This is a genomic window from Bacteroidota bacterium, assembly GCA_008933805.1.
In the GTDB taxonomy this organism is placed as follows: domain Bacteria; phylum Bacteroidota; class Bacteroidia; order UBA8524; family UBA8524; genus SB11.
In genome coordinates this window covers 1-57,671 of record WBUH01000016.1, presented here as the reverse complement: position 1 = coordinate 57,671, position 57,671 = coordinate 1, and the positions used below count along the sequence as shown (strand labels likewise).

At 43.0% G+C, this 57,671-nt stretch carries 54 protein-coding genes (1 of these 54 running past the window's edge); 22 read left to right on the top strand and 32 right to left on the bottom strand.

Annotated features, from left to right (window positions below; genetic code table 11):
* Positions 1-609: the 3' portion of a zinc-dependent peptidase gene (locus tag F9K23_14730; protein KAB2914219.1), read on the top strand. It extends 180 nt beyond the left edge of the window; only the last 609 of its 789 coding nucleotides appear in the window; the start codon falls outside the window, past its left edge; it ends in the stop codon at positions 607-609.
* A gap of 9 nt (positions 610-618) precedes the next feature.
* Here the strand turns inward: F9K23_14730 and F9K23_14725 are convergent, their stop codons facing one another.
* The 6 genes from F9K23_14725 to F9K23_14700 all read right to left on the bottom strand — a co-directional run bounded on the left by F9K23_14725 (position 619) and on the right by F9K23_14700 (position 12,547).
* Positions 619-1,530, bottom strand: coding sequence for an EamA family transporter (locus tag F9K23_14725; protein KAB2914218.1), 912 nt, complete (start codon positions 1,528-1,530; stop codon positions 619-621).
* Positions 1,531-1,586: 56 nt separating this feature from the next.
* A complete protein-coding gene (locus tag F9K23_14720; protein ID KAB2914217.1) occupies positions 1,587-2,384 on the bottom strand; it encodes a hypothetical protein in 798 nt (265 codons plus the stop codon).
* Between the two features lie 64 nt (positions 2,385-2,448).
* Positions 2,449-3,381, bottom strand: coding sequence for a UDP-3-O-(3-hydroxymyristoyl)glucosamine N-acyltransferase (locus F9K23_14715; GenBank protein KAB2914216.1), 933 nt, complete (start codon positions 3,379-3,381; stop codon positions 2,449-2,451).
* A 158-nt stretch (positions 3,382-3,539) separates the two neighbouring features.
* Positions 3,540-9,863, bottom strand: coding sequence for a DUF5011 domain-containing protein (locus F9K23_14710; GenBank protein ID KAB2914215.1), 6,324 nt, complete (start codon positions 9,861-9,863; stop codon positions 3,540-3,542).
* A 123-nt stretch (positions 9,864-9,986) separates the two neighbouring features.
* Positions 9,987-10,721: a response regulator transcription factor gene (locus F9K23_14705; GenBank protein ID KAB2914214.1), complete on the bottom strand. Its 735-nt coding sequence runs from the start codon at positions 10,719-10,721 to the stop codon at positions 9,987-9,989.
* Positions 10,718-12,547 (bottom strand): tetratricopeptide repeat protein, encoded by a 1,830-nt coding sequence (locus F9K23_14700; GenBank protein ID KAB2914213.1) that lies wholly within the window; start codon positions 12,545-12,547, stop codon positions 10,718-10,720. Before F9K23_14700 ends, F9K23_14705 begins: the two co-directional genes overlap by 4 nt.
* Positions 12,548-12,674: 127 nt before the next feature.
* Between F9K23_14700 and F9K23_14695 the strand changes: the two genes are divergently transcribed.
* The gene (locus F9K23_14695) at positions 12,675-13,526 is read left to right on the top strand and encodes a pirin family protein (GenBank protein ID KAB2914212.1); all 852 of its coding nucleotides are present in this window, start codon (positions 12,675-12,677) and stop codon (positions 13,524-13,526) included.
* Positions 13,527-13,609: 83 nt separating this feature from the next.
* Positions 13,610-13,942, top strand: coding sequence for a hypothetical protein (locus tag F9K23_14690; GenBank protein KAB2914211.1), 333 nt, complete (start codon positions 13,610-13,612; stop codon positions 13,940-13,942).
* A 62-nt stretch (positions 13,943-14,004) separates the two neighbouring features.
* Here F9K23_14690 and F9K23_14685 read toward each other — a convergent pair whose 3' ends face one another.
* A complete protein-coding gene (locus tag F9K23_14685) occupies positions 14,005-14,394 on the bottom strand; it encodes a cupin domain-containing protein (GenBank protein ID KAB2914267.1) in 390 nt (129 codons plus the stop codon).
* A gap of 126 nt (positions 14,395-14,520) precedes the next feature.
* Between F9K23_14685 and F9K23_14680 the strand changes: the two genes are divergently transcribed.
* On the top strand, positions 14,521-14,949 hold the full coding sequence (locus F9K23_14680; protein KAB2914210.1) for a hypothetical protein: 429 nt from the start codon (positions 14,521-14,523) through the stop codon (positions 14,947-14,949).
* Positions 14,950-15,338: 389 nt separating this feature from the next.
* On the opposite strand, the gene F9K23_14675 is transcribed toward F9K23_14680, so the two are convergent.
* The 3 genes from F9K23_14675 to F9K23_14665 form a co-directional block, all read right to left on the bottom strand.
* Entirely contained in the window at positions 15,339-17,270 is a 1,932-nt protein-coding gene (locus F9K23_14675; protein KAB2914209.1) for a T9SS type A sorting domain-containing protein, read from the bottom strand.
* Between the two features lie 99 nt (positions 17,271-17,369).
* On the bottom strand, positions 17,370-18,065 hold the full coding sequence (locus F9K23_14670) for a response regulator transcription factor (protein ID KAB2914208.1): 696 nt from the start codon (positions 18,063-18,065) through the stop codon (positions 17,370-17,372).
* A 12-nt stretch (positions 18,066-18,077) separates the two neighbouring features.
* Positions 18,078-19,223 carry a HAMP domain-containing histidine kinase gene (locus F9K23_14665; GenBank protein ID KAB2914207.1) on the bottom strand — a complete coding sequence of 382 codons (1,146 nt, stop codon included), beginning with the start codon at positions 19,221-19,223 and terminating at the stop codon, positions 18,078-18,080.
* A 125-nt stretch (positions 19,224-19,348) separates the two neighbouring features.
* Between F9K23_14665 and F9K23_14660 the strand changes: the two genes are divergently transcribed.
* The 4 genes from F9K23_14660 (at position 19,349) to F9K23_14645 (ending at position 22,721) form a co-directional block, all read left to right on the top strand.
* A complete protein-coding gene (locus tag F9K23_14660; GenBank protein KAB2914206.1) occupies positions 19,349-19,597 on the top strand; it encodes a cytochrome b5 in 249 nt (82 codons plus the stop codon).
* Positions 19,598-19,693: 96 nt separating this feature from the next.
* Positions 19,694-20,218, top strand: coding sequence for a 3-hydroxyanthranilate 3,4-dioxygenase (locus F9K23_14655; GenBank protein ID KAB2914205.1), 525 nt, complete (start codon positions 19,694-19,696; stop codon positions 20,216-20,218).
* A 2-nt stretch (positions 20,219-20,220) separates the two neighbouring features.
* Positions 20,221-21,414, top strand: a complete 1,194-nt coding sequence (locus F9K23_14650) for a WG repeat-containing protein (protein ID KAB2914204.1) — start codon at positions 20,221-20,223, stop codon at positions 21,412-21,414.
* Between the two features lie 29 nt (positions 21,415-21,443).
* Positions 21,444-22,721, top strand: a complete 1,278-nt coding sequence (locus F9K23_14645; protein ID KAB2914203.1) for a tyrosine--tRNA ligase — start codon at positions 21,444-21,446, stop codon at positions 22,719-22,721.
* A 52-nt stretch (positions 22,722-22,773) separates the two neighbouring features.
* On the opposite strand, the gene F9K23_14640 is transcribed toward F9K23_14645, so the two are convergent.
* Both F9K23_14640 and F9K23_14635 read right to left on the bottom strand, forming a co-directional pair.
* The gene (locus F9K23_14640) at positions 22,774-23,520 is read right to left on the bottom strand and encodes a hypothetical protein (protein ID KAB2914202.1); all 747 of its coding nucleotides are present in this window, start codon (positions 23,518-23,520) and stop codon (positions 22,774-22,776) included.
* Between the two features lie 310 nt (positions 23,521-23,830).
* The gene (locus F9K23_14635; protein ID KAB2914201.1) at positions 23,831-24,649 is read right to left on the bottom strand and encodes a hypothetical protein; all 819 of its coding nucleotides are present in this window, start codon (positions 24,647-24,649) and stop codon (positions 23,831-23,833) included.
* A gap of 60 nt (positions 24,650-24,709) precedes the next feature.
* Between F9K23_14635 and F9K23_14630 the strand changes: the two genes are divergently transcribed.
* Positions 24,710-24,940 (top strand): pterin-4-alpha-carbinolamine dehydratase, encoded by a 231-nt coding sequence (locus tag F9K23_14630; protein KAB2914200.1) that lies wholly within the window; start codon positions 24,710-24,712, stop codon positions 24,938-24,940.
* Positions 24,941-24,998: 58 nt separating this feature from the next.
* Here the strand turns inward: F9K23_14630 and ftsZ are convergent, their stop codons facing one another.
* The 14 genes from ftsZ to mraZ form a co-directional block, all read right to left on the bottom strand.
* A complete protein-coding gene (ftsZ, locus tag F9K23_14625) occupies positions 24,999-26,501 on the bottom strand; it encodes a cell division protein FtsZ (protein ID KAB2914199.1) in 1,503 nt (500 codons plus the stop codon).
* 164 nt (positions 26,502-26,665) lie between these two features.
* Complete coding sequence (ftsA, locus tag F9K23_14620; GenBank protein KAB2914198.1) at positions 26,666-27,967, bottom strand: cell division protein FtsA; 1,302 nt, start codon at positions 27,965-27,967, stop codon at positions 26,666-26,668.
* Positions 27,968-28,003: 36 nt separating this feature from the next.
* The gene (locus tag F9K23_14615) at positions 28,004-28,783 is read right to left on the bottom strand and encodes a hypothetical protein (protein KAB2914197.1); all 780 of its coding nucleotides are present in this window, start codon (positions 28,781-28,783) and stop codon (positions 28,004-28,006) included.
* Complete coding sequence (locus F9K23_14610) at positions 28,780-30,162, bottom strand: UDP-N-acetylmuramate--L-alanine ligase (GenBank protein KAB2914196.1); 1,383 nt, start codon at positions 30,160-30,162, stop codon at positions 28,780-28,782. The genes F9K23_14615 and F9K23_14610 overlap by 4 nt, the downstream gene beginning before the upstream one ends.
* A gap of 122 nt (positions 30,163-30,284) precedes the next feature.
* Positions 30,285-31,376: an undecaprenyldiphospho-muramoylpentapeptide beta-N-acetylglucosaminyltransferase gene (gene murG, locus F9K23_14605; protein ID KAB2914195.1), complete on the bottom strand. Its 1,092-nt coding sequence runs from the start codon at positions 31,374-31,376 to the stop codon at positions 30,285-30,287.
* Positions 31,363-32,574 carry a cell division protein FtsW gene (locus tag F9K23_14600; GenBank protein ID KAB2914194.1) on the bottom strand — a complete coding sequence of 404 codons (1,212 nt, stop codon included), beginning with the start codon at positions 32,572-32,574 and terminating at the stop codon, positions 31,363-31,365. Before F9K23_14600 ends, murG begins: the two co-directional genes overlap by 14 nt.
* A 216-nt stretch (positions 32,575-32,790) precedes the next feature.
* Positions 32,791-34,137: a UDP-N-acetylmuramoyl-L-alanine--D-glutamate ligase gene (gene murD / locus F9K23_14595; GenBank protein ID KAB2914193.1), complete on the bottom strand. Its 1,347-nt coding sequence runs from the start codon at positions 34,135-34,137 to the stop codon at positions 32,791-32,793.
* A 4-nt stretch (positions 34,138-34,141) separates the two neighbouring features.
* Positions 34,142-35,398, bottom strand: a complete 1,257-nt coding sequence (locus F9K23_14590) for a phospho-N-acetylmuramoyl-pentapeptide-transferase (protein KAB2914192.1) — start codon at positions 35,396-35,398, stop codon at positions 34,142-34,144.
* Between the two features lie 81 nt (positions 35,399-35,479).
* Positions 35,480-35,842 carry a four helix bundle protein gene (locus F9K23_14585; GenBank protein ID KAB2914266.1) on the bottom strand — a complete coding sequence of 121 codons (363 nt, stop codon included), beginning with the start codon at positions 35,840-35,842 and terminating at the stop codon, positions 35,480-35,482.
* Between the two features lie 43 nt (positions 35,843-35,885).
* Positions 35,886-37,334, bottom strand: coding sequence for a UDP-N-acetylmuramoyl-L-alanyl-D-glutamate--2,6-diaminopimelate ligase (locus F9K23_14580; GenBank protein ID KAB2914191.1), 1,449 nt, complete (start codon positions 37,332-37,334; stop codon positions 35,886-35,888).
* Complete coding sequence (locus F9K23_14575; protein ID KAB2914190.1) at positions 37,331-39,436, bottom strand: transpeptidase family protein; 2,106 nt, start codon at positions 39,434-39,436, stop codon at positions 37,331-37,333. The genes F9K23_14580 and F9K23_14575 overlap by 4 nt, the downstream gene beginning before the upstream one ends.
* Positions 39,426-39,839 carry a hypothetical protein gene (locus tag F9K23_14570; GenBank protein ID KAB2914189.1) on the bottom strand — a complete coding sequence of 138 codons (414 nt, stop codon included), beginning with the start codon at positions 39,837-39,839 and terminating at the stop codon, positions 39,426-39,428. The genes F9K23_14575 and F9K23_14570 overlap by 11 nt, the downstream gene beginning before the upstream one ends.
* A gap of 128 nt (positions 39,840-39,967) precedes the next feature.
* Entirely contained in the window at positions 39,968-40,870 is a 903-nt protein-coding gene (gene rsmH / locus F9K23_14565) for a 16S rRNA (cytosine(1402)-N(4))-methyltransferase RsmH (protein ID KAB2914188.1), read from the bottom strand.
* Entirely contained in the window at positions 40,863-41,333 is a 471-nt protein-coding gene (gene mraZ / locus F9K23_14560) for a division/cell wall cluster transcriptional repressor MraZ (GenBank protein KAB2914187.1), read from the bottom strand. The genes rsmH and mraZ overlap by 8 nt, the downstream gene beginning before the upstream one ends.
* Before the next feature lie 205 nt (positions 41,334-41,538).
* Between mraZ and F9K23_14555 the strand changes: the two genes are divergently transcribed.
* On the top strand, positions 41,539-42,021 hold the full coding sequence (locus F9K23_14555; GenBank protein KAB2914186.1) for a hypothetical protein: 483 nt from the start codon (positions 41,539-41,541) through the stop codon (positions 42,019-42,021).
* A 185-nt stretch (positions 42,022-42,206) separates the two neighbouring features.
* Positions 42,207-43,442, top strand: a complete 1,236-nt coding sequence (locus tag F9K23_14550) for a pyruvate dehydrogenase complex dihydrolipoamide acetyltransferase (protein KAB2914185.1) — start codon at positions 42,207-42,209, stop codon at positions 43,440-43,442.
* A gap of 113 nt (positions 43,443-43,555) precedes the next feature.
* Here the strand turns inward: F9K23_14550 and F9K23_14545 are convergent, their stop codons facing one another.
* Positions 43,556-43,963: a response regulator gene (locus tag F9K23_14545; GenBank protein KAB2914184.1), complete on the bottom strand. Its 408-nt coding sequence runs from the start codon at positions 43,961-43,963 to the stop codon at positions 43,556-43,558.
* 254 nt (positions 43,964-44,217) lie between these two features.
* Here F9K23_14545 and F9K23_14540 point away from each other — a divergent pair, with 254 nt between their 5' ends.
* Complete coding sequence (locus tag F9K23_14540) at positions 44,218-45,660, top strand: aldehyde dehydrogenase (GenBank protein ID KAB2914183.1); 1,443 nt, start codon at positions 44,218-44,220, stop codon at positions 45,658-45,660.
* Positions 45,661-45,992: 332 nt separating this feature from the next.
* On the opposite strand, the gene radA is transcribed toward F9K23_14540, so the two are convergent.
* Positions 45,993-47,360 carry a DNA repair protein RadA gene (gene radA / locus F9K23_14535; GenBank protein KAB2914182.1) on the bottom strand — a complete coding sequence of 456 codons (1,368 nt, stop codon included), beginning with the start codon at positions 47,358-47,360 and terminating at the stop codon, positions 45,993-45,995.
* A 141-nt stretch (positions 47,361-47,501) separates the two neighbouring features.
* On the opposite strand from radA, the gene F9K23_14530 reads away from it, so the two are divergent.
* From F9K23_14530 to rimK, 7 genes are all read left to right on the top strand, one after another.
* Complete coding sequence (locus F9K23_14530; GenBank protein KAB2914181.1) at positions 47,502-48,320, top strand: MotA/TolQ/ExbB proton channel family protein; 819 nt, start codon at positions 47,502-47,504, stop codon at positions 48,318-48,320.
* A 25-nt stretch (positions 48,321-48,345) separates the two neighbouring features.
* A complete protein-coding gene (locus F9K23_14525; GenBank protein ID KAB2914180.1) occupies positions 48,346-48,819 on the top strand; it encodes a hypothetical protein in 474 nt (157 codons plus the stop codon).
* A gap of 1 nt (position 48,820) precedes the next feature.
* Positions 48,821-49,366, top strand: a complete 546-nt coding sequence (locus tag F9K23_14520; protein ID KAB2914179.1) for a biopolymer transporter ExbD — start codon at positions 48,821-48,823, stop codon at positions 49,364-49,366.
* On the top strand, positions 49,366-49,836 hold the full coding sequence (locus tag F9K23_14515; GenBank protein KAB2914178.1) for a biopolymer transporter ExbD: 471 nt from the start codon (positions 49,366-49,368) through the stop codon (positions 49,834-49,836). The genes F9K23_14520 and F9K23_14515 overlap by 1 nt, the downstream gene beginning before the upstream one ends.
* Positions 49,837-49,903: 67 nt before the next feature.
* Positions 49,904-50,356 carry a D-tyrosyl-tRNA(Tyr) deacylase gene (locus F9K23_14510; protein KAB2914177.1) on the top strand — a complete coding sequence of 151 codons (453 nt, stop codon included), beginning with the start codon at positions 49,904-49,906 and terminating at the stop codon, positions 50,354-50,356.
* Between the two features lie 18 nt (positions 50,357-50,374).
* Positions 50,375-50,860, top strand: a complete 486-nt coding sequence (locus F9K23_14505; protein ID KAB2914176.1) for a hypothetical protein — start codon at positions 50,375-50,377, stop codon at positions 50,858-50,860.
* Between the two features lie 17 nt (positions 50,861-50,877).
* Complete coding sequence (gene rimK / locus F9K23_14500) at positions 50,878-51,789, top strand: 30S ribosomal protein S6--L-glutamate ligase (GenBank protein ID KAB2914175.1); 912 nt, start codon at positions 50,878-50,880, stop codon at positions 51,787-51,789.
* A 6-nt stretch (positions 51,790-51,795) separates the two neighbouring features.
* Here the strand turns inward: rimK and F9K23_14495 are convergent, their stop codons facing one another.
* Positions 51,796-52,074: a DUF493 family protein gene (locus tag F9K23_14495; protein ID KAB2914174.1), complete on the bottom strand. Its 279-nt coding sequence runs from the start codon at positions 52,072-52,074 to the stop codon at positions 51,796-51,798.
* A 111-nt stretch (positions 52,075-52,185) separates the two neighbouring features.
* Here F9K23_14495 and F9K23_14490 point away from each other — a divergent pair, with 111 nt between their 5' ends.
* Both F9K23_14490 and F9K23_14485 read left to right on the top strand, forming a co-directional pair.
* Complete coding sequence (locus F9K23_14490) at positions 52,186-52,407, top strand: hypothetical protein (GenBank protein KAB2914173.1); 222 nt, start codon at positions 52,186-52,188, stop codon at positions 52,405-52,407.
* A complete protein-coding gene (locus F9K23_14485) occupies positions 52,397-52,684 on the top strand; it encodes a hypothetical protein (GenBank protein KAB2914172.1) in 288 nt (95 codons plus the stop codon). Before F9K23_14490 ends, F9K23_14485 begins: the two co-directional genes overlap by 11 nt.
* Here F9K23_14485 and F9K23_14480 read toward each other — a convergent pair.
* From F9K23_14480 to F9K23_14470, 3 genes are read right to left on the bottom strand one after another with little or no spacing between them, the layout of a single operon-like run.
* The gene (locus tag F9K23_14480; GenBank protein ID KAB2914171.1) at positions 52,653-54,119 is read right to left on the bottom strand and encodes an O-antigen ligase family protein; all 1,467 of its coding nucleotides are present in this window, start codon (positions 54,117-54,119) and stop codon (positions 52,653-52,655) included. The two genes, F9K23_14485 and F9K23_14480, sit on opposite strands and share 32 nt — an antisense overlap.
* A 12-nt stretch (positions 54,120-54,131) precedes the next feature.
* Positions 54,132-55,145, bottom strand: coding sequence for a hypothetical protein (locus tag F9K23_14475; GenBank protein ID KAB2914170.1), 1,014 nt, complete (start codon positions 55,143-55,145; stop codon positions 54,132-54,134).
* A gap of 58 nt (positions 55,146-55,203) precedes the next feature.
* Complete coding sequence (locus F9K23_14470; protein KAB2914169.1) at positions 55,204-56,676, bottom strand: oligosaccharide flippase family protein; 1,473 nt, start codon at positions 56,674-56,676, stop codon at positions 55,204-55,206.
* A gap of 86 nt (positions 56,677-56,762) precedes the next feature.
* On the opposite strand from F9K23_14470, the gene F9K23_14465 reads away from it, so the two are divergent.
* On the top strand, positions 56,763-57,671 hold a 909-nt coding region (locus F9K23_14465; GenBank protein ID KAB2914168.1), incomplete at its 3' end, for a hypothetical protein.

Below are 57,671 nucleotides of genomic sequence, written 5' to 3'. Positions count from 1 at the left end.
TATACATCGCAGCAACGGTTTATGCAGCGGCTGGCTTTATTCGTCCAATCAAAAAACTTTATCGGAAGGGAAATTGAGGTGGAGTATTATATGAAGATGATGATTGGTGCTGCGGCTATCAAATTTAGTTTTGGGGTAGAGGATTATCAGTTAAGCGGTTTTAAACAAATATTGGTGTACCCTGAGGAGTATTATTCTAAAATTACCCGCCAGTATCACAAAGGCGAAGCTAACGCTATCGGTGTTTTGGCTTTTAGCTGGAAACACTTTAAAGAAGGGATTGACAGCCCGAAGGATAACTTAAATCTTGGTGTGCATGAGTTTGCCCATGCCTACTTTTTGCAGCAAACACAAATGGACGGTGAAGCCCCGTTTGACAGTAATAAATTTAAAAAACTGCGGACCCACATACAAGACCATGCAGTGCTGGATACTATGAAACAGAAGGCGTTGTTTCGTGATTATGCGTTTAGGAACGAAATGGAGTTTTTTGCAATTATGGGGGAACATTTTTTTGAAACTCCCACGGATTTTAAATCGGAAACCCCGCGCTTGTACGATATGTTCGGTAACGTATTAAAGCAAGACCCTACAAAGTTGGGGATGTAGTCCTATGCCTTATTTTTTAAGCACAGCACGCAGTTTATTCTTTACCGTAGGATTTTCTAACACAGGGTGTAAAAACACGCTGAAAATGATGATAATCGCTCCTAAATAAAAATTGGGCGAAAGCTCCTTATTCTCCCCAAAAATGGCCCAAGCCAGCAGTATACCATATACAGGCTCAAGGTTAAGAGCAAGGTTTGCTGTAAATGCAGAGAGGTGTTTCATGGCCTTTAATGCCAATACCATAGTAAATGCGGTACACAGCCACGCCAATACAACCAGGTTAAACCAATCGGAAGCAGTAGGTATCAGTTGAGCATTAGGAAACAGCCATAGGTACAATGGTGAGCAAAGCGAAAGGAAAATAAAACCACCCGCCAGCTCAGTAAAGGTTATCGATTTTGGGTCGGCGTGGTCGATATACTTTTTGTTGAGGGTAGAGAATAAAGCCGCAAGAAAGGCTGCAATCAATCCCATAATAAAGCCGATAAGAAACCCTGCGTCAAGTCCGTTAAAGATGATGTAAATACCTGCTATTACCAATAAACCCAGTATTACCTCAGTGGGGCGTATCCGTTTTTTAAATATCAACGGCTCAATAAACGAAGTAAACAGCGAGGTAGTGGCTAATCCGCTGAGTGCTACTGATACGTTACTTGCCTTTATAGAGCCGTAAAAGGCCACCCAGTGCAGTGCTGTGAGGCATCCGATGCCTAAAAAGATGAAAACATTTTTGCGTTGAAGGGTCTTTAGCCCCGTAATAACCCCCGGTACAAACAGTAATCCTACACAGGTAATCAGTACACGGTACCACACCAATGGGACTTCTTGCAGGCTTATCCAGCGCCCCAAAATAGCCGTAAATCCCCACAAAAATATTGCGAGGTGCAGTTGCAGGTAAGCTGCGCGTTTTTCAGGGTTCAAAAGCGTTTATTTTAGGCAAATATAAGAGTGCTCACTCCCTAAAGGGAACACACGCTCTATTTATCTTTGGTGTTGATGGTGTAATTGCGGTGCAAAGCTATATCAACATTAGTATTGGTAGTAATTTTGGCAACAATTGAAACGGGTATTTCATAGTAGTAACCGGCTTTTACGGGTACATCAATTGTGGCTTCGGTGCCGGTATTATACAGCGAATTCTCAAGAAGAGCGTCGTCATAGCATTTGCCATCTTTCAGTTTGCCTATGTAAAACAGCGCATTTTTAACAGGGTGATTTAGAGAAACCTTGTAGCGGTAACTTACAGCCTCACGGTTATACCCCGTGTACTCAATGTTTATTTTCAAGTCGTCGGTTTCTTTACCCTTGTAATCATACTCTTTGTATCCTGTGCAGGGATTATCGTTGTTAAATTGAGCTATAAACTTTACCGCACCGCCGTGGTGATACTCTGTATAAGAGCCTTGCATCTTATCGTTCACATAAGTAATCACCCGATACGGCTTACCGTTTTGGAAATACCATGTAAGTTTACCGTTTTTCTTCCCGTCTTTAAACTCGGTTTCAACGCATTTATTCCCGTCCTTATAAAAATTGACTGATGCACCGTTGCGCTTTCCGTCTTTGTAACGGATAATGGTTTTTATTTTCTTGTCCTCGTAATAGTATTTCTTTTCGCCGGTGTATTTTTTCTTTTCCAAGCGTTGTTCAACCTCGGGGTTAGGCTTTGATGCATCCAACAGTTCTTTAATGTCATCGGCAGCATCAGTACCAAAAAAACAGGCGTTAAAAAACAGGGGGAACGCCAAAAGAAATAAGGGGCGGAAAAATTTCATACTGCAATATACATTCCGGCAGATTAACGGGGTATTGCTTTAATGCCTGCCGATAAAACGAGGTTTATAATTTGTGAAGTTTATCCAACAACTCGGGTAATTGACCCATGGCGGCCATTTCGCGCAGCATACGGCGATTTTCTTTAGCAGGGGAGCCATAGTACACTTTGCCTCCTTCAAGGCTTTTACTAACGCCTGAAGAGGCTAAAACCACCGCTCCTTTACCAATCACTACTTCTTTGTTCACACCTACTTTGCCCCATAGCACCACATTGTCTTCAACCTTGCTAACGCCGGCAATGGCTACTTGTGCAGCAAATATGCAGCGTGAGCCTACATGAGTGTCGTGGCCAATGTGAACCTGACTGTCAATTTTGGTTTCGCTGCCTATAATGGTATCTCCGCTTACACCTCGGTCAATAGTTGTACCTGAGCCTATTTCAACACCGTCGTGCAAAATGGTGCGGCCGCAGCTGTGCATTTTCTTAAAGCTGCTGTAATAAAAAGCATCACCGCCAATAGTGGCATTGCCGTGTATAATTACATTATTGCCAATAATGGTATCGTGGTAAATCACCACATTGGGGTATATGATACAATTATCGCCAATGGTAACATTATCGCTAATGGCTACTCCGGGGTGTATAATGGTGTTTTTACCAATAGTTACATTATTACCCGTGTGATAGGCTTTTGTTTGAGGAACAGGAGTAGGGCTAAAGTGCTTACACAAAAACGTATAATCACGGAAGGGGTCGTCGCTGATTAATAGAGCTTTGCCTTCGGGACATTCAACGTCTTTGTTTATCAGTACAATAGTAGCCGCACTGGTAAGTGCCTTTTTGTAATATTTTTCTACGTTTACAAATGTAATGTCGCCTGCCTCTACCATGTGTATCTCATTAATTCCGGTAACGGCAAAATCATCAGGGCCTACAAAACGGGCATTTATCATTTGGGCAACCTCTTGTAAGGTGTGCTTGCGGGGCAGTTTCATTTATAAGCAGAAAATTATGGGGCAAACTTAGTGCAAAAGGCTTTAAAGTAGAAAAAAACCCTCCTAATAATGTTTATCAGATACCCATAAAACAGAGCGGCCCCTTTCGGGGCCACTAGGTTCTCATTATGCACTGGAAATGAAAAGGATATCTTTTTTTAACGCACTACTATTTTGGTAGTTTCAACACGGTTACCGTTGCTGATGTTTACAAAATAGATTCCTGCATTTATTCCTTCAAGGTTGATAAGTGCTTTTGTTGCACCGCTTTCGGGTTGTGTTTGGTAAACAGTAGCACCTAATAGGTTGGTAACAGTTATTGTTACACCTTGTCCAAAGGCTTGGGTAGCTTCTACTGTAAAGTTACCATTGCTTGGGTTAGGATACACACTTACTTGTCCGCCTTCAATCACAGGCACACTGTTGGTTCCGTTCACATAAATCACACGCTTAGCACTAAGTGATACATTACCGCTTAAATCCGTAGCACGGTATTGGATGTAGTACAAGCCTTCAACACTGCTGTTTACCCAGTTGCCAAGTGTTTCAACGGTTACTTGTGCGCTGTCGTAGAAGTTATCACTCAATGTATAACCTGAATCTGTGTACGACTGCCAGCGGGCAAGATGAACAATATCACTACCCACCAACGTAATTTGTGGAGCAATTCTGTCAACCACATTAATGGTGCGTACTACTGAGTCAGCAACATTACCTGCGGCGTCAACGGCTTTATACACCAAGGTATATGTGCCTAAAGCGTTAACGTTTACGCTACCTGTTACGGTATAAGGTACAAATGGGTCGTAGTTATCAGCTACAGAAGCACCTGCATCCACATAAGGAGTTTTACCGCTATGGTCTATAGTTGCATTGCCGTTAAGTGTAATTACAGGTTTTGTAGTATCACTAACAATGATGATACGTTTCAATTGTACAGTGTTACCGCTTGCATCAGCAACGGTGTAGGTTAGCTCATAAGTGCCAACCTTAGCAGTATCTACAGCGCCGGTTGTTACTACAACAGGTGTTAAATCTGTTCCGAAAGGATTGTCAATAGCATTGTAGCCGGGCTCAACGTATTGAGAGAATACAGAAAGTTTTACAGTATCATCTCCGTTTTTAGTAAACACAGGTTTAGTAACATCGGGAGTGATTTTCACTTTACGTTCTACCGTAGTAGTATTACCTCTTGAGTCAGTTGCAGTGTAGCTGATGGTGTACTCGCCAACTGTTAAGGTATCAGCACTACCTACAATCATAATGGTTGAGGTAATGTTACCGTCAACATTATCAAAAGCAGTAGCACCTGAATCGGTGTAACCGTAGCCAACCTCTACAGTTGCAGGGTTAGGACCTACAATGGTTACCACAGGAGCTTTATCGTCAGGTAGAATATTTACTTTAAAATCTTCGTACTCACCAACTACAACAGGACCGCAAGGTAGTGTAGTAAGGTTTGCCCTTGATACTGCTACACGCATACGAGTTGGGCCTAATAAGCCGCTTGCAGGAATGGTAATAGGTGCGGTTAGTATTTGCGCAGTTGAAGCACTGTCAAACAATACTTCTTCGTCTTGATCTTCAAAATCACCGTCTTGGTTCAAATCAATCCAAGCAGCAAAGTTTACACGCTCGTTGTTTGTGTTACGTTCAATATTAATGTTGTACACTCCGCCTTCAGCAACTTGTGCTACTTGGCCGTTTGAGCTGAAATCGCTGTATTTGTTCACCCCATAATCAGATGATTGGTCGATTTGCTCAAATCTCACACGGCGAATGGTTACGTCGGTATTCGTAGTAAGCACGTTAGGACGGCAGTATTCAACAACTTCGATGTAGTCTATTTTCTCAATAGAATCAGCACCAACGCTGTTAGAAGCTACAAGTTTAACAGTGTATTTACCGCCAAAGCTAAACGCTACGCGGGGGTTGCGGCTGGTTGCGGCATCAATAAACTGCACACCGTTTGATGGGGTTATTTCCCATTTCCAGTTGCTTGGGCCATGTCCGCTAAGGTCAGTTAGGCGGGTTACTTCGGCAGTATTTACTTTAGTAAGGCTGGCTGTAAAGTCAACCGGTGTAGGAGCTGTTGTTGGAGAAACAACCACAATTTGTTTGAAGAACGAATCAACACCTAAACAGTTTGTTGATGACAACAAAACATTGTATGTGCCGGGCAATACAAAGGTTTTGGTTGGATTTGGTTTGCTGTAGTTGTTGTTGTTATCCGATTCGTAGTTAGGGTAATCAAAATCCCAGAAGAAGGTTAATCCGTTTCCGGTTGAAGTGTTTACAAAATCGTACGGAGAATCTTCAAACAACGTATCAGGAATATTGAAACCTGCTACAGTTGGGCTAGTGCTCACAGGTACGCTTTCCCACTCAGCCTCAAAACCTGCGTACTGCGTAGCTGCATCGGTTTTCCAAAGCAACCACATATGTCCTGATTTTGCAGTGAAACCTGTTGTTCCGCCGGGGTTAGTCATACCTCCGGTTATCGTAGCAATAATGTTAGCAGCATCGCTGGTATCACCGTCGTAAATAATCAGCTTGTCATCAGCATCAGTATTGGTCCATTGGTTAAAACGCAGGGTTACAGATGAAGCACATGGGTTGATGAAGAATGCACAGTTTTGGTTGGCAGCATAGTTAGCCGCTGAACCACCGTCGTCATAAATTTTACCACGCTCAAAAGTTGAGGTTTTCTCTGCACACATATTTACAATCGGATACACCTCAATGTAAGCGGTACGGCAGCGTTGCGCACTGCTACCTATAGCGTTATCAGAAATCAAGCATATTTCATATTTACCGGCTTCGGTAAACAAAATAGATGGGTCTTGCTCCGTTGAGTCTGAGAAAATAACATTCGTGCCGTTATTAGGTGTTACGCTCCAATGCCAAGCAGTAGGTCCGTTTAGCGAAAGGTCAGTAAGTTTTATGCTCTCATTAACGTATATCTGATTCCTGTCAGATGAGAAGTTAGCAGTAGGAGCAAGTGTAGGGTCGGCAATGGTATAGCTCACCTGTGCACTGTCAAAACCGCTACAGTTTTCAGCAACCATCATAATATCATAATTGCCTGCTGTTGGGAAACTGTAAATAAAGTTAATACCTTGGTTTACGTACACACCGTTTACATACCATTTGTAGATGGCTATTTGGTTTGCATTACCATTAAACAAGAAGTACGACCTGTCACCTGTAACAGCGCTGTTAGGGCCGATAAAGGTAGCTGTAGGAGCGCTTAGTGATGGAGTGTATTCATCAGCACCAATGGTAGGTAATGATGCACAACGCACATCGCCATCATAATCATTAGTAATGTTCAATCCGTTTTTGCCATACGCAAAGCGTGAAAGGAATAACAAGTGAGGGTTTTTGCTGCTAACAAAGTTGGGAGCAAAGTTGTAGCTATGTGCATCCTTTCCTGTAGCTGTTTGGAACGAAGCAAAATCAGGGTAATAAGTTGAGGTTAAATAACCAAGGTTTTCGCCTGTGGTATAATACAAGTTATAGTCAAGTTCTGTAATAGCGGCTAAGCCGTTGGGAGTATACCAAGCGGCCACACCGTCTAACTTGTTGTAGAATATGTTATTTAATATTCTAACCTTGTTGTAAGCGTTAAGCGTTACAACAGGCATGTAAAAACCACGACCACCTGTGGTAGTTGAAGTAGAGGTGTAGTCAACATCTAACAAACAAGTGTTGTGAGCAAACAATTGGTAAGAACCTGAAGTTTCATTACTGATACCATATACGCTTGAGGTTCCTGCATACGACATAGTTATCATGTTGTTGATTACCTGTCCTTCTTTTCCTGCATTACCATTACAGTCGCGCAAGCGGATACCATATCCCCTGTTAGATTCAACAAAGTTTTGCGATACAAAGTATGCGCTGTCAACAATGTTCATGCTTATACCGTAGTATTCAACGTTAATGGTTTGGTCAGCACGCACTATTCTGTTTTTGTAAATCTCAGGATAGTTCTGGCCTGCTACAAAAACACCTGTATAGTTTGCATCAATTGTGTTGCTGTATATTTTAGTTCCGGTTGATCGGGTTGTAGTGTTTACATTTAGCCAAACTCCGTTTGAGTTGCCCACCATCTCGTTGTTATAAATTAACACATTAGAGGTGATAGCGGTTGAGCCTGCATAAACGTGTGAACGTGTACCGTTTGCATCAGTAGTTATATTAGTTGGTCCAACAAACTTGTTGTCGCGTATTACAATGTTTTCAACGGTTCCATCAATATTGATAACAGACGAATATGTGCCTGTTCCGCTACGTTCAAGCGTTAAATCCCTAAATGTAATATGGTCAGTGCCAACTAATGAAATCGTGTAGTTATCAGTAGTTACAGTGCTTGCAGCAGAGCTAATGGTTACTGCTGTTTTATTGTTGCTTTCACTTTTAAAAGTGATTGTGTTTGTTGCAGAGGCTCCTGAAATTTCATTGAACACCAGCTTTTCAGTGTAGGTGCCGTTGCGGATATCAAAAACAACTGGACCACAAATACCATAGGTATTTAGCTCATTTACTGCATCGTTTATTGTTGCAAAGTTAGGTGTAGTGCCACCAATGGTATAAGTGCCTGCTTGCAAAGCCATTGAGAAAATACGGCTTGAAGAGTCATTAATTTTTAGGGCGTCATTAACATTGTTGGGGCTGCTGGTCCAAGCCTTTATGGTGTATTTTACTCCGGCAGTAGATGAGAAATTACCCAAGGTTACTTGTTGCGTTACACTCCCTGAGCCTAAAACAGTATCTAGCAGCTGGTAAAATGTAACAGGAGTTTGCAAACTACCGTTAATGCTCCAGTTTACAGTAAAGGTGTCAACTTGGTTAATGCCAAAGTTTTTAGCAGTAACTTTAACCGTTTGTGTTGTAGCACAGCTGCCCGCAGCGGGTTGGTCTATACTAACAATACCAATGTCATTTTTAAGACCTAGTATAGGATATGCAGGGTTATCATCAGCTCCCCTGTATGTTGAAGCACCACGAGGGTTATTGTCAATATCATTGGTTACGCTTGATATAACTTGAGCTTTAAGATCGGAGTTTCCAAGTGATGTACCTGTTAAGTGCAAATCAGTATTAGAAGTAAAGAAAACAGGATAATCGTTGGCGTTATCATCTATACCTGAAGTAAATAATGCTTGGTGAGATGCAATGGAGTTGCTGGTAGCTGTGCCTAGTCGGCTGATAAGCCCCGAAGCAGAGTTATACACGTTATAGTCCATTGCAGCAATAATACCGTTGGCACTGGTAGCTGAAAAGGGAAGGTGTTGTCCGCCACTAATTCCGCCGGTACGCATATTTGCCAAAATGTTATTTCTAAAATCATATACGCCAGTGGTACTTGTATTGGTTTTGTTTATACAAGCCGAAAGCACGTTGCCGCTCGTTCCGCCCGTGGTTAATGTGCCACCTATACGTATAGAGTTGTAATATGCTTTTACATTGCTTGCACCGCTACCTACTAATGAAATTCCGTAGGTGGCTGTAGAGCCTGGGTTTCCATCAAATGCAATAATGTTGTTAGTTATGTTTGCTACCATTCCGGCAGTTGCAGATATGTACACACCGTGTATATCACAGTCGTTACTACCCGTTAGCGTTATGTCATAAAACTTGTTACGGGTAACGATAATAGTATCAGAGTACGAAGTGATGTAGATGCCCGAAGAAATAGAAGTAGAAGTCGTGGGAGTGGTCATGTGGAACGAGTTAGAATCCACTACAAACATTTGGTTTGCGGTGCTGGTTCCATATATGCCGGCATAGGTTTGGTTCAAAAACTCATTACCATATAAAGTGTTTCTACGGTTAGGGTTTGCAGCAGTTCCACCTAATTGAACGATATAGCGACCTCCTGTAACTTTACAAAATTCTACCCTGTTATCTGAGTTACCTGAAGAGTTTGATGCTGAGGTGAAAAAATAAATACTTCGTCCTGTGCTTGAGGTAGAAGCCTGTGAAATGTTCAAATACCTCAATATGTTATTTGTAGCACCGTCAACAAATGATACAGCCGAATATGCTCCTGTATTGGTTTGCGCCAGCGTTAAGGCTTTTGTTGTGCCTGTGCCACCGGGACGCCCATCAACAATCACATAATCACCATCCTTAAGTTCCATTAACGATGTTGCTCCTGATGTTGTTATTGTAGCACTGGTAACGTTACTTGCCGGACGCAACGTAATTGTGTTGCTTGCGCTTGCGCCTGATTTAGCAGGAAACGTAATAGGAAAAGTTTCGTTGGCGCCTGTATAGGCGGTGGTAATTTCAATTACGTATGCTTGTGTAATTGTAGAAGGAATTGCGGCAATCGCTGCCGACACGGAGTTGTGGGAACTTATAAGGCTTCCCGAACCGCTTTTCAACTCAATGGAGTTGGTCTGTGCCTCTGTCCTTGTGTGTGAAAGGATCAGCAGAATTAAAATTGCTAAAAACTGTAATGAACGTTTCATATCCTAAGCCTTGTTTAATCAACATAGATAGCTTACAACACACAAAATGTTGCAGCAAAAACTACTAAAGCGTTGCGTATTAACGCGAAAGTGTTTTTTTTGTGCTTGAAATTGTAAAAGAGGTTATCGATTTAACCAATCTTTAAACTCCGCAGCCCTATCAATGCTCACCACCATCTCTTCTTTTGATAACGGGCGGGTAATTAATTTCACCCTGCCGCGCGTGTGGTTAAACATTTTCTCAATAGCATTAAACGATACAATAAACTGGCGGTTTATGCGGAAGAAGTTCTCAGGGTCAACACGCATTTCCATAGCGTCAAGGCTGCCGTCAAACAAATACTTTTTGCCATCCAGCGTGGCAATAATCAAGTGGCGGTTTTGCACAAAAAAATAGGCAATATCATCGGCAAGCAGTGATATGATTTCTTTTCCCGATTGTACCAAGAACCGTTTTTGGTAGGGTGTGTGAATACGGCTTAAGTTTTCGTACGACTTGGGTTGCTGCACCAAGCTGTCGTATTTATTTAATGAGGCTTGCAATTCATCCAGTAGCACTGGCTTAAGCAAATAGGCAATGCTGTTTAGCTCAAACGCTTTAATGGCATATTCTTCGTACGACGTGGTGAAGATAACAGGTGTGGTTACCTGCATATTCTCAAAAATGCTAAAGCCTAAATCGTCGCCCAGTTGTACATCCAGAAAAATAATGTCGGGCTCATTGCTTTGCAGCCATTGGTAAGCCGATTTCACTGTGCCCAGACGTGCTTGTACCTGAACTTCTTGCGTACATTGCGAAAGCAAATACTCTAGGTGGGTAGCGGCGTGTTGTTCGTCTTCAATTATAGCGCAGTTCATGCAGCAAACTCAGGTTTTAAAAGCGGTATTCGGGCTACATAATAACCGTTTTCAACACCAAATACAGGGGGTTGGGTTTCCAGCAAGCGGTAGCGGTCGGTAATGTTTTGTAAGCCTATACCCGTTGATGGTTCTTTCAGGGGTTTCACCTGCAAGTTATTACTTATTACAATATTTCCAGCTTCATATTTTATCTCAATAGATAAACTGTTTTCTTCTGAGATAATATTGTGTTTAATCGCATTCTCTATCAATAATTGCAGCGTAAAAGGCGGAACACAGTTACGCATCATAGTTTGGGGCACATTAATCTCTACAGATAAGTTTGTTCCAAACCGCATTTTTTGCATGTACAAATAATGGCCGGCTATTTCCAGTTCTTCTGCCAGCGAAACCACTTTGTTATCGCCTGATTTTAGTATGCTGCGGTATAGTTTAGAAAACCGTCCCACAAAATCTATGGCTGTTCGTTGGTCTTTGATGATTAGTGTTGAAAGTGTGCTTAAAGAGTTGAACAGGAAGTGAGGGTTTATTTTGCTTTTCAATACCTCATACTTCACACTGATGTTTTCGGTCATCAACTCTTTGTTATAGCGGGCAAGGGCTTGGTTTTTCTCTTCAATTTCCTGTTGATGCACCTCAATTTGCTTGTTTTTTTCAAGCAACAAGCGGTTGGTTTTTTGCTTCAATCTGATGTTTCGGTACAAAACCCCAATGGTAACTCCGGCCAAAAGAAATGCAACAATCAGCAGGTTTCTAAACAGTTTGTTTTGCTTAGCACTTTGCTCGGCCATTAGCATATCAAGGTTTAACTCCTTAATTTTTTGGTCTTTTAGTTCGCTTTCATAGCCTGCTTTCAATTCCTCAATACGGTTTGCCTTTTCAATATTGAAAAGCGTATCGTTAAGGGCGTGGTATTTTTTGTAGTATGCCAATGCTTGCTGGGCATCACCCGTAGCCTCATACAGTTTTGAAAAGAATGAAAAAATGTTCATCATCATGGGTTTCATATCCCCCTTTGATGCTATGCTGTATGCCTTTTTCAAGTTTGTTTCAGCCTGCCCGTACAACTTTGTTTCAGTATATATTTTGCCCATTGCGTAATAGCAATTGGCTTGATGGTACAAATCGTTGCGAGCTTCATTTATTGCCAGTGCTTCGTGGTAATAATTCAAAGCCATCGGGTAGTTCTTAGTGTCGTAGTAAACCTCGCCCAAATTCATCAACGATACCGATTCGTTGTACAAGTCTTTGTTTTTTCGTGAGTTCCCCAGTGCCTGCAAATAGTAGTAAATACAACTATCGTAAGCATTCTTTTTCATGAAAATATTGCCAAGGTTCACATACGTACTGCTTACCTCTTTTTCCAGATTAAGCTCAAGTTTAAGAGCGAGTGATTTTTTGTAATACGTTAATGCCTCGTCGTATTTGCCCGTGTGAAAATTTACAGAACCAATGTTGTTGTAACTGAACGATACACCGCGCTTGTTACCGGTTTTTTCAAACAATTTTGATGCCTCAAGATGGTACAAAAGAGCTTTGTCGTATTGGCCTTTGTTTAAGTAAACAACACCTGTAATGTTTGCAGCGCTCGCCAGCTTCTCAAGGTCGTTGGCCTTTTTGGCATTTTCATAGGCCATCAAAACATAGGTTAATGCGCTATCGGGGCTAATGTTCATGTACGCCTTGCCCAACGATAAATAAGTATTGGTAAGCGAAGAATCAGGCATTGGGGTACCCAATACCTTTTTCAGGCTGTCAATATTTGCTTTTACCCCAGTGGTAAGGGTTAAAACAATAAGCCATAAAACTAACTTCCTGCCCATGCCTATATTTACAAGATACAAAATTACCCCTTAATCCGCGTATGCTCAAAAACCTTTGATTAATTGTATAACAAACCCCGTTTTTGTTTGTTATTTGTTGCAACAAACATAATCTTCAAGTTTTGTCATGAGAGTTATAAAAGCTATTCATACTGCCATTAGTGCCCCAATAGATGATTTGGTTACCTACCGTGCTATGCCTACGCATTCGGTAAACCACATCGACCCGTTTTTGTTTCTTAACCACCACGGGCCTCAGGTATATTCACCCAATAATCACGGTTTGCCCTTTGGGCCTCACCCGCACAGAGGGTTTGAAACGCTGACTTTTATTATTACGGGCGATATTACCCATTGGGATTCAGGCGGGCACAAAAGTGTAATTACTGAAGGCGGGATACAATGGATGACGGCCGGCAGCGGCGTGATACACTCAGAAGTTTCATCAGACGAGTTTATGAAAAACGGTGGCGAGGTTGAAGTTTTGCAGTTATGGCTTAATCTTCCGTCGTCGTTAAAAATGACTACTCCAAATTATGTGGGGTTGCAAAAGGACGAGATACCACACATTGTAGAAGACGAGGGGAAAGTAACCGTGAACTTGATTTCGGGCGAGCGGAACGGTATTCAAGGTCCTGTAAACTCAATAACCGGTTTAACAATGGCAAGTGTTGAAATGAAGGCCGGCGGAAAGTTTACCGCAGATGTGAAAGAGAGTAATAATATATTTTTCTACGTGATGCGCGGTAGGCTTGATGTTAATGGACAAACGGTTACTACCCATAATTTAATAGAGTTTACAAACAAGGGTACAGGTATAGAGGTAATGGCTACTGACGATTGTATGCTGTTGTTTGGGTATGGCGAGCCGTTTAATGAACCTATTGTTGCTTATGGCCCGTTTGTAATGAATACCGAACAAGAAATACGGCAGGCATACGCTGATTTTCAGGCGGGTAAGATGGGTACTTGGCGGTAATAACTACTGGTTTGGTAAAAGAAAGTATATATTGTTTCTATAGTTAGCCAAAAGTGAATACTTTTGATAAAAACCAGTTAAGGATGAAAAAGATTACTGTACTTAGCCTTTTGGCAATTTTATCGGCTTGTAGTGCTAAAATGTTGGCTCCTACCCAAGCCGATGCGGATAGGGGAGCAGCAAAGTTTCCGGGTGTAACCCTTGCTCAGTTGACCGATGGGAAAAAATTGTACGAAGAAAATTGCGGCAATTGCCATGAGTTAATTGACCCAAGAAAAGAAAGCGAAAAAGAATGGCGCACTATGGTGCCTTTAATGTCTGATAAGGTGAATAAAAAAGCAGGCAGCGAAGTGCTGGATGCAAAAGAACAAGATCTTATTTTACAATATGTGCTGGTAATGCACGAATCTAAATAAATTAAAAAACCCCTAACGGGGTTTTTTAATTTAATACACAACCTTCTCTGTTGCCAAAATATTTAATCTCCTGTTGGTACTATTGAAGCAGTTTCAACCATTAAAACTACTGTTTTGGGGCCAATAGCACGCGGACGATGCATTACCCCTTTGGTTATAGTAGTGCCTTGCAAGGGGAGCAGCTCTATGGTTTTGTCTTCAAGGTCAATGGCCAGCATACCCTCCAGCACAAAAAAGAATTCATCATCGTTATCATGTTTGTGCCAATGGAAATCGCCCTCTTCAAATACACCCACACGTACAACACTATCGTTTACCTTGGTAAGCGTTTGGTTAAACCAATGGTGATTTACTTCGTTTTTTATAAACTCAGGTAAATCTATCCGCTCTTGGTGGTCAAATTTTACATCAAGGTGTATGTTGTATTTGTTGCTGTCCATTGCATTGTCCATTTCACAAATATAAGAGTTAAGCCATTGTGTAGTTGTTGTGCTGCTGATGGTATAATAGGCGGGGTATGGCCGCAACTCCGATACAGTCGTAAGCATCTCATAGCAAAACAATTAAAACTATAGCATATGAGAATCAGTAAAAACATTTTTATCGCAGCAACACTGTTAGTGTTGGCCGCTTGCAGCAAAGACGACGGCGGTACCACTACCCCTGCCAACAATGCAGGTAATAACACCCCTAAACCCAGTTGGGCGGATAGCTTGGCCCGCACTTGGGAAGTGGTGAAAGCAACCCATAACGGTGCTCCCGATAATAGTACCGAAGGGCTGGAACTTACCATGAAAAAGAATGGAACTTATTTGTTGGTTACAACCGGATATAACGGTACATGGAAGTTTTCTGACAGTACTTATAAAACAGTAATGATTGATGAAAATGCACCGGAGTTTAAAACTGTTTGGACGATAAAGAAATTAACATCAAAACGCCTTGAAATTGATTTTAAAAGCCCCTTTACCGGTGGTGCGGTTCATTGGGATTTAGACGCAAAATAGCGAGTTAGTACAAATTGTAATGCCCCCTTACGAATACGCACATTGTATTTCGTATGCAAATGTAGAGCCGCGCAGGGATGCGCGGTTCTTTAATTTTACAAGCTGTATAAATTAATGTGTTTATTATCTGTGTGTTCAGAAGAAGTTTTTGCGGGGGTACAACATTTCAGCATGTTTTAGTCTCTACATAATAACCTTAATATTCAAGAATAGTGCTGTAAAAGTAAAATATTAGCACTGCTGTATTGGGAATATCCGGTAAACGATATTTCTATGCGAAAAAGCCCCGTGTTGAGAAACATGGGGCTTTTTTTTGAAAATTATCTATAAAAATAAATGCCGTAAACAATTTATTGTTTACGGCATTTATTGTATGATTACTGCGATAATTATTTTTCGATAATTAATTTTTGATGCTGTACAAAGTTTTTGGTTACCACTTGCACATAATACACTCCTGCGCTAAGCAAATCAGTATGTAATAGTGTTGTATTTTCTCCCAGCGAGGTTGTTTTTACCTTGCATAGTTTACCATTAGCATCCCAAACATTAACAGCAGTAATGTTTTCCGCTTCAATGGTGGTGTTGCTGTTTGCAGGGTTAGGGTACATTGCCACGTTATTTTGTTGTGGGGTTTCAATGCCCACAGCATTGCTGGTTACTGCCACATTATCAATGTTAATTGAGCCTCCAAGACCTGAAGTATATTTAAAGCTGATAATTGCATTGTTGCTAGTTGCATAAGCTGTTAGCGGAAGTAACATTGTACTCCAATTGTTAGCCGATGGATTTATAAAGCAAGCCTCAAGTGTTTGCGGGTTCAATATGGGAGCGGCAAAAGTGGTTAGTTCTTTACCTCCTGCTTTAAATATGCGGGTAAATGTATTGCCGCAATCGGTTGAAATAAGGAGTTCCAACGTATCAGACAGCGTAATACTATCGTTGTTGGCTTTGAATTTATGGTAGTTGAAGGCTAAATCGAAGGCAAGATGCGGATTTTGCATCGATGATAAATCCAATACAGGAGTTTGTACTTCTTCGCTTCTAAAACTGTTGTCAAACAAAAAAACAGAGTTAAAAGCTCCCATTGAAGCAGTGCCGGTTTTACTTACATCGTCGTACTTTTCCCAAGAAGAAAATACATCGCCCGATTGCTTAAGTACCCAACCTGTGGGCGGGAAATCCGGACCTTCAAATCCCTCGGTAAGGGGCAACGCTCTGCCGCTATTTTGGCGCACCAACTGTTTTGATTTCCTGTTTTCGTTGTTGGGGCTTATTGGGTCGGTATTTTCAGACCCGTTAATCAATGATGCTTTAACAGTAAAGGTATGCACCTCAGCACTACCTGCAAATTGGTTGGTAATGGGTAAGATAACGTGTTGAAATGGGGCAAGGCTTAATCCGTTGGTTGAAACCCTTGTCGCCGTTGAGCCGGTTGAAGAAAAATCAAGAGCAATGCTGTTAATGGTAGTTTTGCCGGTATTGCGTACTAATACGCTACCGTTTACAAAACCGTTGCAAACCCTTTCGGGGATGTATAAGCGGGTTACTTCAATGCCAAAGGCGTTGGTAGTGGTTGAGTCGAAAAACTTGCTGAAATTGCCCAATTGAGCCGAAATGGGAATGGTGTGGTCTAAGCCGGCAATACGCTTAAAATGCAGGGGGCAATCGTTTAATACCAGTTGCTCCACTATTGAGTCGATGGGGGCGGTATAAAACACATCGTTCTCACCGTGGCTAATGTACACAGGTATTTTGTTTGCATTAGCAAGGGCGTAGGGGTAGGCAGGTTGCTTGCTTGAACCTTCTTTTACTCCTTGAATGGCCGGAGTGTTTAGCAACAAGCCTTTAAAAACATCGGGGTTGCTAAGTCCATAGCGCAAGGCTGCACGGCCGCCCAACGAAAACCCTTGAAGGGTGATGTCGGTAGTATCAACTGAGTAGTTTGCGCGGATGAAGTTGATGCTTTCTTTTATTATTTCTTCGTTGCCACTGCCGTCGGGGGCAAAATAATCATTTGTAGTAGTGCTGGATTCAGGACATACAAAAATGGTGGTAGGAAGCAGGGTTTTCCAGTTAAGTGTGTTTACCAGCGCATTTCGGTAGTTGGCAGCATTATCTCCCAATCCATGCAGGCAAACCATTACCTTGTATTTATTGGCAGGATTGTAGTTGGTAGGCACATATACAGACAATTGTCGGGTTCCGTTAAAGGCAATATTGGTGTCAAAGCTGCCTGTAGTTTGCCCAAAAACACTTGGAGTACAAAAAATGCAATACAGAAAAGCGAGCACCTTTCCGAGCTGAGTAAAAGTTTTCATAGATTGTTGTAGTAAATATTTAAGGAAGTAGACTGGCTAAATGCCCTGTAGAGTTGCCCCGTTGGGAAAATATGACAATCCCGAACGGAAGCAATTGGCTTAATCAGTGAATTTGTAGCCTACCCCGCGCAATGAGTGGAAATGCTTAGGGTTCTTTTGGTCGGTTTCAAAATACTTACGGAAGGCAAGTACAAAGTTATCAATGGTGCGGGTGCTGGGGTAAACGCTGTAACCCCAAACAGTTTGAAAAATCTTTTCTCTACTCACCACTTCATCTTTGTTTTCTATCAACAGTTTTAGCAAAAGAGCCTCTTTCTTGGTAAGTTTAAACTCACCTTGTTGGCCTTTAGCATCGTAACTGATAAAGTTTACATAGTTATCGCTAAAGCTGTACTCGGTAATACCGGGTTTGGCATCGCCCGCCTGCACTTTGTTGCGGCTTATCAGCTTATCAACGCGCAGTATCAGCTCTTCAAGGTTAAAAGGTTTTACAATGTAATCATCCCCGCCTTTTTTAAGGCCCAAAACGCGGTCTTCAACCGTGTTTTTAGCCGAAAGGAATAGGATAGGGGTTTGGTTGTCCTTTAAACGTATGTTCTCGCACACAGTAATGCCATCAATATTAGGTATCATAATATCTAATATCACCATGTCATATTTCTCTTCACCAAATGCCCTTATTGCGCTAGAACCGTCGCCAACGGCATTTACCGAAAACCCCTCCAGTTCAAGGTTTAGTTTCAGGTTGTGTGCCAACGAGGTTTCGTCTTCAACAAGTAAAATTTTATTTTTCATACGTTAATGGTTTTATTTTTTGGCACCGTTGAGTTTAAACACTATTCTAAACAAACTTCCTTGGGGTTTGTTATCGTGCACCTCAATGGTTGCTTTGTGGTTATTTACCGTTTGTTTCACAATGTATAAGCCCAATCCTGTGCCCTTAGTACTGCGGGTAGATTCATTGCCCAACCTGTAAAACTTATTAAAAATGTTTCCTTTTTCTTCTTGTGGTATACCCGGGCCTTCATCTGCCACGGTTAGTATCACTTTTTCACCCTCTTTTTTTAACCCGATTGAAATTGCCGAATGCTTTGGTGAGTATTTCAGCGCATTTTCAATCAGGTTATTCAAAGCCATCGTAATCGAAAAAACATCGGCATATATTTCAATACCTTCCTCTATATCCAGTCGAAAACTATAGTTTTCGCTGTACTTGCTTTCATAGTTCTCACTAATGCCGCCTACCAATGCACTCAAATCTGCTTCTTCAAAATTGTATTGGTAGCTGTTTCCTTCAATCCTTGTGGCCAGCAGCATATTCTCGGCCAAGTCATTCAATCGGTCCACATCATCAATACAGTTCGCAATCATTGGTTCTAATTGCTCCCTTGTTAAATTTCGGCGTTGTATGGTTTGCAAAAACAACTTTACCGATGCCATAGGGGTTTTCAACTCGTGTGTTACTGCCAGTAAAAAATTACTTTTTTGCTGGTTAAGCTTTATAATAGAGTTCAATCGGTTGTAAATCCAACTAAAACCCACCATCAGCAGTAGTAAAAACACTACCCCCTCAATAATATACATACTTACCTTTCGGTACTTCTCTTTTTCAAGCTTCTCAATAATATCGGGTGCCGGTTTCAGCGTCACCATCGTGTCTTTGTACTGTATCTCTGTATAAGGGTGCTTTGCCGCTACCATCTCACGCATCCTTACCGTATCAAAGTAAATAGCGTGTCTGCCTAAACTCATTTTGGTAAACACCGTATCATCATCCGGTCTGAATTTTGAGTTTTGCAGTACCGTGTTGGTGGCTTGGTGTACCTGAAACCCCAAAACATCATTGTCGTACACATGCACCTCGTAGCTTAAGTTGATGAGCGAATACGTCCACCAAGAAAAAGCAGTCATCGTAAACACCAAAATCACATAAAATGATATCCGTAGTCTCAAATTTGTTTTATAGCGGGGTTAAACTAGGTTCGTTATATTACAAAGGTTTGTAAAAAGATTAAACTTTGCAGGTTGGCCTTGCAAGAAATTACAGAAAAATGAAATATTGCGCATAATTATTACAATTGGAAGACAATAACCTGACATACTTCACGAAAAATCAACTTGCGTTGAGAAACGGACAAGACCGACCCGAGATTTGGGTGGCCTATAAAGGGGTGATTTATGATGTGACGGAAAGCAGGCTTTGGCGAAACGGAAAGCACTATGAACACTGGGCCGGACAGGATTTGACCCACGAATTACCCGATGCCCCGCATACCGAAACCGTTTTTGAGCGAATGAAGGCCGTTGGGCGTTTAATTTCTGTATAGGGTACGGTTTGCACGTGTAGTGACGAATATCATAGATGTCTTTTTTGATTTTAGCCCTGAAAAATTGAACTTTGCCTTCAATAAATATTTACAATTATGGCCGTAGCAGCCCCTTTTAATTTTAAAAAATGGATTGATGAAAACCGTCACTTGTTGAAACCTCCTGTGGGCAACATACAAGTGTGGAAAGACACTGAGTTTATTGTAATGGTAGTTGGTGGGCCTAACAGCCGCAAGGATTATCATTATAACGAAGGTGAAGAGTTCTTTTATCAATTGGAAGGGGATGTGGTAGTGAAGATTATAGACGAGGGTAAGCCACGCGATATTCATATTAAAGAAGGTGATATATTTTTATTGCCTCCGCGTACTCCGCACAGCCCGCAACGCGGCCCTAATACAGTTGGTTTGGTAATTGAGCGCGAAAGAGCTACTAAAGAACTGGACGGTTTTATGTGGTATTGTGAAAACTGCGGAGAGAAATTATATGAGGAGTTTGAATACGTGACTGATATTGTGAAGCAGTTGCCACCTATTTTCGACAGGTTTTACAACACCCCCGAGCATTGTACTTGCAAAAGCTGCGGTACTGTGATGGAACGGCCGGTGAAACGTACTTAATTATGCAGCTATTAAAAAATGTATTCGTTGTACTGTTTGCCTGTGCGACGTTTGTTACTGCAATTGCACAAAAAAACAAAGAACTTGTTCCCTTTAAAAAGAGCACCCTGTGGGGTTATACTGATACAGGGAAAAACTTTGTAATAGAGCCTCAATACCAAGAAGCACACTTATTTAGCGAAGGCTTAGCCGCTGTGAAGCTAAACGGTAAGTGGGGGTATATAAACTCTGCAGGCGCTACAGTAATCCCTTTTGAGTACGATGCCGTAGATGATTTTTTTGAGAAAACAGCCTGTGTATTAAAAGACAGGTTGTGCGGTTATATCAATCCCAAGGGTAAACCAATAGCTCCGTTTGCATACGACGAAGCAGGACGCATGAAAAACGGCTTGGCGTATGTGCGTATCAGGCATTATTACGGCTTTGTAAATGCTAAAGGCAAAGAAGTGGTGCCGCTTAGGTATGGTATGGTGGAGGAGTTTAACGGTGCAGTAGCTTGTGTTGAAAAACAAGCCCGTTGGAGAGTGTTAGACAAGAATGGCAAAGTATTAGGCGATACGATGTACGAAAGCTATGTTAGTTTTAGCGAAGGATATGCCGCCGTTAAGAAAAATGGTAAATACGGGTATATAAACAGCAAGGGCAAACAAGTGGTATATGCTGAATACGACTTTGCAGGTCCCTTTTCGCAAGGGTTGGCTTGTGTGGGTATTGATACCTTTGGGCAGCGCTTGTACGGTTTTATAAATGCCGCCGGAAAGCGCGTTATCGATTTGCAGTTTGGCAATGCAAAACCCTTTTCAGAGGACTTAGCACCGATAATGTTAAGCGGTCAATGGGGTTTTATCAATACAAAAGGCGAAGTGGTGATTCCTTGCAAATACCGTGAAGTATGGTCGTTTAGTGAGGGATTGGCTCGGGTGAACAACGGAATTGGTTTTGGGTTTATTAATCAAAAAGCCGATACCATAGTAGATTTCAAATACACCTATGCCATTGACTATAAAAACGGGGTAGCCTCATTCCGTAATGCTGATAATAAGTGGGGAGCGGTAGATAAAAACGGAAAAGAGGTAATAACACCCCAATACGAAAACGTGCTTGACTTTAGCACGGGCAAGTATGCAAAAGCCTTTAGAAGAAGCATATTTTTAGGATATGTGGATACCAAAGGCAACCAATTTTATACAGAATAACAAACGAAAAACGAGAAAGAAGAGATACGATGAACTTAGTTGAAGAATTACGCTGGCGCGGGCTGTTGCAAGATATCATGCCCGGAACGGAAGAGTTACTGAATAAAGAAACGGTTACCGGGTATGTGGGTTTTGACCCTACTGCCGATTCGTTGCACATTGGTAATATGGTACCGGTGATGCTTTTGGTACACTTGCAACGTGCAGGCCACAGGCCTATTGCTTTGGTGGGCGGTGCTACCGGTATGGTGGGCGACCCTTCAGGCAAAAGTGCTGAACGGAATTTGTTGGATTTAGATACACTAAACCATAACCTGAATTGCCAACGCAAGCAGTTAGAGCAGTTCTTGGATTTTAAAGCAGAGAAGAACCCCGCCGAAATTGTAAATAACTACGATTGGTTTAAAGAGTTTAGCTTTTTAGGCTTCATTCGCGATGTGGGCAAACACATCAGTGTAAATTACATGATGGCGAAAGACTCAGTAAAAAACCGCTTAGAAAACGGTATGTCGTTTACGGAGTTCTCATACCAGCTAATACAAGGCTACGATTTCTTCCATTTGTACAAAAGCAAAGGAGTGAAGCTGCAAATGGGCGGTAGCGACCAGTGGGGAAACATTACCACCGGTACTGAATTAATACGCCGTATGGATGGGGGTGAAGCTTTTGCACTAACTGCTCCTTTGGTGAAAAAGGCTGATGGTACCAAGTTTGGTAAAAGCGAAAGCGGCAACGTTTGGCTAGACGCGAAGAAAACAAGTCCCTACAAGTTCTACCAGTTTTGGTTAAATACCACCGATATTGATGCTGAAAACTACATCAAGGTGTTTACCCTGTTGCCACAGGATGAAATAGAAGCAACCATTGCCGAACACAAACAAGCGCCCCATTTGCGTGTGTTGCAAAAAGCCCTGGCTAAAGACATTACCCATCGTGTGCATGGCGAAACAGGCTATAATGATGCTGTGCGTACTACCGAATTGTTGTTTAGCAAAGATTTGGTTGATAAGCTAAGTACCCTTAGCAGCGATATCATTTTAGATATGGTGGATGATAACCTTAAATTCAACGTGTCTAAAGCTGAACTACAGGCAGGCATACCCGTTACTGAGTTGTTGGCTGATAAAACAGGGATTTTCCCTTCTCGCGGCGAAGCCCGTAAAATGATTCAGGGAGGAGGCGTAAGCATAAATATGCAAAAAGTAACCGACCCGAACGCAGTGATTGATGCATCCGGCTTATTGCAAAACAGCTACTTGCTGGTACAAAAAGGTAAATCAAACAAAAACCTGCTGATAGCAGAATAATTATTGGTTGCCGGTTGTTTGTTGTTTTAATGCGGCAACAAATAACCGGCAATTATTTTTTGTCACCGAAAATTCTTTCAATAGTTTCCTTCTCCTCTTTAGTCAACTCCCTTTTGCCATCAGCTGTGCTTTTAAGATTGTCCTTTATCCAGTTTTGAATTTTTGGGCTACTGCTGTAATTAGCCGATAGATAGTCTGCCAAGGTTTTTAATACAATAAACAAAGCGGCTACTGCTACTGCGCTGTTAGACATCATAAAGATAAACCCGCCGAATATTACTACAAATTGCTGTACAAAAATGCGTTTATAGGGCTGAAACATAAGCCCTGACAATGTTTCGGTTTTATACTTACCCGACAATACAAAGCCATCGATAAAATAGGTAAGGTTGGCCGCCAATAAGCTAAGCAGCGCATATTTAGTTTCACCGCTCAAGTAGGGGGCAAAATTGTTTATCACCATAAACGGCTCTTTAATAGAGTGGTCTCTTATTGACGAAAAGGCAAAGAATAGAACCGTTTGCACAAAAATGAAGAAGTAATAGTGAAAAATAAAAAACGGGATGATAAAAAAACCGCCAACATTATCACCGGGTGAAGGAGGGGGCTCGTTGCGCGTACCGTTTAGGATGTACACTACCAGCATTTTAAGCACGTTTAGTATACCAATCAGTACGGTTTCCAATATGTAAATTACAAAAATGCCCTTACCGTCCCAGCCTAAAAACAGTACACCCAGCAAGGGTACAATATTGGCCAGCACCAGAAATAAATTACTCGGTTTCAAAAAATTCTTCATACCTGTTAATACGAATTTAGAACTTAGTAGTAAACAAGCGGTAATAAATTCTAAAACCCTTTTGTTCTTTGCGAAGCGTAGAATGAATATCTAATCAGAGTCCTGCCGAATTAGTTTCGGCACCTCATCCCCATTCACGTGATTTAACTATGCGATCCCGAAACAAGTTCGGGATGACGGAGGGTTTCCTCCTTCTACATCCTCCTCCAGAGGAGGACATAGCGTTGCAGGCCTGCCTCATTAACTTCTCGAGTATTGACTATTCGTTCGTCGTTCAATATCCCCCGCTGGCGGGGCAGGGGGTGAAAAACTACTTCAACCGTAATAAAAACTTTCTGTTTCCGGCATTTTCCAGTTGTAGATACTCCTCACTTTCGGGTTTTTGATGGGCAGGGTATCGCATCCATTCGCCTGCTTTTACACAAAAGGCTTGCGAGGGAGTATTTTCAATCCACTCAAAACCCAGTGGTAAGTAACTATCCCCTGTCCACCAGCAACGGTCGGCATAGGTCATAATATCATCAGGTTGCACGTCTTCAATAAACGCTTTTAGCACCTTACTAAGCCCGCCTGTAATATTAGCTCCGTTAATCCCCGCATAGCGTATCAACTCATACGAACGGTATTCTTTTCCATCGCGGTAAAATTTGCGCGGCGGACTAAAAGTTGCCGCTCCAATCAGTTCGTTAGTTTTCTTTATAAACAGGCCGTATTTAAAACGTGCCGAGGGCGAGCCGCCCAAATGGTGGTTGTTTAAAAAATCGTTTACCACAGGCCTTGTAATGCGTCTGATAACTGTGTTGCGGGCAAATATCTTTTGCGATTTACCGGCCAGCGAAGTAAGCAGGCAAATAATGTTTTGCCTACGGGTGTGCCAAAGGTCTTCGAACACTTGTACCACCCTAACCCCGCTTTCCTCGGTTTTTTGTTGCCATTCTGCAAAAAAGCCCGGCGTGCAACCGCGCAACATCTCGTTATTAATTTGTACCAGATGAAAGAGGATATTGTACTGAGGCAAGTATAAAATGCGGAAGGGTGTTTGCGGCGCAGTTGGGAGGCTGTGTTGGGACGCGGTGCCAAACAGTGTGCTTACCTGTTGTTCAAAATCGGTGATAAACCCTGCGGGCATGGGGACAAATGTACTAAAGAAAGAGGGCAGGGGAATGGCAATTTTTGTGTATATTAGGACATGGAATGGAGAGAAGAAAACAACAGGCTGGTAAAAACGTATGTTTTTCCATCATTTGCAAATGCAATGGCGTGGATGATAAAGGCTTCTTTTGCTATTGAGAAGTTAAATCATCACCCTGAATGGACAAATGTTTACAACAAGGTGCACGTGGTACTTACTACCCACGATGCGGGTAATACGATTACAGAAAAAGATCGCAAGCTGGCAATCGTGCTCGACGGTATTTAATAAACAAAAAAGCCCCGCAATTGCAGGGCTTTTACTATGAGTTTACCAAATTAATACGTCAATCAACATTGTCGTGCAGAAAACTGTTGTTGGTTTTCAGCTCTATCTTGTTGTCGTCGTCAGGATTTTCAAACAACGACACTTTAGATACTTGCGATACTGATGAATGAGGTACCTCATCCAGCTTTGCACCTTTACGCATATAGGCAGGCTCTTTTTCCATGTCCATCATGCCTTCAGGGTTGTTTAGCTTCGCGTTCAGGTTTTTAAGGTACACCATACGCTCTTTTAGTTTTTGTATACGCTCACGTTCCAAATCTTGGTCTTCAACGCGTTCGTCGTGCAGGTTAATGCGCACCGGTTCCTCTTCTTCCATAGGCTTTATGGTAAATAAATCCTGTTTCGTTTCGGTATGGGTGTTTTCCTGACGAGGAGCCATCGGACGGAATATTATTTCGCTTTCCTCAAACGCGGGAGGCGTGTGGAAAGTGTTTTGAGGCTCTACGTTTTTAGGTTGTACGTTCTCTTCAACCTCTTCTTTTGGTTCGATTAAAGGGATGCGTACTTCCTCTTTGGGAGTCTTAAAAGTGTTTTCCTTGTTACCGAAACCTGTAGCAATAAGGGTAACCGATAGTTTTTTCTCCAATGTTTCGTTTGAGCACCAACCGAATTTAAGGTTAGCATTCAATCCGGCTTTCTCTTGGAAAAAGTCCATCACAGTTCCCATTTCTTCCATGGTAGGTTCTTCCATACCCCACGAAATGTTTATCAACAACCAACCGGCACCTTCAATTTGGGTGTTGTCTAACAAAGGTGAGTTAATGGCCATTTGCGAGGCTTTTATAGCACGGTCAGCACCTTCTGCAACACCGGTACCCATAATGGCTTTACCGCTGTTGGTCATGGCTGTACGAACGTCTTGGAAATCCACGTTACCGTCGCCGCTCATAGTAATGATTTCAGCAATGCCTTTGGCAGCAATGGTTAGTACATCATCAGCTTGGGCAAACGCTTGTGTGAAGCGGAAATTGCTGTACATCTCTTTGATTTTATCGTTAGAGATTATAAGCAGGGCATCAACAGCATCTTTCATTTCGGCAACACCTGTCATACCTTGTTGGGTACGGCGCGGACCTTCAAAACTAAACGGGGTGGTAACAATACCTACGGTTAGTATGCCCATTTCTTTTGCCGTTTTAGCAATAATGGGGGCAGCTCCGGTACCTGTGCCACCGCCCATCCCGGCGGTAACAAATATCATTTTGGTATTAACGCCCAATAGGTCGATAATCTCCTCTATACTTTCAAGGGCAGCCTTTTTACCCATTTCAGGGTTTGAGCCTGCGCCCAATCCTTCGGTGATAGAGGTGCCCAGCTGTATTTTATTAGGCACAGGGCTGCGTTCCAACGCCTGTGAATCTGTATTACAAACAAAAAAATCAACGCCTGCTATACCCTGACGGTACATGTGGTTTACGGCATTGCTGCCGCCACCGCCCACACCAATAACTTTAATTATTGATGAGCGTTCTTTGGGTAAATCAACTGTAAACTTCGACATACTTTTAAGTAATTAATCGATTTAAATATTTTCTAAATTTTATCACACCTCCCTCAATCCCTCCTTATTAAGGAGGGAAGCCGCACACCGGCTCACCAGCACATTTATTTTCTTAATTAGTTGATAAGCTAATTATCAAATTCTCAAATCAACACGTCTTCAAATTAAAAATCCTTCACGTCTAAATCATCCACAAACCACTGTTTTAAGCGGTTAAGGAAGTTTTTGCGCTGCATTTCGTCTTTTATCTGTTTGCGTTGTTCTTTCAACTCGCCTTCGCTTTTGGCAGCGCCGTTCATGTCAATGCCTGTGTCTTCAGTTTTTAATCCTTTAATCACTAAACCGATACCTGTGGCATACATGGGGCTTTTTACTTCTTCTACCATTCCTTTGGCCAAATGCTCGTTGGGGTAGCCTATGCGGGCATCCAACCCTGTTACATATTCAGCAAGGTGGGTAACGTGTTTCAGTTGGGCACCGCCCCCTGTTATTACCACACCGCCTATTAGTTTCTTCTCTACGCCGCTGTTTTTAATCTCGCAATACACCAATTCAAAAATCTCTTCAACGCGGGCTTGAATTATTTTGGCAAGGTTACGCACCGAAATTTCTTTCGGGTCGCGACCACGCAAACCGGGTATCGAGATAATCTCGTTGGCTTTGGTTTCTTCCCATAGTGCCGACCCGAATTTTACTTTCAACAGCTCGGCATGGTCGCGCAATACGTTGCAACCTTCTTTGATGTCTTCAGTAATGATGTTACCACCGTAGGGGATTACCGCTGTGTGGCGGATTACACCGTCGTGGAAGATGGCAATATCTGTTGTGCCGCCACCAATGTCTACCAAGCAAACGCCTGCATCCATTTCTTGGGGGCTCAGCACTGATTCTGACGACGCCAAAGGCTCCAGTATCAAATCAGCCGCTTCTAAGCCTGCCAACTGAACGCATTTGTATATGTTGCGCGCAGCAGTTACTTGCGCGGTAATTACATGGAAATTTCCTTCTAAACGGATGCCTGACATACCCACAGGGTCTTTGATACCGGGCTCGTTATCCACAGTGTATTCTTGGGGCAATACGTGAATAATTTCTTCGCCGGGGTTCAATGCCAGCTTATACATATCGCCTTCCAGCTTGCTAAGGTCGTGCATGTCAATCTCGGTATCTATCGAGTTGCGCACTACCAAACCACGGTGTTGGCGGCTTTTTATATGTTGTCCGGCTATGCCTACGTGCACCTTGCGCACTTCAACTCCTGATTTGTCAGAAGCCTCGTCAATAGCCTTTTTTATAGCTTCTACTGTTTTGTTAATGTTGGTTACAACACCTCGTGTAACCCCGTGCGAATCGGCTTTGCCCATGCCCAGCACGTCAATCTTTCCATACTCGTTAAAACGTCCCACAATGGCGCAAACCTTTGTGGTACCAATGTCTAAGCCAACTATTATTTTACCGTTGTGCATAATCCTTCAATATTACTTTATATAGCCTTGCTGTTTTTAGTATTTTTCGCACACAATCTGCCCTGTGTACTTTAAATTAATCACTTTGTATTTATCCCACCCCAACTTGTTCAAACCTTTTTTGTAAAAGATTTTTAAATGGGTAAGTTTTTCATCCAATCGTTCTGCGTCACCCAGTATTACCTTATGGTCGGCAATTTTCGGAATAAACACCAACTCGCCTTTGGCGTTTACCTCCACTTGTTCTATCATGGCTTTCCAAAAAGGGTTCTTGTCAATGTATAACCCCAATTGGTAAACATCGCGCCCTGCTTTTGAAAATACCGTGTCGCGCGATTTTTCCAGCTTTTCATAAATATTGCCTGTGGCAATGGGTACGTGGGCGGTAAAACTATCGCTCAAGGGCATTTTTATGCCGTATTCATCAATATAATAACCGCCGCCTTCACGCTTCATCACACGTATTATGGGGCGGCGTTGTACTACATCCACCCGCAGGTTGCCCTCAATATCAATAAACACTTCGGCACTTTGCACAAAAGGGTTCACTTCAAGCAATCCTTCCAGCTGGCCTACATTAAAACCGGCAACGGGTTGCCCCATCAGTGTGGCTTCACCCAAGCCTCCGGTTAATTCACTTACCACATCATCGCGGGTAATAAAATAGGTTTCAGCCTCAGGTTCAATCTTTACTTCCAACGATTTGCACCGCATTTGCTTCTGTTCACGCTCTACAAACGACAACGAGGCAAGCAGGGCAATAACCAGTATTGTCCAGGTGCCGTACGTTGCTATTAATTGCCAGCGTTTTTTCATGCGGTATATAAATGTTGAAGGGGTAATACAAATTGGTCTATATCTCCCGCGCCGAGGGTTAGCAAAACTTCGGGTTGTTTATTTTTTATAACCGCTAAAAACTCGTCTTTAGTACACAAGGTTTTAGCAGCAGTGGTTATTTTATCAAAAATAATTTCTGACGTAACTCCATCAATGGGCAGCTCACGTGCGGGATAAATATCCAGCAGTATTACTTCGTCCAGTAAACTCAAACTGTGCGCAAAACCATCAACAAAATCGCGGGTACGCGAGTACAAATGCGGTTGAAATACCCCCATTATTTTTTTACCCGGATATAATTGTCTTGCCGATTTAATGGCCGCCTCTAACTCTGTGGGATGATGGGCATAATCGTCTATGTACACAAAATCCTCACGGTTGATAATGTATTCAAACCTGCGTTTTACGCCCTTAAAAGCCGCCAAGCCGCTGCGCAGTTGCTCTTCGGTAACACCCATCTTTAGCGCGATGGAAGAAGCCGCTACGGCATTTTCTACATTATGAATGCCCGGCATACCCAACTTTAAGTTAGTGTAGGCATTGGTGGGAGTTACCAAATCGAAATAGTAATGGCCGTTGTTTATGGTGATGTTAGCCGCGTAATAATCGGCTCCGTCGCCTAAACCGTAAGTAAGCACCGTAGCATCTTCAAGTTGAGTATTGAAGGGTTGCCCGAAGCGAACAAACAAAGTTCCGCCAGCTTTTATTTTATGTGCAAACAGATGGAACGACTCAAGCAAACTGCTGTGTTCGCCGTAAATGTCCAGATGGTCGGCATCCATTGAGGTAATTACGGCAATGTTGGGTGAAAGGTGCAAAAACGAGCGGTCAAACTCATCGGCCTCGGTTACTGTAATTGCTTCGGGTGCGTTGGCATCGGGCAATACAAAATTGGAGTTAAAATTGGCCGAGATACCGCCCAAAAATGCTCCGCAACCAATGTTTGCATGGCGTAACAAATGGGCTACCATGCACGAGGTGGTGGTTTTGCCGTGGGTGCCGCCTACTGCAATGGTGTACGTTTCGCGGGTTATTAGTCCCAATATTTCAGCGCGTTTGTAAAGGGTATAGCCTTTATCACGCAGGTAATTAAGTTCTTTATGGTCTTTGGGAACGGCGGGCGTATATACTACGGCACTTTGCGAGGGGTTAGCTAAAACGGCAGCATCTACCAAGTTAATATCATCGGTATAATGCACGGCAATCCCTTCGCGCACCAAGGTGCGTGTCAGTTCGGTTTCGGTACGGTCATAGCCTGCTACGTTTTTGCCCAGTTGTTTAAAATAACGAGCCAGTGCGCTCATGCCTATGCCGCCTATGCCAATGAAGTATATGTTTTTAAGCCCTTCGGCGTTCATTTTTTTAGTATTTGCTGTTGGCCTTTAACCGTTTGCTTTTATGTCTTATTTTTCGTTCTAATCTCACCAATCCGTCTTTCTACACTTTATTTCAAGTCTCTAAATCAACAAATCTTTAAATTTTATTGTGGTACTATTTTATAAACTTCATCCACAATACGTTCGGCGGCATTGGGTATAGCCAGCGTCCGTATGGTTTGTGTAAGTTGTTTTTGTCGGTTTTCGTCGTGCAATAAGTACAAAGCACTGTTCACCAGCATCCGCTTTGCTTCAACGTCTTTTACCAGTTGGGCTGCATTCTCGTTTACCAAAGCCATTGCGTTTTTGGTTTGGTGGTCTTCGGCCACGTTGGGCGAAGGCACCAAAATACAGGGCTTACCTGTTAGGCATAATTCAGCAATGGATAATGCGCCCGCTCTTGATACTACCACATCGGCTGCGGCATACGCCAAATCCATGCGGTTGATAAAATCGAACACTTTTACTGTGCTGCTGTTTTTTTCCTGCGCCTTACCGTAAAAGAATTTTCCCGTTTGCCATATCACTTGTATGCCTTCATCGTTCAGCATATGTATACCTTCAAATACTGAGGTATTGATGGTACGTGCACCTAAGCTGCCCCCGATAATCAACAAGGTTTTTTGGCCTTCTTTAAGTCCAAAGTGTTTAAGTGCTTCTTCACGTTTGCCGCTTATGTCCTGCAAATCTTCGCGCACAGGGTTGCCCGTAAGCACAATCTTTTTAGCAGGGAAATAAGCATCCATGTTGTTAAAGGCCACACAAATAGCAGCTACCCGTTTGGCCAGTATTTTATTGGTGAGGCCGGCATAGCTGTTTTGCTCCTGTATAAGCGTGGGAATGTCCATTTGCGCCGCCATGTACAGGGTAGGCGCACTGGCATAACCACCCACACCAATTACTATATCGGGTTTAAACTCCTTTAATATCTTGTGAGCCTGCCACAAGCTTTTAACTACTTTATAAGGGATAAGCAGGTTGCGTAAATCAAACTTGCGCTGTATGCCTGCTATATCAAGCCCTACTATTTTGTAGCCTGCCGCCGGAACTTTTTCCATTTCCATGCGGCCTTTTGCTCCTACAAATAATACTTGGGTTTGCGGATTACGCTTTTGCAGGGCTTTTGCAATAGCAATGGCCGGAAATATATGGCCACCTGTGCCCCCTCCTGAAATAACAACTTTAAGCGGTTGCAACTTCGCCTCCTTCCTCTTGTTTCTCTGAATTTTCTTTTTCCTCTACATCTCGGCTCACACTAAGGATAATGCCAAATGCCATGCTGGTAAATATTAATGAGGTACCGCCCATGCTCACTAATGGCAAGGGTAGCCCCGTTACAGGGAATATATTTACGGCTACGCCCATGTTGATAAAGGCTTGTATTACCAAACTGAAACTTAATCCTACGGCCAATAGTGCCCCAAAGGCTCGCGGACTTCGTATTACTATCCTGATGCACCTGAATAAGAGCACCAGGTACAGCAGTATAAGAAACGAAGCGCCTATGAGACCGTATTCTTCTAATATGATGGCAAACACAAAATCGGAGTAGGGGTGAGGCAAGAAGTTACGCTGGGTGCTGTTACCCGGTCCTTTACCTATTAAACCGCCGCCTGCGATGGCTATTTTGGCCTGCACTACCTGATAATCGGTTTGCAAGGCTTCGCGCTCATCAACAGGGCCGTTGTCACGGGCAGCAAAATGCTCAATACGGTGTTTCCACGTTTTCAAACGGGCGATTTTGCTAAGGGCATCATCGGGCAAGGTAAGAGCCATTACTACTAATACTGTAGCGGCTAATGCACCCGAGCCTACAACCAGTAATATGTGCTTGAAGGCAATACGACCGATAAACATCAACAACAAGCAGGTGGCGAAAAGTACCAATGCTGTTGAAAGGTTGGCGGGCATAATAAGGGCACATATTAATGCGATGGTGATGGTAACAGGCAGGAACGATTTTTTAAAGTCTTTTATTTCGTCCTGACGTTTTGAAAGGAAACGGGCCACGTACATGATAAGAGCCAGTTTCGCCAAATCTGACGTTTGAAAGGTGAACCCGATTACAGGCAGGGTAATCCACCTGCGGGCATCGTTTATATCTGTTCCGAAGAACAGGGTATAGGGTAATAGTACAAAAGAGAGTATCAGCAGTATTTGTGAGATACGCGAGTAGTACTTAAAATTTACCAAATGGCTTAAATACATAAGTATTAAGCCAAAGGTTAAGAAGGATAAGTGTTTGAAAAGGTAAAACTCGGTATTACCGCCTTGTTTTTTATAGGCCAGCGTGCCCGTAGAACTGTACACGGCCAATAGCCCGAATATGGACAACAGTATTACTACTGCCCATATTACCGCATCGCCTTTTGTTTTTTTTAGTATCCAGTTCATTGTTATTCATTTAGCTATTAGCCTTTGGCCGTTAGCTTTATTATTCATTGTTTCCCTCTTATGGTGGAGAGGGTTTGTCGGTAGGTTGCCCTAAGGCAATCTGCCCTTCGACAAGCTCTCCTTCGGTAGACTCAGGACCGACTAATTTGTTTGCAAACCTTGCACACGTGTCCAACAGCACATTTATTTACTATGCTTATGTTTAAAGAATACGGTTTACAGGTTTTTCACCGCGCGTTTAAACTGGCGGCCCCTGTCTTCATAATTCTCAAACAAATCAAAACTTGCACAAGCAGGTGATAGCAATACAGTATCGCCTTGCTCGCCCATTTTGTAGGCTACGTGCACCGCTTCAGGCATCGAGGTGGTGTTCACCAGCATTTTCACGTCTTTAGCAAATGCTTCGTGTATTTTGCGGTTATCAACCCCAAGGCATACAATCAGTTTCACCTTTTCGCGTACCAAAGGCTTCAACATGGTGTAGTCGTTACCTTTGTCCACGCCGCCCGCAATCCATATAATGGGGCGTTCAACGCTTTCAAGGGCATACCATGCTGAGTTTACGTTGGTGGCCTTAGAGTCGTTTATAAACTCCATACCGCGTACTTTTCCAACGCTCTCAAGGCGGTGTTCCACATTCTTAAAATCGGTAAGGCTTTCGCGTATTACCTCTTTGCGAATGTTTAAGGCTTTGGCAATAATAGCCGAGGCCATTGTGTTGTAAATGTTGTGCTTGCCTTTAAGGGCAAATTCTTCTATAAGCATAGTAAATGGGTTTGAGTCGTCTTCGGTTAGTTTTATTATCATCAGGTTCCCTTCAAGCCATGCACCGTAGCTAAGGGTTTTGTAAATGCTAAAGGGCATGGGGTTGGCATTGCCCTTTTGCTGTGCAAGGTTTTGCACGGTTAGTTCATCATCGGCACAGTAAATGAATAAGTCATCTGCTGTTTGGTTTTGGGTAACACGGAATTTTGAGTTGATATAGTTTTGCAACTCATAATCGTACCTGTCCAAATGGTCGGGGGTAATGTTGCATATCACCCCATTGTTGGCTCTTGCGGTATAGGTGTTATCCAACTGAAAGCTGCTCAACTCCAATACAAAGTGTTCAAAGTTTCCGGTGGCTACTTGCCTTGCAAAGCTTTGGCCTATGTTACCGCCTAAGCCTACATTTAAACCTGCTTTTTGCAGGATGTGGTAGGTGAGGCTGGTGGTAGTAGTTTTGCCGTTGGTTCCGGTTATGCAGTGCAGTTGGGCATTGGTATAGCGGGCAGCAAACTCAATTTCTGAGATAATGGGTGTGCCTTGCTCTTTAAGGGCTTTTATCAATGCTACCTTATCGGGTATGCCGGGGCTTTTTATTACCTCGTCGGCATTTAGTATCATGGCTTCGGTATGCTGGCCTTCTTCCCATTGCACACCAATCCCGTCCAGTTCGGCTTTGTATTTATCAGCTATGGTGCCTTTGTCTGATACAAACACATCAAAGCCTTTGGCTTTTGCCAAAACTGCCGAGCCTGTTCCGCTCTCGCCTGCGCCTAATATGACTATTCGTTTTGTCACCTGTTTATCTCAGTTTCAATGTGATGATGGTGAAGATGGCCAGCATAATGCCGACAATCCAGAAACGGGTTACTATTTTGGGTTCTGCATATCCCAGCTTTTGGTAATGATGGTGCAGTGGCGACATTTTGAATATGCGCCGCCCTTCGCCGTATTTCTTTTTGGTGTATTTGAAATAGGCTACCTGTATTACCACACTTAGGTTTTCTACTAGGAAAATCCCGCAGAGGATGGGTATCAGCAGTTCTTTACGGATGATGATGGCAAACACAGCGATAATACCGCCCAGTGAAAGGCTGCCCGTGTCGCCCATAAATACCTGTGCTGGGTTTGAGTTGTACCACAAAAAGCCTACACAAGCCCCTACAAAGGCGCCGGCAAATATTACCAGCTCGCCCAAGTTGGGGATGTACATGATGTTGAGGTAATCTGCAAAGATTTTATTGCCCGAAACGTAGGCCAATACGCCCAATGTGGTACCTATAATGGCCGAAACGCCCGATGCCAGCCCGTCGATACCGTCTGTTAGGTTGGCTCCGTTGGATACGGCTGTGATAATCAATATCACAATAGGTATATAAATAAGCCACGCCCAATCGCGATAGTTAGGGCCTATCCATTTCAGTAAATCGGCATAGTCAAATTCAGTTTCTTTTAGAAAGGGAACAGTGGTTTCTGTCGATTTTACATCGCGGGTGTAATACACCTTTTCGTTCATCTGCTCTTTTTTCAGTTGGCTTGCCTCTATGCCTGTTTTGGCAGCTTCGGCAGGGGTGTACACCTCTTTTACCACTACTTCGGGGTGAAAGTACAGGATGGCACCTACGATGATACCCACACCTACTTGCCCCATTACTTTAAACTTGCCCGCAAGTCCTTTTTTATCGCGTTTAAATACTTTGATGTAATCATCCAAAAAGCCAATCAATCCCAGCCAAACCGTAACTACGATTATCAGCAGAATGTAGATGTTGGTGATTTTGGCAAACAGTAGGGTGGGAAGCAGGATGGCGGCAAGAATAATCAGCCCGCCCATGGTAGGAGTACCTTGTTTTTGGGCTTCGCCTTCTAACCCCAACTGGCGTACGGTTTCTGCTACTTGCCTGCGGTGCAGCATAGCGATGAGGCTTTTGCCAAACAACAGCGAAATAACCAGCGACAATATGATGGCCATACTTGCCCTGAACGAGATGTATTGAAATACACCCGCCCCTGCGAGGTTAAATTCTTTTTCTAAGTAGTCGAATAAGTAGTATAACATATTGCCTTGCTTTTGCCGTCGCTTCAATGTGCATATTTGCAGGTGTGCAAATGTGCCAATGCTGCGTTGGCAAGGGGTTTATTATTTTTTTTCCTGTTTCAATTTTTCAGTGGTAGTGGTTATTATTCTTCCCAATACTTTTTTAATACTTGTAAGTCGTTCAAAAACAACGGTCTCAATACTCACGTCTTTATACTCTTTCACCAACAATAGCCAGTACTCTGTCTCTTCGGCTTCCTTGTAGGCAATTTTCATTTTGTGAAGAAAATCAGCCCTGCTTTGTGCGCCTTGCGCCTCTCTCACGTTCGCTCCTATCGATGTCCCTGATTTGAAGAGTTGGTTTGCGTGTGCAAACCGTTTCTTTTCTTCCAACACTTGCGAAACCCTCATCGCCAAAACAGCAAACTCAAAAGTCAAATTCACTATTTGGTTACCCTGCTCCATCATTCATCTGCACATTTACTCACTTGCAAATCCGCACATCTATTCACCACATTTCCTCCAACACAGCCCTGTCGTCAAAAGGGTGTTTAATGCCCTTTATTTCCTGATAGGTTTCGTGGCCTTTGCCTGCTATCAGTATTATATCTCCCTTTTGGGCAAGCGTTGCCGCGGTTTTAATCGCTTCCCGCCTGTCGGTTATCTTCAATGTCTTTTTGTAATGCTGTCCCGGTACACCCTGCATCATTTCTTCTAAAATGGCTTCAGGGTCTTCATTGCGCGGGTTGTCTGAGGTGAAAATGGCTCGGTTGCTCATCTCTACCGCAATCGCCGCCATTTCAGGCCGCTTTGCTGCATCACGGTTGCCGCCGCAGCCCACAACGGTTATCAGTTGCTCGTTGTTGGTGCGTATTTGGTTAATGGTTTCCAACACGTTTTTAAGCGCATCGGGCGTATGGGCATAATCCACTATCCCTATCACTCCGTTGGGCGATTTCATAAACTCAAACCGACCTCTAACCGAGGGAATAGTGCTTAGTGCGGTAATAATTTCCTCTTTGTTTTCGCCCAGTAAAAAGGCTATGGCGTACACAGCTAATAAATTATACCCGTTGAAATGACCTGTGAGTCGATACCAGGCTTCTTGCCCGTCAATGTCAAGCAGCATTCCGCTAAAATCCTGCTCCACAATGCGGGCACGGAAATCGGCCATGCCGCGAAGACTGTAGGTGTATTTGCTGGCTTTGGTGTTTTGCAGCATTACACTGCCGTTGCGGTCGTCTTTGTTGGTAAGGGCAAAGGCATCGCTATCCAGTTCATCAAAAAACTTCTTCTTTGCCTTTAGGTAATTATCAAACGTTACGTGGTAATCAAGGTGGTCGTGCGTGATATTGGTAAATGCCGCTCCTGCAAACTTTTGTCCTTTAATACGTTCTTGGTGGATGGCATGGCTGCTGCACTCCATAAACACAAACGAGCAACTACTATCAGCCATTTGGCGCAACAAAGCAGTAAGACTCACCGCATCAGGGGTAGTATGTGTGGATGGGATTACCTGCGTGCCGATAACATTTTGCACGGTTGATACCAAGCCGCATTTGTATCCCAAGCGGGTATATAATTGGTACAACAAGGTAGCCACAGTGGTTTTACCGTTGGTGCCTGTTACCCCAATCAGTTTAAACTCGTGCGAAGGGTTTTGGTAAAAATTGCAAGCTATGGGGCCAATGGCCGCATGGGTTTCTTCCACCAAAATCCATACTACGGATGCCATAGGGTTTTGGGGCAGTTCTTCGCACACAATAGCCACGGCCCCTTTTTCAAGTGCAGTAGGTATGTAGCTGTGGCCATCGGCCAAACTGCCCCGCACGGCAAAAAACATACTGCCTGCCTCTACTTTTCTTGAATCCAAGCAAAGCGAGGTAATAACAGCCGTTTCATCACCGCTAACCTGTTTGGTTTTTACACCCTGTAATATGTTTTTTATACTAATCAACTTAATTCTAAATAAACTGTGCCGCCTTTTACTATCCGTGAGCCGCCGGGCAACGATTGCTTGCGTACTTTTCCGTTGCCGCTAAAGCGTACTTTCATGCCTATGTTTTCTATCAGAAAAACAGCGTCTTTCAAACTCATACCAGTAACATCAGGTACTTGTCCGTTCACTATTTTGCGTTCGCCAATTTTCAGGGCGTTGTCGTTGGTTTGTGCAGTTACCCATTGTTGGTCGTCCACCTCTTGCTGGGTTTGTGATGAAATACCGATACCGTTCAGCACGTCTTGCAGTTCTTTTTTCTGCGATACTTTAGGGGTAGGCAGGGCAGCAACCGTGGTTACTGTTTTTTGCTCAAGGTCAAGGTGCAAATCCAGTTTGCTGGCATATACCTTGTCGGCTATTTCTTTAAATACAGGGCCTGCAACCAAGCTGCCGTAGTACACACCTTTTGAGGCTCCGTTTACGGTTACAATACAGGTGTACTGGGGATTATCAGCAGGGAAGTAGCCCGCAAACGACGATTTGTAGTATTTGCGGTAACCGTTTTTAGCGTCGGCCATTTGTGCCGTACCTGTTTTGCCTGCAACGGTGTAATTATCGTTTTTAAGGTTAGTGGCCGTACCGTGCAGCACCACTCCTTCCATCGCCTCTTTTACCTTTTTAAGGGTGCTTTTTGAGCAGATGGCTTCGTTAAGTACTTCGGTTTCGTATTTCTCAACCAGTTTGCCTACGTGGCGGACTTCACGCACAAACACGGGCTTCACCATCGTTCCGCCATTGGCTACGGCATTGTACAAGGTTGCCATTTGCAAGGGGGTAACGGTTGATTCATAGCCTATCGACATCCAAGGCAGGGTGGTTCCGTACCAGTCTTTGTCGTTGGGGTTTTTTATGCGGGGTTTTCCTTCGCCGGTTATTTGCAAACCCAACGATTTGCCCAAGCCCAGCTTGTTTATTTGTTCTACAAACTTTTCGGGGTTTTTGGCAAAGTGTTGGTACACCAATTTTGAGATACCTACGTTAGAAGATTTTTCGAACGATTGACGTAGCGAGAGCCTTTTGTTAGCACCCGGCTCAGAGTCTTTCATTTCACGGTCGAAGAATTTTGCATGACCGAAATCTACCGTTACACTATCGTCCAAATCGGCAACGCCGGTTTCTAACAGCGCAATCAGTGAAGCCAGCTTAAAGGTTGAGCCCGGCTCGGCACTTTCGCCCACAGCATAGTTGTATTCTTCTTTATAAACTCCGGGCGATTTGCGGGTTAGGTTGGCAATGGCTTTTATGTGGCCTGTTTTCACCTCCATCAAAATGGCGCAACCGCTTTCGGCATCGTTATTTATCAATGCCTCCATCAGAGCATCTTCGGCCACGTCTTGTATGTTTATATCAATAGTGGTGTAGATGTCTTTACCGTCTTCAGGCTCAATCTCGTTGTCATAATTAACGGGTATGGTTTGCCCGCCCGATACTTTTTGCATCAGCCGTTTGCCGCTCACGCCTGATAATACTTCGTCGTACGCGCCTTCAAGTCCAACGGGTGCAACACCGTCAATACTATATCCAATTGTACGTTCGGCCAATATTTGGAAAGGCTTTTGGCGACGTTCTTTTTCGGTTACGATAAAGCCGCCTTTGTATTTACCCAAACGGAACATAGGCCATGTTTTCATGGCTTTTATTTGGGTAAAGTTTACCCTGCGTTTCAGGTGGAAATATCTTTTTTTGTCCTTGCGGGCTTGTTTCAGCATTCGCAGGTAATCGTCTTTACTTTTGTCTTTAAAGGTTGTTGAAAGCAACCAAGCCAACGAGTCTACATTAGCATTAAACACCTCTTTGGTTAGTCCCTCCGCTACCATGTCCATGTGCACGTCATACACCGGTACTGAGGTAGCCAAAAGGCTGCCGTCGTCAGAGTAAATATTACCTCTTGTAGCCTCAATAGTTTCGTATGAAATGCTTAATTCTTCGGCAAGTTTGCGCAGTTCAGGACCTTCGGTGAACTGAATGCGGACGGCATACACTATCACCCACACCCCGAATATCGCAGTGAGCAAAAAGGCGAGGTATACCCGCCATAGTATGTCGCGCCTAACGTTCATCCTTTTCGGTAAATGTTATTTTATAGGGTGGGGTACGCAGTTCTTTCAACTCGCCGCCTTCTAATCTTTTTGATACCTGCGACTGCTTCGACTGGTACATCAGGTCTGATTTTATAGTGATGTACTCGGCCCGCAGTTCTTTTATTTCGTCTTTTATGTCGTCCGTTTTCCTAACTATGCGTTGCGCGTAATGGGCGTTATAGATGTAGAACAATCCCAAACCTGCCAGGAAAAAAATCATGGGGAACAGCTTGTGCAGGTTTTCCCTGTCAAGAAAGAAGCTGTACTCGGATGCAGAGAGGATTTTCGACGGTTTCTTAGGCGAAACGGTCTCCTTTTCCTCGGCTGGCTGCTCCTGAGGTTGCTCTTCTTCAAGTGCCCTTTTTTTGATTTCGTTTTCCATTGAGTTATGCGTTCAGCGGTGTGCTAAACAGTAGTAACCGGTTTAAATTTTTCGTCTTTATTATTGCTGCCCTGCTTCGACAAGCCATACTTCGACAAGCTCAGTAGGACAGCGATTGTTGTTATCTGTCAGATTCTTTCCGCCACACGCAGTTTGGCACTTCGGGCACGCGGATTGCGGGTAATTTCTTCTTCACTGGCTGTAGTGGCTTTGCTGCTCAATCCCTTAAAAGGTTTGGTAGTATTGCCGTACAGGTCTTTATCTTCTTCCCCCTCTATATTTCCTGTTTTTATGTAGTTTTTTACAAGTCTGTCTTCCAGCGAGTGGTACGACATGATTACCAACCTTCCCCCTTTACCTAACACCCCTTCGCATTGCTTTAGCAGGTGTTTCAGTACGTCCAGTTCTTTGTTTACCTCAATGCGCAATGCTTGAAATAGTTGCGAGAGGTATTTGTTTTCGGCATTGCGCGGCAAATAAGGTTGCACGGCTTGCTTCAACTGTCCCGTTGTGAGTATCGGCTGTTTTGTCCGCTCGGCGATAATTGCTTTGGCCAGTTTATAGGCGTTGTCCAATTCTCCGTAGTGGCGCAGCACATTTGTCAGTTCTTGTTCTTTATAAGTGTTTACCACATCGGCCGCTGTTTGTGCAATGTTTTGATCCATGCGCATATCCAGCGGAGCATCCCAGCGGTGGGCAAAACCTTTTTCGGGTTCATCAATCTGAAACGATGAAATTCCTAAATCGGCCAGCAATCCATCGGCAGGTAAAGCGTTGTGGTATTTTAAAAAGTTTTTCAAGTAGCGGAAATTGTGGTTTACCAAAATCAGCCGCTCATCGTCCACCTTATTATTAATAGCATCGGCATCTTGGTCAAAAGCAACCAGTCGGCCCTTTTTTCCCAGCTTGGCCAGTATAGCTTTGCTGTGTCCGCCGCCTCCGTACGTCACATCTATATATGTGCCGTCGGGTTTTATGTTAAGAGCCTCAATGCACTCCTCCAACATCACCGGAATGTGGTACTCACTCATCACCCTCCCCTCCCTTATCTTTACGGTTCATTACTTCCTCTGCCAATTCTGAGAAATCGTCGGCGCTCATGTTAAACATCTCTTCGTAGTTCTTAGCCGACCATATTTCTATCTTGTTCTCGTATGCATACAGCACCAAATCGTTCTCCATCTCTGCATACTCTTGCAGTTTTTTGGGTATCAGTATCCTTGATGCAGTATCAATTTGCACCTCGGTAGCCCCGTTATTAAACAGGCGGATAAACAACCTGTCTTTTTTATTAAAGGAGTTTAGTCCCTTTAGCTTATCGGTTTCTTTTTGCCAATCTGCCTTAGTATATAAAGTAAGGCACTTGTCAAAGCCCCTGTTCACCACCAATTTGTCGCCTGCCTCATCCGGAATTTGCTTGCGCAGGCTGGCCGGGAGCATAACTCTCCCCTTTCCATCCATTTTGCATTCAAATTCTCCGATAAACTGTGGCATAGCGTGGGCACATTAAAGGCTTTTCAAAATTATAGAATAAACCGACACTTTTCTCCATATTCCCCCACTTTTCGACACTGATTTTTATCCACACGGCGAAACCTTTGCAGCACAAGGGTTTTATGGTGGGGGAACTTTTGGGTTTTTATGTTAGGAAGGGAATCTGAAAAAGACCTTATTTTTGCACGGCTTTTGCTAAGCAACTATGACTATGATTAAAAAACTGCTGATACTTTTTAGTGTGCCGCTTGTAATGAGCGCCTGCAAGAAGGAGGAGAGTCCGGATCCGGGTAATGTGAACGGAGGTAAAGTGGTAACAAACCCTTTTCCGGGACCAAAGGCACAGGTAATGATTGCCGAAAAATGGAAATTGACTAATAAAACGGTGGAGTACAGTAATGGGTTACCTACCGAAGATTTTAGTAATGTGCCCGCCTGCCAAAAGGATAACCTTATTTCTTTTAAGGCCACCAAAAAATACGATGTAGAAGAAACCATTAATGTTTGCCCCGGTAACCAGCCTGTTACTACTTATAACTGGGCGGTTGATAACAGCGAGCAAAGTATTACTCTTAATGGTACTACGTGGAATATAGTATCAGTGGATAATACTACACTGGTGTTAAGGAATATAAGCAGTACACAGTTTTTAACTGTTACTACCAGCGAAACCTATACGGCACAGTAACTATACTATATAATATAGCATAGGATTTTATGCCGGATGATACATACGGGTTTTTTAAACAGTCGAGGGTTTTAAACCCTTGGCTGTTTAAAAAACCCGTACTATTTTCATACCTTTTATAAACCGTTCTGCAAATACGGTTGATTGTATTATTTTTGACCCCCGAATACTAAAACACGTATACAATGGCTGAAGTGATAAGAATGCCCAAAATGAGCGACACCATGACTGAAGGTGTGATTGTTGAATGGCTTAAAAAAGTGGGCGATACTGTTAAATCAGGTGATATATTGGCTGAGGTGGAAACCGATAAGGCCACTATGGAGTTGGAAAACTATGTGAAAGGCACTTTGCTGCACATAGGCATACAAAAGGGACAAGCTGTTCCTGTTGATGGTATTATTGCTATTGTAGGTGAACCCGGTGAAGATATTGCCGCATTATTGGCAGGTGGTGCGCCCGCAGCTAAAACTGAGGCTCCTAAAGAAGAGGCCAAAGCCGAAGCTCCGGCAGTGGTTACCAACAATACTGCTGCACCCGTTGCGCAACCAGTTGTTACAAGTAACGACGATAGCCGCTTAAAGGCATCACCTTTGGCACGCAAAATGGCCGAAGAGCGCGGTATTGATATACAGCGCATACACGGTAGCGGCGATAACGGCCGTATTGTGAAGCGTGATGTTGAGAATTACAAAGAAAGCGCTGCCAGCGTTCCTGCTGCAGCTGCATATACAGGGGTTGAAAGCTTTAGTGAAGAGCCGGTGAGCCAAATGCGCAAAACCATTGCGCGCCGTTTGGCAGAAAGCAAATTCACAGCTCCTCACTTTTACCTTACCATGGAAATTAACATGGATAAGGCAGTGGAAGCCCGTACCGCTATGAATAGCTACTCACCTGTGAAGTTATCGTACAACGATATGGTGATTAAAGCTGCTGCCATTGCGTTGCGCCAACACCCTCAAGTAAATTCATCGTGGATGGGCGAAAAAATCCGCCACAACAGCCACATACACGTAGGTGTAGCTGTTGCTGTTGACGATGGTTTATTGGTGCCTGTAGTTCGTTTTGCAGATAACAAAAGCCTTAGCCAAATCAGCGCAGAGGTAAAAGAGTTGGCCGATAAAGCTAAAAACAAAAAACTACAACCCGCTGAGTGGGAAGGGAACACCTTCTCTATAAGCAATTTGGGTATGTACGGTATAGAAGAGTTTACCGCCATTATTAATCCTCCCAATGCTTGTATATTGGCAGTGGGCGGTATGAAAGAGACTGTGATTGTAGAAAACGGTCAAATGCGTCCCGGTCATGTAATGAAAGTAACCTTAAGCTGCGACCACCGCGTGGTTGACGGTGTAGTAGGTTCTAAATTCTTGCAAACCTTTAAAAACTTGCTTGAAGAGCCCGTTAGGTTACTAGTGTAATCTGATGATGATATTAAGAAGGCCCGAACATTTATGTTCGGGCCTTCTTGTTTTATACAACTACCGACGTTGTTTTCCTGAGCCTGTCAAAATACCCTGAGCTTGCCGAAGGATTATGCGGATTGCTTAAATATCGAGTAGTATTGATTTAAGCTAATGGGTTTCGTTAAATAGTCGGTTACTTCGCCATACGACTTCGCTTTCTCAATATCTACCGGGTTCTTTGATGAACTAAGCATATAGATTCTTACTTTCTTAGCTAATGAGTCTTTAATCTTTGCAAACTCTTCTAAAAAGCCCCAGCCGTCAACCACCGGCATTTTAATATCTAAAAAAATCACATCGGGCAGCTTATCAGCGTTGGTAGCCATACTCTTAAAGTACTCAATGGCAGGGCCGCCGTCGGGGAATACAAGTAAGTTGGTACACTCGGGTGTTTTTTGCAGCATTTTCTCAACTATAAAGGCATGCACCAAATCATCATCTATAAGGCAGGCAAAATTTACTTTTTCGGTCTCCATAAAAATTAAAATGCCAAATTACCTACTGCTTAGTGTCCTGATTTTTTGGATTGTGCACTTTTCCACAGCTCAGTAACGACAGTATGTATAGCCTACAAAGCACAAAATCAAATAATTAAAAGTTAATCGGTTATTTTAAAAATAAATCTAAATACGGCCAATGCTATATCACAATTTTTTTAAAGATGTAGCTGCGAATTGCATGTGGTAAGTTCCAAAAACTAACTTTCCAAAATGTTACCTTTGTACCTTCTATGCAAAAGATAGCCAACTACATTAACGGTGAATTAATTGCCCCAAAATCAGGGGCGTATATAGATAATTACGAACCTGCTACCGGTCAAGTATATAGCCTTTGTCCCGATAGCGATGATGCGGATGTGCAAGCCGCAGTTGAGGCCGCAAAAGCTGCGTTTGAAGGTTGGGCAAATATGCCTGTGAATGAACGTAGCAGTATTATGCTCCGTTTGGCGCAGTTGATTGAAGATAATAATGAGCTGCTTGCCAAAGCAGAAAGCCGCGACCAAGGTAAACCCGTTTGGTTAGCACAAAAGGGCGAGATACCCCGCGCACAGCAAAATATTCATTTTTTTGCTACCGCTATTGAGCATTATGCCAGCGAAGCGCATCCCATGACTGATTTTGCAGTAAACTATACTACCCGCACCCCAATTGGAGTGGTAGGATGTATTAGTCCGTGGAACTTGCCGCTGTACCTGTTTACTTGGAAAATAGCTCCTGCACTTGCAGCGGGTAACTGTGTGGTGGCTAAACCGTCAGAAATTACTCCCATGACCGCCTATTTGTTCAGTGAGTTGTGCATACAGGCAGGCTTGCCCAAAGGCGTGTTGAATATTGTACACGGACTTGGTCCTAAGGTGGGTAATGCCATTGTGAGCCATCCTGAAATTACAGCTATATCATTTACAGGCGGAACCTCAACAGGTAAACACATTGCCGGTGTTGCCGCACCCATGTTCAAGAAACTTTCGTTGGAGTTGGGAGGTAAAAACCCCAATATCATTTTTGATGATTGCGATTTTGATAAAGCAGTGAAAACCTCGGTGCTTTCTTCGTTCCAAAATCAAGGCGAGATTTGCTTGTGCGGGTCGCGTATTTTCGTCCAACGCAGCATTTACGATAAATTTAAAGAGGCATTTGTAGCCCAAGTGAAGCAATTGGTAGTAGGTGACCCCTCTAACGATGCTACTAAAGTGGGTGCAATTGTCTCAAAACCCCATTTCGAAAAAGTGTTAAGCTATATTGAGCTTGCCAAGCAGGAGGGGGGAGTAGTGCTAACCGGAGGTCATACCGTGCAACCTGAAGGACGTTGCAATACAGGCTGGTTTATTGCGCCTACTGTAATTGAAGGGTTGAGTTATGATTGCCGCACTAACCAAGAAGAAATATTTGGCCCTGTAGTAACCCTAACTCCGTTTGATACGGAAGAAGAAGTGCTAATGTATGCCAACAGCACCACTTATGGCCTTGCTGCCACTATTTGGACTGAGAATCTGACTAAGGCCCATCGTATGGCTGCCAAAGTGAAGAGCGGTATAATATGGATTAACTGCTGGTTGCTGCGTGATTTGCGTACTCCGTTTGGCGGCATGAAGCAAAGCGGTGTAGGCCGCGAGGGCGGCTGGGAAGCTCTACGTTTCTTTACTGAAACTAAAAACGTTTGCATTAAGCTGTAAGCAGGTGTTGAACTTGTTTCAGCATCGTCCTGCCGACGCATGTCGGCATCACATTATCTCATTCACTTGATTTCCCTATGCGATCCCGAACCGAGTTCGGGAGGGCGGTGGTTTTCCTCCTCCTACATCCTCCTCCAAAGGAGGACATTGGGGTGCTGACCTATCTCATTAACTTTTCAAGTATCAAATTTCGTTCGTCGTTCAATATCCCCCGCTTGCGGGGGTGAGGGGGTGGAAATGCAACTCAGGTAGTCTCCTGCCGAACTTGTTTCGGCATCTCATCACCATTCACAAGATTTTCCTATGCGATTACGAACCGAGTTAGAGCGGGACTACCCAAACAGCAGCTCGAAAGCTTCTTCAACTTTGCCTACGGCTTCTATTTTTATTTTGGGTTTTATCATCTCCAATCCTTTTTGATTGAATTTTGAAATGAAGATACGGTCAAAACCCAGCTTCTCAGCTTCACTAATGCGTTGTTCAATACGGGTAACCGCGCGTATTTCACCACTCAAGCCCACTTCGGCTGCAAAAGCTGTTTTATGAGGAATGGCAATATCCTCGTATGAGGATAGTATCGCAGAGACGATGGCCAAATCCGTCCCGGGGTCTTCTATTTTTAATCCGCCTGCTATATTTATAAATACATCTTGCACCCCCAAACGGAAACCACAACGTTTTTCAAGCACGGCTAACAACATATTCAGCCTGCGCAAATCAAACCCGTTGCTGTTGCGTTGCGGGGTACCGTACACTGCCGTACTTACCAATGCCTGCGTTTCAATCAGCAATGGCCTTGCTCCTTCCAGCGAGGCGCAAATAGCAATACCGCTTAGGTTATCGTCTTTTTGTGAGATAAGAATTTCGCTAGGGTTGCTCACTTCGCGCAATCCGGCCTCTACCATTTCATAAATGCCCAACTCGGAGGTGTTTCCGAAACGGTTTTTGGTGGTGCGTAATAATCTATAGGTATTATGGCGGTCGCCCTCAAATTGCAGCACGGTATCCACCATGTGTTCTAACACTTTTGGTCCGGCAATAGCTCCGTCTTTAGTAATATGGCCTATCAAAAAAACAGGCGTATGTGTTTCTTTAGCAAAACGCAGCAGTTCGCCCGCGCACTCTTTTATCTGACTAATGCTGCCCGGTGTGCTATCCACCAACGATGAATGCAGCGTTTGTACTGAATCTATAACAACGATATCAGGCTCCACATCTTTTATGGCTGTAAAAATTTCATCCAACCCTGTTTCAGTAAAAACGTAACAGTTTTCATTCGCAATGCCAATCCGGTCGGCACGGTTTTTTATCTGTACAGCACTTTCTTCGCCGCTCACATACAAAATTTTGTAGCCTGAGTTCAGCGCCATTTGTAATAGCAGGGTACTTTTCCCTATACCGGGTTCGCCTCCCAGCAATACCAAACTGCCCGGCATAATGCCGCTTCCCAATACGCGGTTCAATTCGGCATCAGGGGTAACAATACGGTGTCCGCTTTGTGCAGTTACCTCTTTTATAGGCACTGAAACTACCTTCTCTTTAGTGCTACCTGCCTTGTATCCCTTTTGTTGAGGTTTATCTTTATGAACTATTTCTTCAACATAGGTGTTCCATTCGCCACAGTTTGGGCACTTTCCAATCCATTTTGTGGATTGTGATCCACAATTCTGACAGAAAAATGACTTTTGTATCTTCGCCATTTACGTTTAGTCTCTAAAATAAAAACAGTTTTTACAGGGGCAAGATAAGATAGCTTATAAAAAAAACGCTGAATTAATATGCTTAATAGTAATTTATCCTATTTTTGCCCACAATCCAAAAATTTAAAGAAACACGTTTGTATGAAAAAAGTATTAGCAATGGTTTTGGCTTTGGGTTTTGTGCTATGCCAAGCCACCACTGTTTTAGCCGAAAGTAAACCTGACACAGGTGCCGCTAAAACCACAGCAACTGACACTACCCAAAAAGCAGACACGTCAAAAAAAGCCGCCGCTACTAGTGAAGAGGCTCCTAAAGAAGAAGCAAAAGCAGAAGGAATGCAGGTTATCAAAGATAAATTTATCGAAGGTGACCCAATATGGATGACTCCTGTATTGTTGTGCTTGATTTTTGGTTTGGCAATTGCTATTGAAAGGGTTCTTACTCTAAGCCTTTCAAGCACCAACACTAAGAAATTTTTGGCAAATATTGAAGATGCGCTAAACACCGGTGGTGTTGAAGCTGCTAAAGAGGTATGCCGCAACACTCGTGGTCCTATCGCTTCTATATTTTATCAAGGTCTTGACCGTTCGCACGAAGGGATTGACATTGTAGAAAAGTCAGTAGCTTCATACGGCTCAGTACAAATGGGTCAAATGGAAAAGGGTCTTGTATGGCTTAACCTGTTTATTGCTCTTGCCCCTATGTTGGGTTTCTTGGGTACAGTAATCGGTATGATTATCGCGTTCGACCAAATTGCAGCAGCAGGTGATATTTCTCCAACAGTAGTAGCAGGTGGTATCAAAATCGCTCTTTTAACTACGGTTGCGGGTTTGATTGTTGCGATTATCCTTCAAATCTTCTATAACATTATCGTTTCTAAAATCGATTCGATTGTTAACGATATGGAAGATTCATCAATATCTCTAGTAGATATGTTGGTGAGGAAAGAAATTAAGTAATTAGGTCATTTAAACCATTTTCGATATGTCGTTAAAAAGAATTTTAACTATAGCATTTTATGCTATTACAGTGCTTATATCTGTAATAGGCTTTTATATAATGCTATTTCAGTCTGACTCGCTAGGTCAGCCAGCGGAAGTGATGGTGCTTGACGAAAACTTGCAAAAAGGCACAGGCATCGTACTTTGGTTATCGGTTGCATTATCAATAATTGCTGCAGGTATAGCTTTTGTTGTATTACCGGTAACTGGTATGCTAGCTAATCCTAAAAGCCTTAAAACAGCCGGTATTGGAGTTGGCACTCTTGCGCTGATATTTTTAGCCGGTTACGTTACTGCAGGTAACGAGGTAACAGCTACTTACATTAGTATGGGTATTGATACCCCGGGTAAATCTAAATTTATCGGAGGTATGATAAACGCTACTGTTATCTTATTCGTAATAAGCATACTTATGTATGTGTACAATACCGTAACTGATTTTATTAAACAATTATAATATGGCCCGCAAGCAACGCCCAATACCCGAAATAAATGCAGGCTCGATGGCTGATATAGCTTTCTTGCTGCTTATCTTCTTCCTGGTAACAACTACCATGGATACCGATATGGGTTTGCGCGCTGTCCTTCCTCCTATGCCTCTACCGAATCAAGAAGTTCCTGAGTTTAACAAAAGGAACGTGTTTGAAATCCGTATCAACTCAAACAACCAATTACTGGTTGAGGGTGAATACATTCAAATTCGAGAATTGAAGGCTAAGACGATTAAGTTTATCACTAACTACGGTAGGGAAGCAAACCTATCTGACGATCCCAAAAAAGCGGTTATTTCATTGAAAAACGACCGTGGTACTGAATACGATATTTATGTACAGGTGCAGGATAAACTTAGAAAAGCGTATAGGGAAGTGAGGGATAAGGCCGCACAGCAGAAATACGGTAAAGATTTTGAATCGCTTTCTGATGCTGAAAAGGAAATTATCAAAAAGGAGTTTCCTCAAAAGATTTCAGAAGCTGAACCCGAAGATATAGGAGGAACTAAATAATGGCAAAGTTTAAGAAAAAGAAGTCTACAGGCTCAGCGCCTATTTCAACAGCTTCGTTGCCTGATATCGTGTTCATGTTGCTTTTCTTCTTCATGGTGACTACCACCTTGCGTGAGGTTACTTTGAAAGTAAAAAACAATACTCCAATGGCCGAAGAGGTTGAAAAACTTGAACGTAAATCAGCTACCAGCTTTATTTACGTTGGCCCCCCTGCCGATGACCGTTTAGGTACTGCATCACGTATCCAGCTAAACGATCAATTAGCATACCCTAGCCAAATTCCTCAATTCTTAGAGTTGGAGAAAACACAGATACACCCTGTAGATTTGCCTAAGTTTTCAGTTTCATTAAAAGCTGATAAAGAAGCAAAAATGGGTACAGTGGTGGATGTGAAGCAGGAATTACGTAAAACATCGGTGTTTAAGATTTATTACTCAGCGAAAAAACGTAATACCGGCCCAGGCCTGTAACAAACGATTTTTTGGAATACTTTAATCCATCACCTTACAGTGATGGATTTTTTATTTATAGACACCCATGAAAGCAGTAATACAAAGGGTTTTGCAAGCAAGCGTAACCATAGACGGAGTTGAACACTCATCTATCGGCCCCGGTTTAATGGTGCTATTGGGTATTGAGGAAGCGGATAGTTCTGAAGATATTGAGTGGCTAACTGCTAAGATGGTAAACCTGCGCATTTTTAACGATACTGACGGGGTAATGAACCTGAGCCTTTTGGATACCAAGGGTGATATGTTGCTGGTAAGTCAGTTTACTTTGCACGCCAGTACAAAAAAAGGAAACCGTCCGTCGTATATTATGGCGGCAAAGCCCGATATAGCTATACCTTTGTACGAGCAAACCATTAAGCAGGTTGAAACCTTATTGAACAAGCCTATAAAAACAGGTAAGTTTGGTGCTGACATGAAAGTGGGATTGATAAACGACGGACCTGTTACAATACTGATTGATACTAAGAACAGAGTATAAATTATAATTGATTGAGCTATGGCCCCAAAGCTACGACCCAAAATAGGCTGGAAAGAAAAAGTTGACTTTGTTGACTTTGGCCTTGAGGACGTGGATGCCAAAATTGATACCGGCGCATCTACATCGGTGCTGCATTGCAGCAGCATCGCCTTGGTGAAACGCTATCGTAAACAATATGTTAAATTTATTCCGTTAGATGCTTCAATGCCTGCTTTTAACGGTAAAGAGTTTATTTTGCCGTTTCATAAAGAGAAGAGAATAAAAAACTCTTTCGGGCATGGTGAGAACCGCTATATAGTGCTTACTACCGTAAGAATGTTCGGCAAGTTATACGATATGGAAATCTCGTTGCGCGACCGCTCTAACCTTGAGTACCCTGTACTGCTGGGCAGGAGGTTTTTACGGGGAAAATTTGTGGTAGATGTGGCCAAGGCCAACCTATCACACAAAAAGAAGATAAAGAAACTAAAGAACGCATTGCATACTGAAAAGCGTGCCCAATAATTAACCGGGTAAGTTTTATGAAAATCGCTATTTTATCCAGAAACACAAAGTTGTATTCAACCGCAAGGCTGGTTGAGGCTGCCCAACAAAGGGGGCATGAGGTTGAAGTATATAACCACCTTGATTGTTACGTAGGGCTTAAAAAAGGGGCTCCTACCATACACCATAACGGTAAAGACATTACCGGAGTGGATGCTGTAATACCGCGCATCGGCTCATCGGTAACGTTTTACGGAACGGCCATTGTGCGCCAGTTTGAAATGATGAACGTGTTTTGTGCCAACGGAAGTATGGCCATTACCCGCTCTCGAGATAAACTGCGCAGTATGCAATTACTTGCCCGCGAAGGCTTGGGAATGCCCCATACGGCATTTGCCCACAATGCGGACAATATGAACGACCTTCTTAAAATGCTGGGCGGAGTTCCTGTGGTGATAAAACTACTAGAGGGAACCCAAGGCATAGGCGTGATGCTTGCCGAAACTAAAAAGACGGCTAAATCGATTTTAGAGGCTTTTCAAGGCATTGATAAGAACGTACTGCTCCAAGAGTATATAAAAGAGGCTAAAGGAGCTGATTTGCGCGTTATTGTGGTGGGCAATGAGGTAGTATGTGCCATGAAAAGACAAGCTGCCGAAGGTGAGTTCCGCTCTAACCTGCACAGGGGAGGAAGTGCCGCACCGATAAAACTGACAAAAGCTGAGAAAGAAACTGCATTAAAAGCTGCCAAAGCAATGGGCTTGCACATAGCCGGTGTGGATATGCTGCAAAGCGACAGGGGACCTTTGGTACTTGAAGTAAACTCATCACCCGGTTTGGAAGGCATTGAACAAGCCACCAAAAAGGACATTGCAGGAAAGATGATTGAGTTTATAGAGCAGAATGTGAACAAGAAAAGACCCGGCCGCAAGGATAAAGTGAGTGCCTAACAGTTCTCACAACATCACCAAGCCGTCAATCTCAGCACCGCGTTTATAAATGGCAATCACATCTTCAGGGGTTGCCATTTCTATATCTACCGTTAAGCTTTGGTATTTATTTGCACTTGATTGCAGGTAATGCACCTTAGCATCACTCCCAAACCAGTTTTCTATTTTAGCCCCTAATTGGTGGTCGGTTTTAAAGATAAATTTAAACCTGTACACCGAAGGCCACTGTGAGTATTGGTATAACCTGTCGAGCAGGGATTTGTAAGCATCTACTTCTTCAGCCATAAACTGCAATTTTACAACAAAAGCCGTGCTAATTAAAATATTGGCATAAAATAAGGCTATGTGCAGCGGCTGAATACAATTAAAAAAGCACGTTTTAAGTTATATTTGAATATGGAAATCAAGATTGAACTTGATGAAACAACCGAAAACGGAAAGAAACTTTTACAAGCTTTAGAAGAGCTGGGAGTGAAGTATTCAACCACTGCGTTAAGTGCCAAAGATGTAGCATTGGGAATAGGCAGGAAAGCAACAGATAAAGAGCTTGAAGAATATCTCAATCATTGCATGAATAGTGAACTTAGTGATATTGATGATTTGATTAATGAAAATTAAGCTTTCAAAAGAAGCGCAACTTGTTATTTCGGAATTGTCGACGTTCGTTGATTCAAAAAACACTGCTGGCGCGGGTAAGCGTTTCAAGAAAAATTTCTTGCTCAAAATAAAAAACACCTTAACTACCTTTTCAGATCATAATGATTGCAAATACCCTGTTTTTAAAGCAAGAGGGCTGCGCTGCTTTTTTATTGATAAATGGGTGATTGCCTACAAAAAAGAAGATGATGAAATTGTAGTATATGTTATTGTTTTTGGCTCTCTTTTGCAGTATTAGAAAAAGTCTTATCAATCTTTTCCAAGGCCACTAAAATAGCACAGAAGCCCCACAAGGGCACGGCAATTTTGTCGTAATCAATGTAACTGTTTAGTACGCCGTGTACGTAGTAGGTAATCAATCCTAACACTACTGCAAGAGCTATGGTGCGTGTCTTTTCGTTAATGCTGTTGTAAAACAGCCGCATTCCCTTATAAACGCTTAATAAAAAGAAACCTAACCAAGTGAGCATACCAAAAAGGCCGCCTTCAGCCAAGGGCCCTAAGTATTCGCTATGGGCATGACCCACATCGCCAAAGTTGGTACTGATAACCGTTAAATCTTTACTACGCTGAAAAGGCGCATACTGAAATGCGTACGTGCCCGGACCCCAACCCAACACTGGCCGCTCTTCAAACATTCGGATAGCGCAGTTCCAACGGTTAATACGCTCAAGGTTACTGGGGTCGTTCTTAATGTTTGAAACCGATTGCAAGTGTTCGCCCAAATCGCTTTTACGCGATGAGCCTTGCTCATTCTCGCTCAACTTTAGCATGATGTCTTTCTGAAAAACAAAAATGCCCAGCAACACCACAAATATCGAAGTGAATATAAAACGTATGGGTACTTTGATGTAGAACACAGCCATAGCAGCCAATGCGCCCATTAAACTAATCCAAGTGGCGCGGGTGTATGAGTAGGTGATGGCAAGCAAAAACAACATAGCCGCCAACGCAATAAACCCGCGGGTAAGGGTGCTATACCCCATTTGCTTACTGCGTATAAAAAACACAATCAGCATAGGGGTAGTTATTGCCACCGTAGCACTGTAAACACCGTGTACCCAAAAGAAGGGCTGTATCATGTAGGGGAAAACATCCCTGATAAACCCGTGTTGGTAATGGCGTACCATTACGTACACAACTACTCCGGCCAACGGAATGGTAAACCACCACAAAAACTTCTCGATACGGTTGTAGTTGGTAAACAGCAAATAGGCCATGAAGTAGAACACTACGATGTACCAAATCCGTGAAACGGTGTATTTAAACGAAACCAGCGGCATACTGCTGGTAGCCGAGGTAAACAACAACCAGCCTACGTTTATAAGTATGGCAATGGTGAGCGGATTGCGCATTAGCTCGCGGGTATTGTTGCCCCCCTCATTGTTAAGCAATTTTAGCCCGCCAATAATCATTAACAGAATAATGATGGGCTCTGTGGGGAGTATCAACCCGAAGTTGCCCATTAAATGCCATACAGGTATTGAAAAGGGAACTAAACCGGTAACAAGGTAGATAAGCTTATCCTGTGCAAACAGGGCAAGTAATACGATAATAAACGCTATAGGAAAAAGGGGCACAAAATAGAAATCAAACAGCACAGCAATCACATTGGCTGCTATAAATAAGCCGCCAATAGCATAAAAGCTGATTATCTGCCCCCGTGTAAGCATATATAAACGCAATTAAGCGTTGTTACCTTCTTTTAGTTGGGCGCGGAAGAAAGAAAGACGCTCCATCAATATCATCATCAATACCGATAAGATAAACACGCCGAATGTTGAAAGCAGTACAATAATACTGCGACGGGGATACGCTTTTTGCTCGGCGGCAAAAGCAGGGCTAATCTCAAACTTGTGGGGAATGTACTCTTCCATATCTGCTTTTGCTTTGCGGTACTTTTCTTTCAAGTGGTTCATTTGCTCCACTTGTTGGCTAAGAGATTCGGTAAGACGTATCAACGTACCCACATCGGCACCGCTTTTAGCCATTTTTTGCTGGCGTTCCATTGCCTGTCCGGTACCTTCATTCTTTCCGCCTGAAAGCATTGCGGGAGAAATGCCCTTGCCGCTTGATATTTCGTTTACTTGCTGCTGCAAGCTCTCAACTTCCTTTATCTTGGCATTATACTCGTTCTCAATAATCTGATATGCCTTACTGGCTACCTGTCTCTGAATCTCGGTACGCACAGTATCATATATCTGTGAAATTCCGTTGGCAATGCTCGCTGCCATTTTAGGGTCGGCATCCAGCACACTAATCTCTATTGAAAGAAATTCAGTACGGCGGAATTTTATGTTTGATTTTATTTTGTTGGCAAGCTTGGTGTATGGCATCGAGCCGTTAGGGTCGATATTATAATGCTTCATCAACTGAAAGCGCTCAACCACGCGACCCATCAATTGAGAAGAACCCAAAATTTGCAAAGCCTGCTCGGCGTTTTCCTCTTCACCAAATTCAGAAGCATCCACATCACGTGCCGTTGCATCTTCCAAAATACCCCCTGAAACTGAGTTGTTTTTTGCGGGGTAGAAAATCACATTCGACTCGTACTTTGGGGTAATAAATGCAGGACCTGAAAATATAATGGAAGCGATAGCAGCCACCACTGTAAGGATGATTATCGGCATTTTGCGACGGATAATCAGACGGATAATCTCGATGGTATTAAACTGGTAATTGGTCTTTTGGTCAGACATCAGATAAAGAGTATTTATGGCAAAAATAAAAATTACGGCGATATAATAAGGCTTCTGCCTAAGTGGTTTTGAACGATGTAAGTAATTCTTTGATTTTTATTAGTCCGGTACTTACTGCTAATAAAACCATGCAGCCTAGTGCAGCAAGCACTTCAAGTTTCCAATCCCACTGTATAAATGTAAAGGCATAAAAAACGGTTGCGGCTGAAACGGGAAAAAAAATAGTTGAAAGGGCAAATTTTGGCGGTACGGTGAACTTGAAAAACCGTCGGCAATACAAAACGGTAAGTAGTATCACCAATGATTGTGTGGCAATTGTGGCAATACAAGCCCCCATTGCTTTGTATTGGGGTATCAGCACAAGGTTTAGCAAAAAATTGGCAAACAAACCAAGTACCGAGATGATGTTTAGCTGCCGTAAGCTGCCGTTGGCAGTTAGCAGAGTACCAAAAATATACCCCATGCTGATGGGTACAAAAGCACTGAGCACCCATGCAAAAATGTAGGCATTGTAAGGGGTGTATAAATTGGGGTAGATAAGATTGTACAAGTCCTCCTTATAAAACCAAGCCAGCAGGGGCACTCCCACGGCAGGCAACATCATAATGGCGAAACTTTGTTTTACCAGTTGGCCTACAGGCAACCCCCGGTGTATCAAACGGCCAAACATGGGCAGTAGCATATTGGCCATTAATACGGCAAACATTATCAACGAATCAAGCAGGCGAAACCCTGATGCATAAATACCGGCCTCGGTAGCACCGTCGGGAAGCAAACGCTCAATCATTACCGCATCCAGGCGGGTGTAAAAGCTCATCAAGGTTACTAGTATGGCATACGGATACGATTTTTTTACAATATCCTTTACGGTAGCCCACTCCACCCTAAATTCTGTCTTTTTTATAAAACGGTATAGTACAACAAAAGAGATACTCACTCCGCACACTAAACCAAGTACCTGTACCCACGCAAAAGTGTAAATGGTGAAAGGGGTGGAAAACGGATTAAGCCAAAGTAAAAGACCGCACAAAACAATCATTACCAGCTTATCACTTACTGAAAGAAAACTTTCGGTTTTGAAGAGGTGCAAAGCAGATACATTTGAACGCAGGTAGTTGTAAAAGGTTATCAGCCCTTGGTTGATACCAATGATTATCAGCAACCCTAATTGCTGGCTGTTGTAGCCCACTACAAACGAAAAAACCACCAGCACCAACAAATACAAGGCAAACAAACCGGTTTTGGCGGCAAGGATATTAGCCAAATAAAACGATAGCTTTTCGGGCTCACCCGCTATTACACGGTTGTTGTAGTTAATAATACCTACATCGCTTACAATGGCAAAAATGTAAGCAAAGTTAAAAAGGGCAAAATAGTCGCCATACACCTCGCTGCCCAGCATATTCTGCACGGCCACATCAATACCAAACACCCAAAACAGTTTCACCGCAAGGTTCAGTACCACTAAAAGGGTAAAGTTTGATAAAAATTTTTGCTGCATGTGCGGCGCAAAAATACATCTATTACCCATAGCAGATAAAGCCTATGTTTTTTTCGTCAAAAGATTCAATAAAAACACATCCCATATCGTTTAATATGACGAAACCTATCGTAACTATGAAATCATACCCAGTGATTGCATTATTGCTGCTTTTTGCAGCTTGCTCATCACACAAACTGCACAAAAGGAGTGTGGTAGAAATGGATTTAGTAATTGACACTGCACAAGCCATACAGCAAAATGGCGTTTTAGCAACAGGCATAAATGTCCGTTTGCATAATGGTAAACAAAAATCAACTATCGGCTTGGCCAAAGGAGGTTGGGACTGGTGGCGATTTAATGTGCAAGCGGTTAACTCGGCATTTAGCTATGGAAGGTTAACCTACAATCCCCGGGAAGTTTTAACCGAAAATAAGCCGATACAGTTGATTGTCAAACCAAAAAACAATGCCAACTATGTAGATACATTTACCATTGATATTCCACGCCCTCAGAAGGTTACTGTTTTTTTTGAAATGCCTGCGGTGATTTCTCCCGGAATACCTTTAAAACTAACGCTCCACAGTAGATTTAGTAACGGAACAGAAGTATCAACCACCTCATTTAATGGCAGCTTTTTGTGGAATTTGTTTGACGTTGAGTACAACGGTAAAATGATTAAAAACGGGATACTGATTCCCGACTCTAAATACCCTTTTTCTGTTGATTTTATTGAGGTAAAGGTATCGTACAAGTATAATCCGGATGTAAAAACTGAAATTCAAATTCCGTTATTATACAATGGGGCTTACCATTTAAATTTTGACGGGTATGGCGGGCAGCAAGGCAGAGACGGTAATGACGCTTACGGGCAAAACGGTAGGGACGGGCGAGGCGGACAGAACGGCGGTTCGGGTGGGTCGGGTCAAAACGGGAAAAACGTTACAGTGTATTTAAAAAGCCTTGTCAGCAATAGCTCCACTTTGTTGCTGGTTAGAGCTGAAAGTTTGGGACAAGTTGAGACTGCCTGCATCAATGTAAAAGGG

Bases quoted from the DNA above. Each gene is read 5' to 3' on its own strand.
- F9K23_14710 (KAB2914215.1), bottom strand. From the start codon at position 9,863: ATGAAACGTTCATTACAGTTTTTAGCAATTTTAATTCTGCTGATCCTT.
- F9K23_14650 (KAB2914204.1), top strand. From the start codon at position 20,221: ATGCAGCTATTAAAAAATGTATTCGTTGTACTGTTTGCCTGTGCGACG.
- F9K23_14480 (KAB2914171.1), bottom strand. From the start codon at position 54,119: ATGCTTACACGGGGGCAGATAATCAGCTTTTATGCTATTGGCGGCTTA.
- F9K23_14495 (KAB2914174.1), bottom strand. From the start codon at position 52,074: ATGGCTGAAGAAGTAGATGCTTACAAATCCCTGCTCGACAGGTTATAC.
- F9K23_14520 (KAB2914179.1), top strand. From the start codon at position 48,821: ATGGCCCGCAAGCAACGCCCAATACCCGAAATAAATGCAGGCTCGATG.
- radA (KAB2914182.1), bottom strand. From the start codon at position 47,360: ATGGCGAAGATACAAAAGTCATTTTTCTGTCAGAATTGTGGATCACAA.
- F9K23_14505 (KAB2914176.1), top strand. From the start codon at position 50,375: ATGGCCCCAAAGCTACGACCCAAAATAGGCTGGAAAGAAAAAGTTGAC.
- F9K23_14600 (KAB2914194.1), bottom strand. From the start codon at position 32,574: ATGAACTGGATACTAAAAAAAACAAAAGGCGATGCGGTAATATGGGCA.
- rsmH (KAB2914188.1), bottom strand. From the start codon at position 40,870: ATGAGTGAGTACCACATTCCGGTGATGTTGGAGGAGTGCATTGAGGCT.
- F9K23_14570 (KAB2914189.1), bottom strand. From the start codon at position 39,839: ATGGAAAACGAAATCAAAAAAAGGGCACTTGAAGAAGAGCAACCTCAG.
- F9K23_14690 (KAB2914211.1), top strand. From the start codon at position 13,610: ATGAAAAAGATTACTGTACTTAGCCTTTTGGCAATTTTATCGGCTTGT.
- F9K23_14585 (KAB2914266.1), bottom strand. From the start codon at position 35,842: ATGGAGCAGGGTAACCAAATAGTGAATTTGACTTTTGAGTTTGCTGTT.
- F9K23_14675 (KAB2914209.1), bottom strand. From the start codon at position 17,270: ATGAAAACTTTTACTCAGCTCGGAAAGGTGCTCGCTTTTCTGTATTGC.
- F9K23_14575 (KAB2914190.1), bottom strand. From the start codon at position 39,436: ATGAACGTTAGGCGCGACATACTATGGCGGGTATACCTCGCCTTTTTG.
- ftsZ (KAB2914199.1), bottom strand. From the start codon at position 26,501: ATGTCGAAGTTTACAGTTGATTTACCCAAAGAACGCTCATCAATAATT.
- F9K23_14490 (KAB2914173.1), top strand. From the start codon at position 52,186: ATGGAAATCAAGATTGAACTTGATGAAACAACCGAAAACGGAAAGAAA.
- F9K23_14715 (KAB2914216.1), bottom strand. From the start codon at position 3,381: ATGAAACTGCCCCGCAAGCACACCTTACAAGAGGTTGCCCAAATGATA.
- mraZ (KAB2914187.1), bottom strand. From the start codon at position 41,333: ATGCCACAGTTTATCGGAGAATTTGAATGCAAAATGGATGGAAAGGGG.
- F9K23_14590 (KAB2914192.1), bottom strand. From the start codon at position 35,398: ATGTTATACTACTTATTCGACTACTTAGAAAAAGAATTTAACCTCGCA.
- F9K23_14470 (KAB2914169.1), bottom strand. From the start codon at position 56,676: ATGGGTAATAGATGTATTTTTGCGCCGCACATGCAGCAAAAATTTTTA.
- rimK (KAB2914175.1), top strand. From the start codon at position 50,878: ATGAAAATCGCTATTTTATCCAGAAACACAAAGTTGTATTCAACCGCA.
- F9K23_14685 (KAB2914267.1), bottom strand. From the start codon at position 14,394: ATGGACAATGCAATGGACAGCAACAAATACAACATACACCTTGATGTA.
- F9K23_14555 (KAB2914186.1), top strand. From the start codon at position 41,539: ATGACTATGATTAAAAAACTGCTGATACTTTTTAGTGTGCCGCTTGTA.
- F9K23_14475 (KAB2914170.1), bottom strand. From the start codon at position 55,145: ATGTCTGACCAAAAGACCAATTACCAGTTTAATACCATCGAGATTATC.
- F9K23_14530 (KAB2914181.1), top strand. From the start codon at position 47,502: ATGAAAAAAGTATTAGCAATGGTTTTGGCTTTGGGTTTTGTGCTATGC.
- F9K23_14610 (KAB2914196.1), bottom strand. From the start codon at position 30,162: ATGAACGCCGAAGGGCTTAAAAACATATACTTCATTGGCATAGGCGGC.
- F9K23_14615 (KAB2914197.1), bottom strand. From the start codon at position 28,783: ATGAAAAAACGCTGGCAATTAATAGCAACGTACGGCACCTGGACAATA.
- ftsA (KAB2914198.1), bottom strand. From the start codon at position 27,967: ATGCACAACGGTAAAATAATAGTTGGCTTAGACATTGGTACCACAAAG.
- F9K23_14700 (KAB2914213.1), bottom strand. From the start codon at position 12,547: ATGGGCAGGAAGTTAGTTTTATGGCTTATTGTTTTAACCCTTACCACT.
- F9K23_14550 (KAB2914185.1), top strand. From the start codon at position 42,207: ATGGCTGAAGTGATAAGAATGCCCAAAATGAGCGACACCATGACTGAA.
- F9K23_14525 (KAB2914180.1), top strand. From the start codon at position 48,346: ATGTCGTTAAAAAGAATTTTAACTATAGCATTTTATGCTATTACAGTG.
- F9K23_14630 (KAB2914200.1), top strand. From the start codon at position 24,710: ATGGAATGGAGAGAAGAAAACAACAGGCTGGTAAAAACGTATGTTTTT.
- F9K23_14720 (KAB2914217.1), bottom strand. From the start codon at position 2,384: ATGAAATTTTTCCGCCCCTTATTTCTTTTGGCGTTCCCCCTGTTTTTT.
- F9K23_14510 (KAB2914177.1), top strand. From the start codon at position 49,904: ATGAAAGCAGTAATACAAAGGGTTTTGCAAGCAAGCGTAACCATAGAC.
- F9K23_14545 (KAB2914184.1), bottom strand. From the start codon at position 43,963: ATGGAGACCGAAAAAGTAAATTTTGCCTGCCTTATAGATGATGATTTG.
- F9K23_14655 (KAB2914205.1), top strand. From the start codon at position 19,694: ATGGCCGTAGCAGCCCCTTTTAATTTTAAAAAATGGATTGATGAAAAC.
- F9K23_14515 (KAB2914178.1), top strand. From the start codon at position 49,366: ATGGCAAAGTTTAAGAAAAAGAAGTCTACAGGCTCAGCGCCTATTTCA.
- F9K23_14695 (KAB2914212.1), top strand. From the start codon at position 12,675: ATGAGAGTTATAAAAGCTATTCATACTGCCATTAGTGCCCCAATAGAT.
- F9K23_14640 (KAB2914202.1), bottom strand. From the start codon at position 23,520: ATGAAGAATTTTTTGAAACCGAGTAATTTATTTCTGGTGCTGGCCAAT.
- F9K23_14485 (KAB2914172.1), top strand. From the start codon at position 52,397: ATGAAAATTAAGCTTTCAAAAGAAGCGCAACTTGTTATTTCGGAATTG.
- F9K23_14670 (KAB2914208.1), bottom strand. From the start codon at position 18,065: ATGAAAAATAAAATTTTACTTGTTGAAGACGAAACCTCGTTGGCACAC.
- F9K23_14645 (KAB2914203.1), top strand. From the start codon at position 21,444: ATGAACTTAGTTGAAGAATTACGCTGGCGCGGGCTGTTGCAAGATATC.
- F9K23_14635 (KAB2914201.1), bottom strand. From the start codon at position 24,649: ATGCCCGCAGGGTTTATCACCGATTTTGAACAACAGGTAAGCACACTG.
- F9K23_14680 (KAB2914210.1), top strand. From the start codon at position 14,521: ATGAGAATCAGTAAAAACATTTTTATCGCAGCAACACTGTTAGTGTTG.
- F9K23_14540 (KAB2914183.1), top strand. From the start codon at position 44,218: ATGCAAAAGATAGCCAACTACATTAACGGTGAATTAATTGCCCCAAAA.
- F9K23_14705 (KAB2914214.1), bottom strand. From the start codon at position 10,721: ATGAACTGCGCTATAATTGAAGACGAACAACACGCCGCTACCCACCTA.